This window comes from Vibrio sp. YT-15, assembly GCF_033337445.1.
GTDB lineage: Bacteria > Pseudomonadota > Gammaproteobacteria > Enterobacterales > Vibrionaceae > Vibrio > Vibrio alginolyticus.
Genome location: NZ_JAWOQR010000020.1, coordinates 1 through 54,120 on the forward strand (window position 1 = coordinate 1; position 54,120 = coordinate 54,120).

At 45.3% G+C, this 54,120-nt stretch carries 53 protein-coding genes and 1 riboswitch; of the genes, 36 read left to right on the forward strand and 17 right to left on the reverse strand.

Annotation, left to right across the window (positions count from 1 at the left end; all coding sequences use genetic code 11):
• Window positions 1–750 precede the first annotated feature (750 nt).
• The 4 genes from R7D93_RS22805 to hemC are packed head-to-tail and all read right to left on the reverse strand — an operon-like array spanning window position 751 to window position 4,830.
• On the reverse strand, window positions 751–1,932 hold the full coding sequence (locus R7D93_RS22805) for a heme biosynthesis protein HemY (RefSeq protein ID WP_213868974.1): 1,182 nt from the start codon (window positions 1,930–1,932) through the stop codon (window positions 751–753).
• A complete protein-coding gene (locus R7D93_RS22810; RefSeq protein WP_104979849.1) occupies window positions 1,932–3,143 on the reverse strand; it encodes a uroporphyrinogen-III C-methyltransferase in 1,212 nt (403 codons plus the stop codon). The genes R7D93_RS22805 and R7D93_RS22810 overlap by 1 nt, the downstream gene beginning before the upstream one ends.
• 17 nt (window positions 3,144–3,160) lie before the next feature.
• Window positions 3,161–3,889, reverse strand: coding sequence for a uroporphyrinogen-III synthase (locus tag R7D93_RS22815; protein WP_005383386.1), 729 nt, complete (start codon window positions 3,887–3,889; stop codon window positions 3,161–3,163).
• A 2-nt stretch (window positions 3,890–3,891) separates the two neighbouring features.
• A complete protein-coding gene (hemC, locus tag R7D93_RS22820) occupies window positions 3,892–4,830 on the reverse strand; it encodes a hydroxymethylbilane synthase (protein ID WP_104979848.1) in 939 nt (312 codons plus the stop codon).
• Window positions 4,831–5,176: 346 nt separating this feature from the next.
• Here hemC and R7D93_RS22825 point away from each other — a divergent pair, with 346 nt between their 5' ends.
• On the forward strand, window positions 5,177–7,705 hold the full coding sequence (locus R7D93_RS22825) for a class I adenylate cyclase (protein ID WP_054702152.1): 2,529 nt from the start codon (window positions 5,177–5,179) through the stop codon (window positions 7,703–7,705).
• A gap of 69 nt (window positions 7,706–7,774) precedes the next feature.
• Here the strand turns inward: R7D93_RS22825 and cyaY are convergent, their stop codons facing one another.
• Window positions 7,775–8,089 (reverse strand): iron donor protein CyaY, encoded by a 315-nt coding sequence (gene cyaY / locus R7D93_RS22830; RefSeq protein WP_017636091.1) that lies wholly within the window; start codon window positions 8,087–8,089, stop codon window positions 7,775–7,777.
• 74 nt (window positions 8,090–8,163) lie between these two features.
• Here cyaY and lptM point away from each other — a divergent pair, with 74 nt between their 5' ends.
• From lptM to R7D93_RS22865, 7 genes are all read left to right on the forward strand, one after another.
• Window positions 8,164–8,280, forward strand: coding sequence for an LPS translocon maturation chaperone LptM (lptM, locus tag R7D93_RS26360; protein WP_005378746.1), 117 nt, complete (start codon window positions 8,164–8,166; stop codon window positions 8,278–8,280).
• Between the two features lie 61 nt (window positions 8,281–8,341).
• A complete protein-coding gene (gene lysA / locus R7D93_RS22840) occupies window positions 8,342–9,595 on the forward strand; it encodes a diaminopimelate decarboxylase (protein ID WP_005378745.1) in 1,254 nt (417 codons plus the stop codon).
• A gap of 10 nt (window positions 9,596–9,605) precedes the next feature.
• Window positions 9,606–10,436 carry a diaminopimelate epimerase gene (gene dapF, locus R7D93_RS22845; RefSeq protein ID WP_005378744.1) on the forward strand — a complete coding sequence of 277 codons (831 nt, stop codon included), beginning with the start codon at window positions 9,606–9,608 and terminating at the stop codon, window positions 10,434–10,436.
• Window positions 10,430–11,161 (forward strand): DUF484 family protein, encoded by a 732-nt coding sequence (locus tag R7D93_RS22850; protein WP_005383398.1) that lies wholly within the window; start codon window positions 10,430–10,432, stop codon window positions 11,159–11,161. Before dapF ends, R7D93_RS22850 begins: the two co-directional genes overlap by 7 nt.
• A complete protein-coding gene (gene xerC / locus R7D93_RS22855) occupies window positions 11,127–12,059 on the forward strand; it encodes a tyrosine recombinase XerC (protein WP_005378742.1) in 933 nt (310 codons plus the stop codon). Before R7D93_RS22850 ends, xerC begins: the two co-directional genes overlap by 35 nt.
• An 8-nt stretch (window positions 12,060–12,067) precedes the next feature.
• Complete coding sequence (yigB, locus tag R7D93_RS22860; protein WP_053304478.1) at window positions 12,068–12,784, forward strand: 5-amino-6-(5-phospho-D-ribitylamino)uracil phosphatase YigB; 717 nt, start codon at window positions 12,068–12,070, stop codon at window positions 12,782–12,784.
• Between the two features lie 138 nt (window positions 12,785–12,922).
• Complete coding sequence (locus tag R7D93_RS22865; protein ID WP_053304477.1) at window positions 12,923–15,409, forward strand: EAL domain-containing protein; 2,487 nt, start codon at window positions 12,923–12,925, stop codon at window positions 15,407–15,409.
• Between the two features lie 83 nt (window positions 15,410–15,492).
• Here R7D93_RS22865 and R7D93_RS22870 read toward each other — a convergent pair whose 3' ends face one another.
• A complete protein-coding gene (locus R7D93_RS22870; protein ID WP_042523926.1) occupies window positions 15,493–16,089 on the reverse strand; it encodes a tRNA-uridine aminocarboxypropyltransferase in 597 nt (198 codons plus the stop codon).
• Window positions 16,089–17,639 (reverse strand): COG3650 family protein, encoded by a 1,551-nt coding sequence (locus R7D93_RS22875; RefSeq protein ID WP_206958553.1) that lies wholly within the window; start codon window positions 17,637–17,639, stop codon window positions 16,089–16,091. The genes R7D93_RS22870 and R7D93_RS22875 overlap by 1 nt, the downstream gene beginning before the upstream one ends.
• A gap of 47 nt (window positions 17,640–17,686) precedes the next feature.
• Between R7D93_RS22875 and R7D93_RS22880 the strand changes: the two genes are divergently transcribed.
• Window positions 17,687–18,157, forward strand: coding sequence for an EVE domain-containing protein (locus R7D93_RS22880; RefSeq protein ID WP_005378735.1), 471 nt, complete (start codon window positions 17,687–17,689; stop codon window positions 18,155–18,157).
• Between the two features lie 50 nt (window positions 18,158–18,207).
• Here the strand turns inward: R7D93_RS22880 and R7D93_RS22885 are convergent, their stop codons facing one another.
• Together R7D93_RS22885 and R7D93_RS22890 are read right to left on the reverse strand one after the other, a co-directional pair.
• Window positions 18,208–19,032: a Cof-type HAD-IIB family hydrolase gene (locus tag R7D93_RS22885; protein WP_017636084.1), complete on the reverse strand. Its 825-nt coding sequence runs from the start codon at window positions 19,030–19,032 to the stop codon at window positions 18,208–18,210.
• 244 nt (window positions 19,033–19,276) lie between these two features.
• Window positions 19,277–20,287 carry an alpha/beta fold hydrolase gene (locus R7D93_RS22890; RefSeq protein ID WP_005378733.1) on the reverse strand — a complete coding sequence of 337 codons (1,011 nt, stop codon included), beginning with the start codon at window positions 20,285–20,287 and terminating at the stop codon, window positions 19,277–19,279.
• A gap of 65 nt (window positions 20,288–20,352) precedes the next feature.
• Between R7D93_RS22890 and rhtB the strand changes: the two genes are divergently transcribed.
• The 7 genes from rhtB to R7D93_RS22925 all read left to right on the forward strand — a co-directional run bounded on the left by rhtB (window position 20,353) and on the right by R7D93_RS22925 (window position 27,028).
• Window positions 20,353–20,970, forward strand: coding sequence for a homoserine/homoserine lactone efflux protein (gene rhtB, locus R7D93_RS22895; protein ID WP_005378732.1), 618 nt, complete (start codon window positions 20,353–20,355; stop codon window positions 20,968–20,970).
• A gap of 24 nt (window positions 20,971–20,994) precedes the next feature.
• Entirely contained in the window at window positions 20,995–22,218 is a 1,224-nt protein-coding gene (locus R7D93_RS22900; RefSeq protein ID WP_053304474.1) for an EAL and HDOD domain-containing protein, read from the forward strand.
• A gap of 154 nt (window positions 22,219–22,372) precedes the next feature.
• Window positions 22,373–22,708: a metalloregulator ArsR/SmtB family transcription factor gene (locus R7D93_RS22905; RefSeq protein ID WP_005378730.1), complete on the forward strand. Its 336-nt coding sequence runs from the start codon at window positions 22,373–22,375 to the stop codon at window positions 22,706–22,708.
• A gap of 42 nt (window positions 22,709–22,750) precedes the next feature.
• Entirely contained in the window at window positions 22,751–23,752 is a 1,002-nt protein-coding gene (locus tag R7D93_RS22910) for an ArsJ-associated glyceraldehyde-3-phosphate dehydrogenase (RefSeq protein WP_005383630.1), read from the forward strand.
• Between the two features lie 12 nt (window positions 23,753–23,764).
• A complete protein-coding gene (locus tag R7D93_RS22915) occupies window positions 23,765–24,259 on the forward strand; it encodes a cyclin-dependent kinase inhibitor 3 family protein (RefSeq protein WP_005383629.1) in 495 nt (164 codons plus the stop codon).
• A gap of 254 nt (window positions 24,260–24,513) precedes the next feature.
• Entirely contained in the window at window positions 24,514–25,731 is a 1,218-nt protein-coding gene (gene arsJ, locus R7D93_RS22920; RefSeq protein ID WP_005378722.1) for an organoarsenical effux MFS transporter ArsJ, read from the forward strand.
• Between the two features lie 283 nt (window positions 25,732–26,014).
• Window positions 26,015–27,028 carry an acyltransferase gene (locus R7D93_RS22925; protein ID WP_017636080.1) on the forward strand — a complete coding sequence of 338 codons (1,014 nt, stop codon included), beginning with the start codon at window positions 26,015–26,017 and terminating at the stop codon, window positions 27,026–27,028.
• Here R7D93_RS22925 and R7D93_RS22930 read toward each other — a convergent pair.
• Window positions 27,025–27,354: a DUF2500 domain-containing protein gene (locus R7D93_RS22930; RefSeq protein ID WP_005389668.1), complete on the reverse strand. Its 330-nt coding sequence runs from the start codon at window positions 27,352–27,354 to the stop codon at window positions 27,025–27,027. The genes R7D93_RS22925 and R7D93_RS22930 overlap by 4 nt on opposite strands.
• Before the next feature lie 328 nt (window positions 27,355–27,682).
• Between R7D93_RS22930 and R7D93_RS22935 the strand changes: the two genes are divergently transcribed.
• From R7D93_RS22935 to R7D93_RS22950, 4 genes are all read left to right on the forward strand, one after another.
• Entirely contained in the window at window positions 27,683–28,051 is a 369-nt protein-coding gene (locus tag R7D93_RS22935; protein WP_005378717.1) for a hypothetical protein, read from the forward strand.
• Between the two features lie 1,081 nt (window positions 28,052–29,132).
• On the forward strand, window positions 29,133–29,753 hold the full coding sequence (locus tag R7D93_RS22940; RefSeq protein WP_005378714.1) for a lysoplasmalogenase: 621 nt from the start codon (window positions 29,133–29,135) through the stop codon (window positions 29,751–29,753).
• A gap of 69 nt (window positions 29,754–29,822) precedes the next feature.
• Window positions 29,823–30,044: a YecH family metal-binding protein gene (locus R7D93_RS22945; RefSeq protein ID WP_225497193.1), complete on the forward strand. Its 222-nt coding sequence runs from the start codon at window positions 29,823–29,825 to the stop codon at window positions 30,042–30,044.
• 106 nt (window positions 30,045–30,150) lie between these two features.
• The gene (locus R7D93_RS22950; RefSeq protein ID WP_005389671.1) at window positions 30,151–30,735 is read left to right on the forward strand and encodes a YhgN family NAAT transporter; all 585 of its coding nucleotides are present in this window, start codon (window positions 30,151–30,153) and stop codon (window positions 30,733–30,735) included.
• A 57-nt stretch (window positions 30,736–30,792) separates the two neighbouring features.
• On the opposite strand, the gene R7D93_RS22955 is transcribed toward R7D93_RS22950, so the two are convergent.
• Window positions 30,793–31,059 (reverse strand): DUF1145 domain-containing protein, encoded by a 267-nt coding sequence (locus R7D93_RS22955; RefSeq protein WP_005378704.1) that lies wholly within the window; start codon window positions 31,057–31,059, stop codon window positions 30,793–30,795.
• 25 nt (window positions 31,060–31,084) lie between these two features.
• Window positions 31,085–31,684, reverse strand: a complete 600-nt coding sequence (gene rsmD, locus R7D93_RS22960; RefSeq protein WP_005378702.1) for a 16S rRNA (guanine(966)-N(2))-methyltransferase RsmD — start codon at window positions 31,682–31,684, stop codon at window positions 31,085–31,087.
• 230 nt (window positions 31,685–31,914) lie between these two features.
• Here rsmD and ftsY point away from each other — a divergent pair, with 230 nt between their 5' ends.
• The 6 genes from ftsY (at window position 31,915) to glpG (ending at window position 37,492) form a co-directional block, all read left to right on the forward strand.
• Window positions 31,915–33,147 carry a signal recognition particle-docking protein FtsY gene (gene ftsY / locus R7D93_RS22965; protein ID WP_064354405.1) on the forward strand — a complete coding sequence of 411 codons (1,233 nt, stop codon included), beginning with the start codon at window positions 31,915–31,917 and terminating at the stop codon, window positions 33,145–33,147.
• Window positions 33,148–33,169: 22 nt separating this feature from the next.
• Complete coding sequence (gene ftsE / locus R7D93_RS22970) at window positions 33,170–33,844, forward strand: cell division ATP-binding protein FtsE (protein ID WP_005393800.1); 675 nt, start codon at window positions 33,170–33,172, stop codon at window positions 33,842–33,844.
• Window positions 33,834–34,802 (forward strand): permease-like cell division protein FtsX, encoded by a 969-nt coding sequence (gene ftsX, locus R7D93_RS22975; RefSeq protein ID WP_005378695.1) that lies wholly within the window; start codon window positions 33,834–33,836, stop codon window positions 34,800–34,802. The genes ftsE and ftsX overlap by 11 nt, the downstream gene beginning before the upstream one ends.
• Window positions 34,803–34,978: 176 nt before the next feature.
• A complete protein-coding gene (gene rpoH, locus R7D93_RS22980) occupies window positions 34,979–35,836 on the forward strand; it encodes an RNA polymerase sigma factor RpoH (protein WP_005378693.1) in 858 nt (285 codons plus the stop codon).
• A gap of 493 nt (window positions 35,837–36,329) precedes the next feature.
• On the forward strand, window positions 36,330–36,650 hold the full coding sequence (gene glpE / locus R7D93_RS22985; RefSeq protein WP_005378691.1) for a thiosulfate sulfurtransferase GlpE: 321 nt from the start codon (window positions 36,330–36,332) through the stop codon (window positions 36,648–36,650).
• Window positions 36,650–37,492, forward strand: a complete 843-nt coding sequence (gene glpG / locus R7D93_RS22990) for a rhomboid family intramembrane serine protease GlpG (RefSeq protein ID WP_213973542.1) — start codon at window positions 36,650–36,652, stop codon at window positions 37,490–37,492. The genes glpE and glpG overlap by 1 nt, the downstream gene beginning before the upstream one ends.
• A gap of 63 nt (window positions 37,493–37,555) precedes the next feature.
• On the opposite strand, the gene R7D93_RS22995 is transcribed toward glpG, so the two are convergent.
• A complete protein-coding gene (locus R7D93_RS22995) occupies window positions 37,556–37,966 on the reverse strand; it encodes a flagellar basal body-associated protein FliL (protein ID WP_005378687.1) in 411 nt (136 codons plus the stop codon).
• 161 nt (window positions 37,967–38,127) lie between these two features.
• Here R7D93_RS22995 and R7D93_RS23000 point away from each other — a divergent pair, with 161 nt between their 5' ends.
• Window positions 38,128–38,667, forward strand: a complete 540-nt coding sequence (locus R7D93_RS23000) for a chorismate lyase (RefSeq protein WP_005378686.1) — start codon at window positions 38,128–38,130, stop codon at window positions 38,665–38,667.
• On the forward strand, window positions 38,668–39,522 hold the full coding sequence (gene ubiA / locus R7D93_RS23005; protein WP_213973541.1) for a 4-hydroxybenzoate octaprenyltransferase: 855 nt from the start codon (window positions 38,668–38,670) through the stop codon (window positions 39,520–39,522).
• 63 nt (window positions 39,523–39,585) lie between these two features.
• On the opposite strand, the gene plsB is transcribed toward ubiA, so the two are convergent.
• Entirely contained in the window at window positions 39,586–42,012 is a 2,427-nt protein-coding gene (plsB, locus tag R7D93_RS23010; protein ID WP_033907264.1) for a glycerol-3-phosphate 1-O-acyltransferase PlsB, read from the reverse strand.
• A gap of 368 nt (window positions 42,013–42,380) precedes the next feature.
• Between plsB and lexA the strand changes: the two genes are divergently transcribed.
• The 3 genes from lexA to dinF all read left to right on the forward strand — a co-directional run bounded on the left by lexA (window position 42,381) and on the right by dinF (window position 45,385).
• Window positions 42,381–43,001, forward strand: coding sequence for a transcriptional repressor LexA (lexA, locus tag R7D93_RS23015; protein ID WP_005378682.1), 621 nt, complete (start codon window positions 42,381–42,383; stop codon window positions 42,999–43,001).
• A gap of 184 nt (window positions 43,002–43,185) precedes the next feature.
• Window positions 43,186–43,980: a class I SAM-dependent methyltransferase gene (locus R7D93_RS23020; RefSeq protein WP_005378679.1), complete on the forward strand. Its 795-nt coding sequence runs from the start codon at window positions 43,186–43,188 to the stop codon at window positions 43,978–43,980.
• Window positions 43,981–44,035: 55 nt separating this feature from the next.
• Window positions 44,036–45,385 carry an MATE family efflux transporter DinF gene (dinF, locus tag R7D93_RS23025; protein WP_225497201.1) on the forward strand — a complete coding sequence of 450 codons (1,350 nt, stop codon included), beginning with the start codon at window positions 44,036–44,038 and terminating at the stop codon, window positions 45,383–45,385.
• A 57-nt stretch (window positions 45,386–45,442) separates the two neighbouring features.
• On the opposite strand, the gene sthA is transcribed toward dinF, so the two are convergent.
• Complete coding sequence (gene sthA, locus R7D93_RS23030; protein WP_005389689.1) at window positions 45,443–46,873, reverse strand: Si-specific NAD(P)(+) transhydrogenase; 1,431 nt, start codon at window positions 46,871–46,873, stop codon at window positions 45,443–45,445.
• Between the two features lie 263 nt (window positions 46,874–47,136).
• Here sthA and fabR point away from each other — a divergent pair, with 263 nt between their 5' ends.
• Both fabR and R7D93_RS23040 read left to right on the forward strand, forming a co-directional pair.
• On the forward strand, window positions 47,137–47,778 hold the full coding sequence (fabR, locus tag R7D93_RS23035; protein ID WP_005378632.1) for an HTH-type transcriptional repressor FabR: 642 nt from the start codon (window positions 47,137–47,139) through the stop codon (window positions 47,776–47,778).
• Window positions 47,778–48,143: a YijD family membrane protein gene (locus R7D93_RS23040; protein ID WP_005378634.1), complete on the forward strand. Its 366-nt coding sequence runs from the start codon at window positions 47,778–47,780 to the stop codon at window positions 48,141–48,143. Before fabR ends, R7D93_RS23040 begins: the two co-directional genes overlap by 1 nt.
• A 62-nt stretch (window positions 48,144–48,205) precedes the next feature.
• Here R7D93_RS23040 and trmA read toward each other — a convergent pair whose 3' ends face one another.
• Window positions 48,206–49,315, reverse strand: coding sequence for a tRNA (uridine(54)-C5)-methyltransferase TrmA (gene trmA, locus R7D93_RS23045; RefSeq protein ID WP_213868979.1), 1,110 nt, complete (start codon window positions 49,313–49,315; stop codon window positions 48,206–48,208).
• A 184-nt stretch (window positions 49,316–49,499) separates the two neighbouring features.
• A riboswitch (cobalamin riboswitch) is annotated at window positions 49,500–49,700 on the forward strand.
• A gap of 55 nt (window positions 49,701–49,755) precedes the next feature.
• Here trmA and btuB point away from each other — a divergent pair.
• Genes btuB through murI form a run of 3 tightly spaced genes read left to right on the forward strand, consistent with a single transcriptional unit; the run spans window position 49,756 to window position 53,178 of the window.
• Window positions 49,756–51,591, forward strand: a complete 1,836-nt coding sequence (btuB, locus tag R7D93_RS23050) for a TonB-dependent vitamin B12 receptor (protein ID WP_005378674.1) — start codon at window positions 49,756–49,758, stop codon at window positions 51,589–51,591.
• Between the two features lie 59 nt (window positions 51,592–51,650).
• The gene (locus tag R7D93_RS23055; RefSeq protein WP_167415512.1) at window positions 51,651–52,343 is read left to right on the forward strand and encodes an adenine nucleotide alpha hydrolase; all 693 of its coding nucleotides are present in this window, start codon (window positions 51,651–51,653) and stop codon (window positions 52,341–52,343) included.
• Window positions 52,344–52,374: 31 nt separating this feature from the next.
• Window positions 52,375–53,178: a glutamate racemase gene (murI, locus tag R7D93_RS23060; protein WP_005389694.1), complete on the forward strand. Its 804-nt coding sequence runs from the start codon at window positions 52,375–52,377 to the stop codon at window positions 53,176–53,178.
• Here the strand turns inward: murI and R7D93_RS23065 are convergent.
• Complete coding sequence (locus tag R7D93_RS23065; protein ID WP_017636066.1) at window positions 53,141–53,596, reverse strand: RNA-binding protein; 456 nt, start codon at window positions 53,594–53,596, stop codon at window positions 53,141–53,143. The two genes, murI and R7D93_RS23065, sit on opposite strands and share 38 nt — an antisense overlap.
• Between the last annotated feature and the right edge of the window lie 524 nt (window positions 53,597–54,120).

The window sequence follows — 54,120 nt, forward strand, 5'->3', positions numbered from 1 at the left end:
GGTTGAAAGCACCGGTCTTGAAAACCGGCATACGTTAATAGCGTATCTAGGGTTCAAATCCCTATCTCTCCGCCACTATTAAGAAGCCTCGCTAGAAATAGCGAGGCTTTTTTCATTTCCGTACATCTTTATTACTCTATCTGTGCTTGCCAAAAATCAATTCCATATGCGATCTACTTTTCGACAAAGTAATATTGGTATCGGTATTGGTTGTGACGTTTTGATTTTTGCTAAGAAGTGCAGTTGCCTCTAAAGCTGTTCATCCTCATCACTGCATGCTGTCCCGATAAGGTTGTTGGAGATGCTTTGTTAAGATGTTGAACCATCTATTGCCTTATCGTTCTCTTAAAGCACTACCATTGCTTCTCTAGCCCCTTTTACCGGATAGACCGAACAAATAAGCATACTAAAATAGCCACTGTTTCACTGATGTATCTTTTTGTTTTGCTCAGTCTAGCGATGCGTGTGCTCTATTGCCTAAATCTAGCTACGTCTTAAAACCATACATCAACAGGCTAAAGTTACGTATTCCTGCATCTTTTAAAATTGTTTTTGGATTCTGCTGGAATGACAGGATCAGAGTAGTCAAAAGAGAAGAGTGAAAGTGAAACGATAGTGAGTTGCTAGGAAGTTGGAAATTACTTGGGAACCAATGAATTTGATAAACATATTGATGTAAGGACTAAAGGGTTAATAGCAGGCAATAAAAAAGCCGACAGTGAGCTGCCGGCTTGGTTAGATGACTGCTACTTAGTCGTTCTGGACGAGCGTGAGAGCTTTACGAGAGACTTCGTGAGCAGCTTTGGTTAGATTTTGCTTCTCTAGTGTGTCTGCTAGGAATGCATAGTCAGAGACGTCAGAGCGAAGCTTTAAGGCGATCTCAAAGTGATCTTGGGCTTCTTGCCACTTCTCTTGACGGAAATAGAAGTGCGCTAATGCGCTATGGGCAGCGGCGTTATCCGGTTCTTTCTTCACTACGCCCTCTAAGAAGACCACGACAGGGTGGGTATCTGGCAGATTTAGATCTGGCAGTAGTTGATAAAGCTCTGGGGCAGGTTGTTTTTTTAATGCTTCTTTTAGCACGGTAAAGGCTTCTGCATCAGCTTTTCGTGTGATGAGTTCTCGAGCAAAACAGGCAACGAGGTGTGTGTCTTGTTTCACTTTACGTGAGAGACTATTCCAATGAGAGATAAGCCCTTCGCTACCTTGTTGTTGCGCTACTTCATGGAGTAAGCCGCACTGCGCCTTTTGAATCAGCTCTGCATGTTCTTCTTCCGTGATGAGTTTTGCTTTGGTTAGTTGTGGCAAGAGGTCAATAAGAGGTTGCCACAACTTTAGCTGCATGTACGTTGTTTTCAGCAAGCTCAATACAATAGAGTTACTCGCATACTGACTTTTTAACGATTGCAAGGTATCGAAAGCGGACTCGAACTCGTTGTCGCGGATAAATTGTTTCGCTCGAGTCAGTTCTACTGCGAGATGGGCGTTCTCTTGTTGGCTCGCTAGCTCTAGATAGTGATCTCGTTTTGCTTTATCACCTTGGCCTTGTGCGGCTTCAGACGCAACCAAGTAGCAAAGCAGCGGCATATCGTGATGATTTGCCCAGCGAGTTACTTTCTTCTCAGCACCTTTCCAGTCACCTTCTAGAAGTTTAATAATGCCTTCATTGGTGTATCGGCGGGAATGGCGCATTTTGCGAACACTGAAGTAATTCCATGTTGTAGAACTAGCATAAACTAACTTCTTAATCAGGTACTCAAGCAGAAAAAGACCTGCGAGTGCAGCGATAACGAAAACCACTAATGTCGTTACGCTCATCTCGATCGTTTTCTCGGCAATGGAGATGAGTACATAGCCTTGCTGACCAGAAAACTGGGTGCCAACAAATAGTCCTGCGCCTAGTACAACAAATAGGAAAATAAGACGAAACATTACTTATCCTCCATGCCTGTCATCGTTGTGACTTCACGACGTAGGCGTTCACGGATGACATCTGATAGTTGAGACTGACTTTGCAGTTTTGTTGGGTATTCCACTTGAATATTTTGCTGACTTAGCAGGTTAACCGTTTTGTTGAACTCTTTAACGGAATTATCGTCTTGGTTGAAGAAAGCTAATGCCCATTTGTCGGCTGTTTTTAGAGATGTGGTGTAAATTTCACCTTGTTCTTGGTACACCGCTTTTATTGCCGTTTCCAATTTGGCTTTGATGTTTTCTTTCAGGTAAAAGTGTTGCTCAGGAGAAAGCAGTGGAATGACGTTACCATCGCGCGTGCGGAAGGTAATGAAGTTTTCTGAAAAGTCCTTCAAAGAGGTCATTAAGTTATCTTGCCAGTTTGCGATATCTTCAGACACTTCAGTGTTTTCTACGGCTTCAGCTTCAGGTAGCAGTGCATTGGCGAGAGGGAGCTTGTCTACTTGCTGTTGTAGGGCAGTTAAGCGTAGTACCAATCCATCACGGTCAATTAGCGGGATAGTGCGAAGTTTGGTGATATCGTTCGCCATTGCTTTACGTAGTTTGACGAGGCTAGGGTCATTCAGTGCTGCAATGCGTTGGTCTGCACTTTCCATCAGTTGAGTCGCGCTTTCTACATCGTGCTCTAAGAACAATTTACGACCAGCTAATTTGACAAGGTAATCGGCTTCCGCTAATAGCCAGTCGTTTGGTCGACGACCTTTCACATCGGCAACGGCGAGCTGTAAGCTTTCAATGCTCTTCTGTTGCTGTCCAAGTACCACTTCCGCTTTGTGTGTCACGGTTGTTGCTTTCTCGATGGTTTCTTCTTGTACCCGGCTGAGCTCTTGCTTCATGGAAGCTTGAGTGCTTTCTAGCTGACTTTTTAGTTGGGCGATCTGCGCTTGGTAATCGGCTTGCTGTTGATGCACCTTGTACGCGAGGCCACCGCCAAAAATAATCGATAAGATGATAGCGACCGTGCCTAGTTTGACACCGCGTTTACCTTGTTTTTCTTCAAACTCGACTTTGGTTGGCTCTGCTGTTTTTGGGGGCTCGGCCGCTTGTGGTTGCTCTTTTTTAAGGTCCGCATCCTGCTGCGATGTGGTTTTTTCGACTAGCGGTGCCGATGAGGTTTCTTCGGAAAGGTTTTTATCGTTATTTTTTTGGTCGTTATTTTTACTTGTCATGCCTATATCCTGTGTAGCTAGGGCTGGAGAGCCGCCAGTAATTCTTGGTTGGATGCGCTTCCCGTGCATCTCACGCGAGTGAACCCCCTTTGAATTGCGATGTCAGCGATACGCTGACTGGGGATATACAACTCTTGTTGATTAAGCCAAGTCAATTGCTCCGACGTCAATTGGCTGCACAAATAATCCAGTTGTTCACCACTGGTGACAATAATCTGGTTAATTTGTAGGTTTTTCCATAGTGAGATACAGCTTACTGGATCGAATGGGATGAATTCTCTCTTGTAAGTCTCACTATAGTGAACTTTTGCGCCACGCCTCACCAATGCATCTTTGATCAGCTCTCTTCCGCCGTTACCACGAAGGATAAGAACTTGTTGTTGTGCCACATTGTTGAGCTCTGGCAGTCGCAATAAGTGTTCACTATCACTGACTTGGGGATAGTGTACTTTCTGTTGGGTACATTTGCTTAAATAGTGTGCTGTTTTTTGACCAACGGCAAGGTAAATAGCTTGTTTCGGCCATGACATCCCGTTACTGGCTAAGATTTGCTGTGCACATTGCACGGCATGTCGACTAACAGCGATAACAATTTGAGCTTGATGTAGATGTTTAGAGAGGTGCGTGTCCGTGAGATCGGCGACAATGTCGATCAGAGGATGGTGATATGCGGAAATGCCGTGCCTTTCGAGCAGAGAGCAAAGCGCGTTGCCTTGCTCTCCCGGCCGAGTGACCAACACTGCCATGGTTATTCGTGATCTGCGTACAGCTTAGTTAGGATTTCACGAGCGCCGTTATCTAGCAGCTCATTGGCTAGCTGCACTCCTAATGCTTCGCCATCTTTACGATGGCCACGAATTTCACCACGCACAATTTCGCTGCCATCTGGTTCGCCAACTAATGCGCGTAGCCAAATGTTGTCGCCGTCTAGCAGGGCATAGCTGCCGATAGGTACCTGACAGCCGCCTTCTAGCGTAAGGTTCATTGCGCGCTCACACAAAACGCGGTCTACGGTGTCTTGGTGGTTAAGTGGCTCAAGCAGCTTAAGCAGTCTTTCATCGTCAAGGCGGCACTCAATACCGACAGCACCTTGGCCTACCGCTGGTAGTGATTGCTCTGGTTCGATAAAGCTACGAATGCGTTCTTCAAGCTTCAATCGTTTGAGGCCAGCCGCAGCAAGAATGATTGCATCATACTCACCCGCATCTAACTTACCAAGGCGAGTGCCCACATTACCGCGAAGCTCTTTGATGATGATGTCCGGACGATATTCTTTCAGTTGGCATTGACGGCGCAAACTGCAAGTACCAACCACGGCACCTTGAGGGAGATCATCAATGTGGCTATAGGTATTAGAGACGAAGGCATCACGAGGATCTTCACGCTCACAAATGGTCACGAGGCCAAGGCCTTCTGGGAAATCGACGGGTACGTCTTTCATTGAGTGAACGGCGAGGTCTGCACGTCCTTCTAGCATCGCGATTTCAAGCTCTTTTACGAACAAGCCTTTGCCGCCAACTTTTGCTAGTGGTGTATCTAAAATCACGTCACCTTTGGTCACCATGGTTACTAACTCGACTTCCAAGCCAGGGTGAGCGGCTTGAAGGGCGTCTTTAACAAAGTAAGCTTGCCATAAAGCAAGAGGGCTTTTTCGAGTTGCAATGCGAATCGGTGTGGATTGTGTCATGATCTTCTCAATGCTGTTTGGATTTGGGTTTATCCTACCATTCTCATCAAGAAATGCTTACTGTTAGTTCGTTATCTCTGAAGGCTATGAATGGAATTACATGACGTTATGAAAATAGTGTGACTGGATTCTCAATTAGACTAAGGACTATTATTAGTAATAGGTAATAAGAGCGACACTACCGCGCGATTAATTTTGTGACTAAAGTATGGTTTTGTATCCGGAGTGATACACGGGCGTGAAGCTTTACCCGCACCAATAAAAGTGTTAAATTGATCACGTTTTTAAGCCGTTTTGGTTTAAAACGTCAGCAGATTTTCGTGATTGTTCAACCAAGGAATTCCCCTTGCAGGCTTACACCCAAAAAATCATCCAGCGACTAGATAATTTGAATCAGCAGCGAGTTGATCGCGCGTTGGCGCTTATGGATTCGCAAAGCCAGCAAGTCTTCCACTTGATTCCTGCCTTGTTGAACTACAACCATCCTGTAATTCCTGGCTATTATGATGCCGATGTCCCGTTTGGTGTGCATGGGCTTGAACTAAATAGCATTCAGCAACAATTCATAGATGATATTCAACTTGCCATTGGTCAGCCGCTCAAGACGGTAGAAAAGCCCGCTATATTGGGTTTATACACCATGGGCAGTACCTCCTCGATTGGTCAAAGTACTTCCAGTGATTTGGATATTTGGGTGTGTATCTCGCCCGATATGGATTGTGACGAACGTGAGTTATTGACCAATAAATGCTTACTCATCACGGATTGGGCACAAAGCAAAGGCGTGGAAGCGAACTTTTTCTTAATGGATAAAGAGCGCTTTAGAAGCAATCATTCTGAAGAGATGACGGGTGATAACTGTGGTTCATCTCAGCACTTACTTTTGCTAGATGAATTCTATCGTAGTGCGGTGCGTATTGCCGGACAGCGTTTGTTATGGCAAATCGTGCCGCCAGAAATGGAAGAGTGTTACGACGAGTACGTTTCTCAACTGTGCAGTGATGGTTACATCGACTGTAGTGAATGGATCGACTTTGGTAAATTGAACTGCATTCCTGCTGAAGAATACTTCGGCTCGAACTTGTGGCAGTTATACAAAAGCATCGACTCTCCCTACAAATCGGTATTAAAAGCCATCTTGCTAGAAGCTTACTCGTGGGAATACCCGCATACTCAATTGTTAAGCATCGACACTAAACGTCGTTTCTTTGCCCATGAGCCTGATCTCTATGGCATGGATGCGTACTACTTAATGTTGGAAAAAGTAACCCGTTACTTAGAGCGAATTCAAGACGATACACGTTTGGATTTGGTGCGTCGCTGTTTCTATCTCAAAACCCATGAAAAACTATCTCGTGAGCCGAATGTTGGCTCAGTAGCTTGGCGTCGTGAAGCGCTGAGCGATATGATTGCAAAATGGAATTGGGATGCCAGTGTCGTTGCAGAGCTCGATGACCGCCGTAATTGGAAGGTTGAACAAGTGAAGGTGGTACATCATGCATTGCTGGATGCGTTGATGCAAAGCTACCGTAACTTGATTCAATTTGCGCGTCGTAACGACATCACTTCTGCTATCAGTCCGCAAGACATCAGTATTTTGGCCCGTAAACTTTACGCGGCTTTTGAAGTATTGCCGGGCAAAGTAACGTTACTAAACCCACAGATTTCACCTGATCTGCACGAGCCTGACTTGAGCTTTATCGAAGTGAAAAAAGGGGGAGTGAACAAGTCTGGTTGGTACCTCTATAAACAACCACTTATTGCGCACCGCATTTTGGGGCAACCATATCTAGAGCATCATGAATACTTGAGTAAGTTGGTTGCTTGGGCATTCTTCAATGGCTTGATTACTGAATCGACTCGTTTACATGCCGTGGTACGTGAAGCGCAGCTAGATATTGATAAGTTTTACCAAATGGTGAGCGACTTACGAAATACTTTTGCGTTGCGTAAGCGTCGTCCATCTATGCAGGCGCTAGCGAGTCCTTGTGAAATAAGCCAGCTTGCGATGTTCATCAACTTTGAAAATGATCCGACGTCTGAACTTTCTGGTCGTTCGTTGAAAGTGGATGTTAAGAACACCGATATTTTTAGCTTTGGTCCAGAACATAAAAATTTAGTCGGCAGTGTTGACCTTGTTTACCGTAACTCTTGGCATGAAGTGCGTACGCTGCATTTCAAAGGGGAAACGGCGATGCTGGATGCACTGAAAACCATTTTGGGCAAAATGCACCAAGATGCGTTGCCACCAGAATCAGTGGATGTGTTCTGCTATGCGAAGAACATGCGTGGTGTGATGCGTAATATGGTTTACCAGCTTTTAGCTGAATGTATCGACTTACGCTTGAAACCAGTAGAGCAAGAGAAACGTCGCCGCTTTAAAGCGATGCGTCTTGGTAACCAGACTTATGGGTTGTTCTTTGAACGTCGTGGTGTGTCGGTGCAGAAGCTAGAAAATTCCATCGATTTCTACCGCAGCATTTCTACTAACAAACTCAAAGGCTCGCCGCTGTTAATGCTCGATCGTGAGCAAGAATATCAAATGCCGGAAGCGGTGGATGGGTTTGCCAGTGAAGGTCTGGTGCAGTTCTTCTTTGAAGATAACGAAGATGGCTTCAATATTTATGTGTTGGATGAGTCAAATCAAGTAGAAGTGTATCACCAATTTAGTGGCTCCAAAGATGAAATGATTTCGTCTGTAAACAGTTTCTACACGTCGGTAAAAGACGATAGTCGCGTCGCGTCGAAGTTTATTAATTTTAACCTGCCTCAGTACTATCAAATTATTCACCCTGAAGAGGGGAATGCGTATATCATTCCTTACCGTAATGACGGTTGTTCACCGAGTCGCCCGACCAAAACTGTGAACGCGTAATTAAACCCTTATCAATAAACAAAAAGAGCACTTCGGTGCTCTTTTTGTTTTGGTGACGATTGACCAGTATTATACCCAATCAATGGCTTCGCCCGCGTGCTTTTCACACTCTTGCTTCACCATTTCAAATAGCTCCATACCCGTTTTTGAGCAGGTCCATTTATCTTCAATAAGTTTGAAGTGGAAACCACCAGATTTGGACGCTAGCCAGATCTCATGCATCGGCTCTTGGCGATTAATGATGATTTGGCTGCGGTCTTCAAATTCCAATGTCATTACGTTGCCAGTGACTTCGTAATCAATGTCTGCGCCTGAATCATCGATGGATTCTTCGATGATTTGCATCTGCGCATCCACCAGTTGATGAAATTCAGTATCGTTCATCCGTCTATCCTATTGCTTTTCCTGAGTGTGGTGCGATTATAGGGGGCATTGATTCAATAATCACGATATGCGAAATGAAAAAATTAGTTACTGTGTTGTTTGTGATGGTTGCCGCGACCTTAGCGGGGTGTGGTCAGTCTGGCTCACTATACATTCCAGATGACACTCAACAGAATGAGCAATCACAATAAATAACCGCACCTTAGGGTGAAATTAGGGTTCAGCAGTCGAATAAAATAAGGGAAGCGAATTTTGGATTACTTCAACTATCAGGATGATGGCCAGCTTTGGGCCGAAGACGTCCCACTTCAAGCTCTTGCAGAGCAATATGGCACTCCTCTTTACGTATATTCTCGAGCCACGCTAGAGCGCCATTGGAAGGCGTTTGATAGTGCTGTGGGTCAGCATCCTCACCTGGTTTGCTACGCGGTGAAAGCCAACTCAAACTTAGGCGTATTGAACACGCTAGCGCGTTTGGGATCGGGTTTTGACATCGTGTCGGGTGGTGAACTTGAGCGTGTGATTGCCGCAGGCGGTGATCCGAAAAAAGTCGTTTTCTCTGGTGTTGGTAAAACACCGGCAGAGATGAAGCGCGCTCTTGAGCTAGGTATCAAATGTTTCAACGTTGAATCTGAGCCAGAGCTAGAACGTTTGAACAAGGTTGCGGGTGAGCTTGGTGTGATTGCGCCAATTTCTCTGCGTATCAATCCAGATGTCGACGCGAAAACACACCCTTACATTTCGACTGGTCTTCGCGACAATAAATTCGGCATTGCGTTTGATCGTGCGCCAGATGTTTATAAATTCGCGCAAAGCCTGCCTAACTTGAATGTGCAAGGTATCGACTGCCACATTGGTTCTCAGCTGACCAATATAGACCCATTTATCGACGCGACAGACCGTTTATTAGCTCTGATTGATGATTTAAAAGCGCAAGGCATTAACATTCGCCATCTTGATGTCGGTGGCGGTTTGGGTGTGGTCTATCGTGATGAATTACCACCTCAGCCTTCTGATTACGCCAAAGCGTTACTAGGCCGTCTTGAAAATCACCAAGACTTGGAGCTGATCTTTGAGCCAGGCCGTGCAATTGCTGCGAACGCAGGTATCTTGCTAACGCGTGTTGAGTTTTTAAAACATACTGAGCATAAAAACTTTGCGATTATCGACGCTGCAATGAACGACTTGATGCGTCCTGCGCTATACCAAGCATGGCAAGATATTGTGCCAGTTTCACCGCGAAAGGGTGAAGCACAGACTTACGACTTGGTTGGTCCTATTTGTGAAACCGGCGACTTCTTGGGTAAAGATCGCGCACTCGTTTTGCAAGAAGGTGATCTACTCGCGGTTCGTTCAGCAGGTGCCTATGGTTTTGTGATGTCTTCGAACTACAATACTCGTACCCGAGCGGCAGAAGTGATGGTGGACGGTAAACAAAGCCACTTAGTTCGCCAGCGTGAGGAGCTGACCAGTTTGTGGCAGCTGGAACAGATTCTACCGGAGTAACACACAACAAATGCATTTCCACTTTTCCAAAATGCACGGTTTGGGCAACGACTTCATGGTCGTCGACTGTATTACCCAGAACGTGTTTTTCTCGCAAGACCTGATCCGCCGCTTGGCGGATCGTCATACTGGCGTTGGTTTTGACCAATTGCTTGTGGTAGAGGCCCCTTACGACCCTGAAACCGACTTCCATTATCGGATTTTTAATGCCGATGGTAGTGAAGTTGAACAGTGTGGTAACGGTGCACGCTGTTTTGCCCGCTTTGTTCGCTTGAAGGGGCTGACCAATAAATACAGCATCAGCGTGAGCACCAAGAAAGGAAAGATGATTCTCAACATCGAAGATGATGGGGAAGTGACGGTCAACATGGGCGTGCCAGAGTTTGAACCGAACAAAATTCCTTTCAAAGCGAAGCAAAAAGAGAAAACTTACATCATGCGAGCAGGCGACAATACCTTGTTTTGTGGTGCTGTGAGCATGGGTAACCCGCACGTAGTGACCGTGGTCGACGATGTGGATACGGCAGAAGTGGAAACTCTCGGTCCGCTGCTTGAGTCGCATGAGCGTTTCCCAGAGCGCGTCAACGCTGGCTTTATGCAGGTGATGAGTCGTGACCATATTCGTCTTCGAGTTTACGAGCGAGGCGCAGGAGAGACACAAGCTTGTGGTAGTGGTGCATGCGCGGCAGTCGCGGTTGGGATTCTGCAGGGCTTGTTGGATGAAAACGTTAAGGTTTCTCTACCTGGTGGTGAATTGCGAATTGCATGGCAAGGTCCTGGCAAGCCGTTGTTTATGACCGGTCCTACAACGCATGTATTTGATGGTCAATTATCTTGCTAGTTGAAGAAAAAGGAAACGGTTTGTCTCAAGTAGAAGCAGATGCCTTAACGGCTGAAGTAGTGGCCGAGTACCTCAAAGATCATCCAGACTTTTTTGTGCAACGTCCGGAGCTTGTGGATCGTTTATCTTTCCCACACTCAGACTTAGGCGCGGTATCTTTGGTACACATCCAAATGAATCGCCAACGTCAGCGCATTGAAGAGTTAGAGGAAGAGATCACTACACTAATGTCGCTTGCGGCGAACAATGATCGGACCTTTTACGAATTTATGGATTTGCAGGGGCAGATTCTAAAATGTGGTGACTTTAAACAAGTCATTCATTCTATCGAAGAGAAAGCCAAGGCGCTGGGCTTACGTGCGTTTGTTCGATTGTTTAGTCAATGCGACGCATCGATTCAATTGAGTAAGGAAAGTTATCAACGCTTTGCGACCACTCACTTAAATGGCAAAGATGCGTACTTAGGACGTCTTCGCAAAGTAGATCGTGAAGCTTTGTTTGGCAACATGGAAGTGCCGGAAATGGGGTCCTATGTGGTACTGCCGCTCGTGAAACAGCAAACACTGGGCGTGCTTGCTTTTTCTAGTGAAGATGGCGGCCATTTTCAGCCAGATATGGATACCTTGTTTTTGCGTCACCTATCATTAGTAGTGGCACATCTCGCTCAAACACTGGTATGGCAAAGTTACGATGACGACAACTCCCAACACTCCTCTGCCAAATAGTCTGCAAAAGCCTCTTGAGCGCTTCTATGAATTCTTACGAAGCGAAAAGGGGCTTAGCCTACATACTCAGCGCAATTACAAACAGCAGCTAGAAACAATGGCGCAGCACTTAGCTGAAATGGGACTCAAAGATTGGTCTCAAGTGGATGCTGGTTGGGTGCGCCAATTAGCAGGTAAGGGCATGCGAGAAGGCATGAAAGCCAGCAGTTTGGCAACGCGACTCTCATCGCTGCGTAGCTTTTTCGATTTCCTTATTCTGCGTGGCGAGATGTCGGCTAACCCAGCCAAAGGGGTTTCAGCACCTCGCAAAAAACGCCCGTTGCCCAAAAACCTCGATGTTGACGAAGTGAGCCAATTACTTGAAGTCAACGAGGACGACCCGTTGGCTGTGCGCGATCGTGCCATGATGGAGCTGATGTACGGCGCCGGTTTACGTTTGGCTGAGTTGGTGGGTGTGGATGTACGTGATGTACAACTGCGTAGTGGTGAGCTTCGTGTTATTGGTAAAGGCGATAAAGAACGTAAAGTGCCGTTCTCTGGGATGGCAACCGAGTGGGTCGGGAAGTGGTTACGCGTTCGTGGTGATTTAGCCGCTCCAGGTGAGCCCGCCTTGTTTGTATCTAAGCTCGGAACGCGTATTTCGCATCGTAGCGTGCAAAAGCGCATGGCTGAATGGGGGCAGAAACAGTCTGTCGCAAGCCATATTAGTCCGCATAAATTGCGTCACTCATTTGCGACACATATGCTCGAATCAAGCAATAACTTACGTGCGGTGCAGGAGCTTTTAGGGCACGAGAACATTTCGACGACCCAAATCTACACGCACTTGGATTTCCAACATTTGGCGCAAGCCTACGACCAAGCCCACCCACGCGCACGCAAAAAGAACGGGGAGTGAGCCGAAGTATGAAATTTTATCGCCGTATCGAGCCTATTAAGGCAATGACCTTTGACCTAGATGATACCCTCTATGACAACTATCCTGTGATCGTTCGCATGGAGCGTGAGTTGCTATCTTGGCTCAAGCACCATCATCCAGCGGTTGCTCATATGAACAAAGCGGATTGGTTTGCTCTCAAACAGCGAGTTGTGCAGCAACAACCCGAGCTGAAGAGCGATGTCACTTTATGGCGTTTAGTGCAACTTCAGCAAGCTTTCTCCCAAGTAGGCTACGACGAAGACGCAGCACATGCCGCCGCGAAAGCCGCAGTAGACGTTGCGTTGGACTGGCGTAACCGTTTTGAAGTGCCGCAGCAAAGCCTCGATGTACTGGAGAAACTCGCGCAGCACATCCCGTTGGTGGCAATCACCAACGGTAATGTGGATTTAGACCGCATCGGTCTTACGCCTTATTTCCAACAGGTACTTAAAGCAGGACCAGATGGATTGGCGAAACCCGCAACCGATATGTTTACTAAAGCGAAGCGATTCTTGGATACTCCTGCGGAGAATATTCTGCATGTTGGTGATCATCTAACCACGGATGTGCATGGTGCAAAGTTGGCTGGTTTTGCAGCCTGTTGGTTTAATGATATGAATAAAAATGTCATTAACCATTCAAAAACACGTACTTTACCTGATATTGAAATCAATAGTTTGCAGCCGTTACTCACACTTTTTTAATTGCTTTCGCATTAATCCATTCTAATCTCATTTTGTGTCTAGAAAAGCAGCGCAAAGCCACGTAAATTATTCTCTATTAAATAAAAATAGTAACGCCACACGTCGTGGTGAAGATAGTGTTACGGCAGTGGTAGGTCCATGCGAGCTTTTTCAAAACTGGTTCACGATGTCAGTCAACTGAATGACTTTTTAGTCACTTTTCCGACTTCCTCAGATAAACAATATTTAGTACAAATATTGTCGACGCAATCGCGCGAAATTACGACCACACTTGCAGACGCCGTTTTGTCGTCGCTGCCGAATGCTCATGTTATGGGGCATAGTACGCGTAATGTGATTCTGGAAGGGGAGATATTTACCTCTGGTTGCCTAGTGAGTGTGATTGAATTTGAGCAAACCACGCTGACTTCTGCGGTACAAACATACTCTTACTCCCCTGACATTGATGGCGGGGAGCTCAAGCGCTCTCTTCTAATGCAGCATAATTCACAGGTGATCCTCAGCTTTGCTGTGCAAATTGAACGACGTGACTATCCCTTGTTTCAAACCTTCGCCAGTGAAGAAGTAGTGATTTCTGGAGGGTTGGCGCAGAGTATTGACGATGGCTGCTGGGTGCTATATCAAAACCGAGTTTACGATAACGCTGTGGTTGCCGTAGCTTTGCACAGTGATACTTTGAAGCTATGGACTGATGCGTATTCGGAATGGAACCCGATTGGCATGCCACACAAAGTCACTCATGCAAAAGGAACGCGCTTGTATTGTTTAGGTGAGAAGAAAGCACTGGACGTATACAAGCGTTACTTGGCGGATGGCCATGACGTGACGCTGAGTCAACTGCTCAGCTTTCCTTTATATCGAGAAAGCTTAGGGCGAAAGGAAGTTTGTACGGTAACGGAGCTACACGCTGATGGCAGTATGAGCTTCGACAGGCCCTGGTGTCTTGGTGACGAAGTGCAATTTTGCTATAACCATCCCTCGTTAACGCTCGAGCAAGTGCGGCATGGTGTGGTTGAGTTAGCCATGCACCAACCTGAAGTCGTGATGATTTTTAACTGCGCGTCACGGTTAGACTTTATTGACAGCAGCGACGAAGTCCAAGCCTTCAAAGATATTGCGACGACGTTTGGTAGTTACTGTATGGGGGAACTGCATGGTGGTATTGGTCAGCCCGAAATTCTTCATCACAGCCTGACGTATTTAGCGATGCGAGAGGGAGACGAAGTGCAAACATTGAACTTGCCTAAGTCGCCCGTTAGCTCCTCTATTTCACCGCTGTTTAGCTTGATTCGAAATGCGATCGGCGATCTCAACCATATGAACGCGCATATGGGGTATCAACTCGATCGCCAAACGCGCAAGTTACAAGAAAGCTATCGACGCGACAGTCGCACGGGATTACAAAACCGGGTCGCATTGCAAGAGCGGCTGAGTAACATCGATTTGGATGAGCATTTGTTGACTCTAAAGCTACTTAACTTTAGTCATATCAACGAAAAATACGGCTACCGAGTGGGAGATCAATTACTCAAAGATCTCTCAATGCACTTTACGAATCGACTACGAAAGCGTTTTGGCATGCCAACGGCTTTACAGCTTTATAGTATTGGGGTTGGTGAATGGGCATTCATATTTAAAGCTGACCAAAGCAGCGAAACCATCAAACAGCACTTTACGCGTTTTGCTGACGCGGTAGAACAAACTAATTTTGAGCCAATTGGCCTACGTGAAATAGATTATCTTTCTATCTCGCTATGCGGCGGCTTAGTGAGTCGTCGAGACTTTCCATCCGCTTCAGTAGATGAGCTCTTACTCAAAGGCATCGAAGCGAGGCGCTCCGGTGTACGCAGTAATACTCATATCTGTAATGCGAAAGATATTGAAGTCAGTGAGGATGTGCGTAAAGAGCAACTTGGATGGCTAAGTTGCGTCAGTAGAGCCATTCTCAAACAGAATATCATCACTTATAGCCAACCTATTGTGCATGCGAGTAGCCACAAATTGGCAAGCCAAGAATGTTTGGTTCGTATTCTGGAAGCCGATGGAACGGTGATTGCGCCAGGACGTTTTCTGCCAATTATCTCTGATACGCATCTTTACACTCGACTAAGTCGGCACATGATTCATTCTACGTTGCATTATATGCGAGATAAGCAAGGTGACTTTTCTATAAACTTATCGCCGCAAGATTTGCTCAGTGATAAAACTTTAATGCTTTTAGAGCATGAAATTAGCCAGCTAAATGACCCAAGGCGAATTGGTTTAGAAGTGCTGGAATCTGAGCAGATCAAAGACTACGGCCGAATGATAGAAGTGTGCAGTCATTTTAGAAGCTTAGGGGCGCGTATCATTGTTGATGACTTTGGCTCCGGCTATTCGAATATCGATGAAATCCTAAAGTTGGAGCCAGAAGTCATAAAGCTCGATGGCAGCTTGATTCGTGATATTGATAAAGACTTAAAACAGCGCAAGATCGCTTCCCAGTTGGTGCGTTTGTGCCAAGTGTTTAACGCGGAGACGGTGGCGGAGTTCGTCCACAATCAGGAGGTGTGTACCATTGCACAAGACATGGGGGTGGATTATTTGCAGGGTTACTATCTTGGCGAGCCGACTCGACTGTTTTAATGATGTTTCACGTGAAACTTCTTGTCGTAAAAAACGCAGCGTAGGCTGCGTTTTTTGTTTGGTTCTTCTACTGAGCTTAATGGTTAACGCTTAAGAGCGTGTCCACTCTTTTCAGCTTGGAACAGAGCGAGGTAATGGGCAAAAAAGCGCTGCATTTGTTGTTGGTTGTTTTGTTCTCCAAGTTGCCCGAGCAAATGTGCAGCGACTTCAAACGTACACAAATTACCTTGTTGTTGGTTGCGTCGCAGCTGATATTGTGAGTCCGCCGACGCAGACAACCCCATAGTAGGGATACCTTCTAACCAACGGCTCTTATTGATCATCTTGCGCGCCTCTTGCCAGGTGGCATCTAAAATAATAAACAGCGGAGTTTTGGTTTGTTGCTGGCTTTGGAGTACCACATGTTCGAGTGTGATACTTTCTTCACAGGGGAAGAGCAACACCGGATACCGCGACGGATCAGCTAATAGAGTGAGCAATTCTGCTGGTGGCTGTTTGCGATCCCAGATTACTCGCTCAATGTTGAGTTGGCACTGCTCTAGTAGCTGGCCGGTATTAGTATCACGCTTCAGTTCATTCGGATGCATTAACAGCAGGATGTTGTGCTCACTGGTAAGTTTCGGCATTAGCGAGCACATACAATTGAATTGAAAACCGCAGGTTGGACACGGTTGTGACATTACAGACGAACTCCTTCGCGCACCGGGCTTATCCCATCAGAGAACAGACGCACACCACTGACTTGGTTCGGCGTTGCCGTTGGTGCCATGCTTGGGTTGAGTGGGTAGCTAACCCCAGTGTATTGCATCACGTGTTGAGCCGCTTTAGCTCCGCCACCGCTGACATTAAAAATCAGATCTCGCCAACCATGAGAGGTTTGTTGGCCGAGCATAATCGGGCTTTGCACTAGTGTAATGCGGCTATTAAATCGCCATTCCTTTTCGTGATGTTCAAATATCAGCAATGTACAGCCTCCGGAACCACACCAATCCAACTGTACCAATAGCTCTTCGTTACCATCGCTGTTGAGGTCGTAAGTTAGCCAACGGTATTGGTTATTGTTGGGGGTGGTTTGATGGATAAAGAAGTAGTTGCGCACCGCGGCATCTACTTTTGAATCAAACTCTGCACTAGAAGGGACGTCAGCACTACCGATGGGGTTGTTGGTGCGTTTTTCGGCTGGTTGCATGATGCCTTCATCACGAACGGTGGCAGGATAAAGGACTAAACCACCATCGGCGATTGGGTATACTAAGTTACCGACTTTTTCTTTGGTCGCTTTGAGCTGATTGCCTTCTCGAGTAAACAGTCGCTCTGACATTAGCCTTTGCTGTTGATGATGCGTCATGACAACTTGAACCTGAGACGGACTTAACTGTTGCCAGTAACCACGCTCGATTAATGGTGCTTGTCCATTGGCGTAACGGTATTTTGTTGTGGCGCTATGGTCTGGGTTTAAGGTCATTTGTACTTCAAAGCCTTGTGATTGGGTTGAGGTCGCGACATAGGTATTAGCCCAGCCAAGCGTTGCATCGACGTTTGCAGCCATACCACAACCTTGATACGTCTCGCCATCATGTTTTAGTGTTGCTTTCCAGCCATACAAAGAATCGCTCATTGTGTCTGAGCAGAGGTTTTCTGTTAAGCGAAGCTCACCATCTTGTAGTTGATAAGTGCGCTGGCGAGGTTGAAGCTGACTGCTTTTAATCGCTAATTTTGTGGTTTGTTTGCCGATTTGCTGGAATGTTAGTCCATTAGCCTCAAAGCTTGCCGACCAAGAAGGCTCATTACCAAACACGCGAGTTGGTTTGTTTGGTTGCTGACAACGGTTTGGATTTTCCGTTGTGAGGAAGTTCACTTGTTCCACGACAAAGTTAGCATCGAAATCAGCAGAAAACCCATCGATGCCCGGTGGGTTGAGGTGGCCGATAACCTCGCCATACATAGTCTGGTAAGGCTCGTTATTTAACTGAATTGCTTGTTGCATTTGCTGTGGTGATAGTTGCAACCAATATTGCTTGTCGCTGCCACAAGGCATGATGTATTGGCTCTCGTGACCGACGATCACTTTTCCGCGCAGCATAAAAGTTTGAGGTTGAATGGTTTCAGGCTTATCTAAGGTTGCTGGTGGAGAGGTTGGGTCAGCGGCACCAGATTGTGGCGACTGTGAACTACATGCTTGCAGAACCAGCAGGGTGGCAAGCGCCACTGGGTTTTTCAAAGCCTTCATGTTATATCTTCCTCATTATTGTTACTCAATCGGCATCGGATGGCATTATGGCATATTGGTTATTTAAAACTGAACCAGATACCTTTTCTATTGACACGCTTCGAACCCAAAAGGTTTCATGTTGGGAGGGAGTTCGTAATTATCAGGCGCGCAATATGATGCGTGACCAAGTGAAGGTGGGCGATTTAGTCCTGATTTACCACTCTTCTTGTAAACATGTTGGCGTGGCAGGTATTGCTAAAGTTGTGAGAGAAGCCTATCCCGATCATTTCCAATTCGATCCCGAAAGCGATTATTACGATCCAAAGTCAGACCCAGACAACCCGCGTTGGATTATGGTGGATGTCGAGTTTGTACGTAAAACGGCGCGAGTGATTCCGTTGTCGGTGATGAAAGCGATGCCAGAACTTGAGAACATGCCGTTGGTGAAACGTGGAAATCGCTTGTCGATTATGCCCGTGACAGAAGAAGAATGGGACGCGATTCTTGGCAAAGAGAAGCTGCCAAGTCAGCGATAAAAGAAAAGGGCTGCGAATGTGCAGCCCTTCATAATTTGGAGTATTGAAGCTTACAGCAAGTGTTCTTGTAGGTAGTGTGCAACCGCATCTTCCGCATTGCTGCCAATCACTTCATTATTTGGTAGAGCTTTCATCACTTTTTCGTGTGATGTACCCATAACTAGCCCTTTACCTGCCATCGACAGCATTTCTACGTCATTCATGCCATCACCAAATGCTACGCAGTTTTCTAACGTCAGGTCGAGTTTTTTCGCTACCGCTTCAAGAGCATGGCCTTTAGACACGCCAGCGCTCATTACTTCCAAACACCAAGGCGTTGAAAATGCGATGTTCAGCTTATCACCAAACTGCTCGCGTAGTTTGTTTTCAAATACGACCAAACGTTCGTGGTCTTCTCCTGGATGCGTGAAGAAAACTTTCGCAATACCGTCAGTTGGGGCGTGGTCTTCATCAAATAAGACGTAAGTGAATTCATCGTGGAAGTCACGTAACGTTTCATCATCCTTGTTCATCAACCAGCTATCATTTTGATACATGTGAATAAGTATTTCTTGATCATGTTTGATCGTGTCGATCACGCCTTGTACCAGTTCCGCAGGGACATTCTCGCTGTACATTAGCTGATCTTCCTGGTCATGCACTCGGGCACCATTCGACGTGATCATATAAGCTGGAATGCCAACTTGGCGACGGATGCTCGCAACGTCTACGTGGTGACGGCCGGTTGCAAAGACAAAGGTATAACCCTTTTCATGCAGCGCTTTTAGCGTCTCTTTTGAGTAAGCACTGAGCTGATGGTTTGGTGCGAGTAACGTGCCATCCAGATCAGAGGCAACGATTTTGGTGATCTCTTTGCAAGGTAGCGATGTGCTCATGAAGTCCTCGTAAACGGTTTGGATAGTGTGGAACAGGTGAATTGCAAACGGAGTACAGCAGACTGACTAGATCGTACTGCTCCGAATGCGGGGGAACTTGGGCCCGTAGCACTATGCGGTTAAACACTGTGTCAAAGTAGCCAAGTTCAAGCAGTGTACGCCAAAATGAGGATGAAAAAGAGGGTAAATCGATGTGTAGACATTTCCTCTTTAATCTTAGTCGTGAAATGGTCGCCTAGAGTTCTTATTGTGCTTGTTCGTTTGATGGCGATTTAGGGTCATTCATAAAGCGGAAAATCGCATCGAGCGCTTGATTACGATACTTGTCGGTCTCGAACAAGATTTCATGTTGTGCGCCTTCGATGGAAAGCAGCTCCGCGTGCGGGTTGGTTTTCCGCAATTTATCAATAAAACGCTTTTGCGCGAGGTTGCTAACAATCCGATCGTTTCCGGCTTGGATTAGGATTACTGGTATTTTGACTTGGCGAGTTAATAAAAAGCACTGCTTAGCGGCCATGAGCCCTTGCCAAACCCAGCGAGTGCTTGGCCCACCGACTTGCAGTTCCGGTTTTTCCGTATATAGGTTTCGGAACCATTGGTAGCGGCCGTAACTTTGGCTAAGTGGGTTATCTTCAAAGGGCTTAGGGAAGTAGGCCTGATGTCCTGGTGCATAGCGTGGCAAAGTCGATACCGCTGACATAATTTGTGTGACCGGAATCGCTATTGGTGATAGGTACCATGGCAGGTTAATGCCAAACATGGGCGCACTTAGAATCAAACCAGTAAAAGGGTGTTCTGGGTGAGTTTGCAGGTAACGTGTGGCGATCGCGCCGCCCATAGAGTGCGCGATGATGAAGCATTGTTGATATTCGCTAAGGTCGTGTTTTTTTACGACGATGTCCATATCATCAATATAATCAGTAAAGTCATAGACGTGACCCATATCTGAGTCAGATAATAAACGATCTGATAAACCTTGTCCGCGGTGGTCAAAGGAATAGACATCGAAACCTTGGCGGTAGAGATCGTAAAACAGCTCTTGGTATTTCCAGGAAGACTCAATGCGTCCATTTACGATGAGCACGGCTTTTTTATGCTCTGGGTTGGTTAGCTTGCACCAGTAAATGTTCTTTTTCTCAGTCCCTTTAACAAAGCCCTCTTGGCGAGTTTGCCAAAGTGCTGCGATCGGACCACCAATTGCTTGCTCAAATAATGTCTCTTGAGTATAAGTCAAAGGTGAATGGTTAGTCGCCATTAGTTGATTACCTGAAGATACGTTGTTTACGCGATGTATCATCGAAGAATTAGTGAGGAAATGCAATGGATACCCATGTCTGGTTAGCTTATGTAGTAACAGCAATCGTTTTTAGTTTGGCTCCGGGCTCTGGCACGGTGAACTCAATCAGTAATGGTTTGAGTTACGGTACCCGTAAATCACTGGGTGCCATTATTGGCTTACAAATTGGTTTAGTTATCCACATCGCGCTGGTGGGGGCGGGTATTGGTGCGCTTGTCGCGCAGTCAGCAACCGCATTTTCTGTCATTAAATGGGTTGGTGCCGCTTATCTGGTTTGGTTGGGGATTCAGAAATGGCGCGATACATCAAGCTTAGTCGCAGCTGAAAACCACAACGAGATGTCAGGCACGGCGCTGTTGTACAAGGCAGTGTTGATTAACCTCACCAACCCTAAATCGATTGTTTTTCTGGTGGCGTTGTTCCCGCAGTTTATTGACCCGGCAAAAGACCAAATCACGCAACTGTTGGTGCTTGGCGTCACTACGGTCGTGATTGATGCGTGTGTAATGTTGGGTTACACGAGCTTGGCAGCACAAATGGGACGCTTTATTCGCTCCGATAAAATCATGGGAAAAATAAACAAAGTATTCGGTTCAATGTTCATGGGTTGTGGTGCATTATTAGCAGCTGCAAAGTCATAAGCCATTTATAGGTCCTTCTTTAGCATGAATACAACGTATGTCGCTCGCCAGCCGATCTTTAACCGAAAAAGACAGACGCTGGGTTATGAATTGTTGTTTCGAGACGGGGAGAGTAACGCATACCCTTCACATATTGATTCAAATCGAGCGACATACCGACTGATCGTCGAAAACTTCCTATCACTGGGCACTAACCCAGTGATTGCCTCTTCAAGATGCTTTATTAACTTTCCTCATCAAAGCTTGGTGCGACGTTTGCCGCGCAGTTTGCCGAAAAACAAAATTGTCATCGAAGTGTTGGAAACGTGCCAACCTACGGATGAGCTTCTTGATGCGATTCGTGAGTTTTATCGAGAAGGTTACTTGATCGCTTTGGATGACTTCACCCTAACACCAGAATGGCGTCGTTTTTTGCCATATGTGCATATTGTGAAGCTCGACATTATGGCGATGGGGCTCGAAAAGGCCTGTGAACTGGTCAAAACACACCTTGCCAAACGCGTCAAATACCACTTTTTAGCAGAACGTGTTGAAACCGCAGAAGAGTTTGAGCAAGCGAAAGCGGCTGGCTTTAAATTTTTCCAAGGTTATTTTTTTAGCAAGCCACTCGTCTCGCAGACTAAATACGTCAGTCCTGAGCAAGTGTTGGCATTGCAACTGTTTCGTGAAGTTTGTGCTCCTGAGCCTGACTTTACTCGTATCGAGTCCATCATTACGCAAGATGTCGCGCTTTCGTATAAATTATTGCGTTTTGTAAATACGCAAGCGCCGAATTTGGCTGTCGAAATCAGCTCTTTTCGTCAGGCATTGATTTATCTTGGCCAGGATAACCTTAAGCAGTTTGTCTCTTTGGTTGTGGCATCGTATATCTCCAGTAACAAACCTCGAGAGCTGTATCACCTTTCATTGCAACGAGCTCAATTTTGCCAATTGATGTCGCGCTATCAGCCATTCTCTCATCTCAACGAACAAGGTTTCATGGTTGGTTTGCTGTCGATTCTAGATGCGTTGCTGGATCTTTCGGTGGAATCTTTAGTTAGGCAGTTACCGCTTAGTCATTCAGTACAACAAGCGCTATTACATCGCAAAGGGGTTTATGGTGCACTTATTTCCCTTGAAGAGTGCTACGAGCGTGCCGATTGGTCAGGGGTTGAAAAAATCACGATGCAATTGGGGTTGCCTTTAGAGGAAGTGAAGCTCTCCTTAGGTGAAGCGGTTCGCTGGAGTCAAAGCATCGCGACTGCATAATTTCTGGTCTTATCTTTTATCTCTTTGAATCTCTCTCTTTACAATCAAGCTGTTCGTTAGATGTGAAACTTTTATGACGATGGACGGTTTCCTCTTGACGATATATCTTAATTAAATAAACATATACGCATATCCATATATAGGTATGTTCATTATGCTTCCACATCAGTTTTTTAAGCTGTTATCCGATGAAACACGCGTACGTTGTTTAATGCTCGTGGCCCGTGAAGGTGAAACTTGCGTTGGTGATTTGGCGTTTGCTCTGCAAGAGAGCCAGCCGAAAGTTTCTCGTCATCTTGCTCAGTTACGATCCAGTGGCATCTTGGTGGATAAACGCCAAGGGCAATGGGTGTATTACGAGTTATCACAGCAATTACCAGGTTGGATGCGAAAGTTAATTGAAGACTTAGTGGCATCAAACTGTTTGAAGCAGGAATACCAAGACGACATCACACGCTTACACGATAAAAGTCGTGAGGCTTGCTGTTAACAGCGAATAGAGATTCAAGGTAGAAGGTTAGAGGGTAAAACTATGACAATTAAAGTAGGAATTAATGGCTTTGGCCGAATTGGTCGCTTAGCGCTGCGAGCGGCATTTGATTGGCCAGAATTGGAGTTTGTGTTAATCAACGATGTCGCAGGTGACGCCGCTACGCTTGGTCACTTATTAGAATTCGATTCAGTGCAAGGTCGTTGGCATCATGGAGTTCAGGTCGAAGGCAGTGAGCTCGTCATCAACGGCAAGCGTGTCGCCACGACTCAACAACGCGATATCGATGCGGTGAACTGGTCTGATTGTGATGTTGTGATTGAAGCGACAGGCGTACATCGCAAAACATCATTCCTAAATAAATACCTAGAGCAAGGCGTAAAACGTGTCGTGGTAAGCGCACCTGTGAAAGAAGAAGGTATCGCGAACATTGTGGTGGGCGTGAACGACCATATTTTCGACCCTGAAAAACATCGTATCGTGACAGCGGCTTCGTGTACGACTAACTGTATCGCACCTGTGGTTAAAGTCATTCATGAGAAATTGGGTATCGAACAATCTTCTTTTACGACCATTCACGACCTGACGAATACGCAAACTATTTTAGATGCGCCACACAAAGATCTACGCCGTGCAAGAGCATGCGGCATGAGCCTTATCCCGACCACGACGGGTAGCGCGAAGGCGATTGTCGAAATTTTCCCAGAATTAAAAGACAAAATTAATGGTCATGCGGTTCGCGTACCTCTAGCAAACGCATCGTTAACAGACATCATTTTTGATGTGAAGCGTGATACCACGGCAGAAGAAGTGAATGCACTGTTAAAAGAAGCATCTGAAGGTGATTTGAAAGGCATCCTTGGCTTCGAAGAGCGTCCTTTAGTTTCTATCGATTATAAAGGCGACCAACGTTCAACCATCGTTGATGCGCAATCAACCATGGTTGTGGGTTCTCGTATGGTTAAGATTTACGCTTGGTACGATAACGAAATGGGTTATGCAACGCGCACAGCAGAGCTGGTTCGTAACGTTGGTTTGGCTTAAAAGGGGGTCACAATGTCTCATCCTACATGGCAATTAGATTTGGACTCCGGTGCTTTAATCTTAACACCGTGCCCAGGAACGAAAGGTGTCGATTTGCATGCGTCGTTAGAACAGTTGAAAGAGCAGGGTGTTCAAGCGGTCGTTACTGCATTAGATGATAGTGAATTAGCTGCGAAGAATGTCTCTGCATTGGGTGAAGCCACTCAGCAACTGGGAATGAAATGGTTCCAGATCGAGATTGAAGACGACTGCGCACCAAATGAAGAATTTGCGACGAAGTGGCAACAAGCCAGTCCGGAACTGCACGCGATTCTTGCTCAAGGTGGCAAAGTTGCGATGCATTGCATGGGTGGTTCAGGGCGCACAGGTTTGTTCGCTGCTCACCTACTCCTAGAAAAGGAATGGCAGTTAGAAGATATCGTGCGAGAAGTACAGGCATTGCGCCCTGGTGCATTTACAAAACCTGTGCAAGTTGAGTACATCGAACGCGTGGCTCAAGACGCTTGATCAGCTTAAATAGCTTTTGGTTCATTATGATCCAAAAGCTAAATTCGAGCTTCTTCAGGATACGACTGTTTACAAAAAAAGCCATTAATATTAACTAATACATTGTTTTTAAGGTGTATTTTGCTTTTTATTGATGTTGGGGCATTTTTTGAAAATCACAGCAACATTGTATTGGTCAATGTTGCTGTACAGGTTAGGAAGTATTTAGAACATGATGATCTAAATGCTTCTATCGCTGTACATATGAGGTCAATATGATTTCTCAATTAAGCAAAAGTATTCGTCAGTACATGTTAGTGACGTTTAACTATTGGAACTTTACGGTGACCGATGGCGCACTGCGTATGCTGGTGGTGCTCTATTTTCATGACTTAGGTTATTCCACGTTAGCTATTGCCTCACTGTTTCTTTTCTATGAATTTTTTGGTGTGGTGACAAACCTGGTTGGTGGTTGGTTGGGCGCAAGGTTAGGCCTAAATAAAACCATGAACATTGGTTTAGCGATGCAAGTGTTTGCGTTGTTGATGCTCGCAGTACCAAATGCATGGCTGACCATTCCTTGGGTGATGGCAGCGCAAGCTCTGTCGGGGATTGCCAAAGATCTGAACAAAATGAGTGCTAAGAGCGCGATTAAAACGCTAGTACCAGACGAACAGCAAGGTGCGCTCTACAAATGGGTAGCGATTTTGACTGGCTCGAAGAATGCACTCAAAGGAGCGGGCTTTTTTGTTGGTGGCTTGCTGCTGTCTTGGGTGGGTTTTCAAAACTCGATGTTTATTATGGCGGGTGTACTTACATTAGTGTTTGTTTGCAGCATGATCTGGCTAGAAGCGGACATGGGTAAAGCAAAGAGTAAACCTAAGTTTCGCCAAATATTCTCCAAGTCTGAATCGATAAACATTTTATCCGCAGCACGCATGTTCTTGTTTGGTGCTCGTGATGTGTGGTTTGTCGTTGCTCTGCCTATTTATCTTGGTAGCGTGTTTGGCTGGGATCACTTGTGGGTTGGTAGCTTTCTCGCAGCGTGGGTCATTGCTTATGGGTTTGTGCAAGGCTTTGCGCCGCGTATTACTGGCAAAGCGCAAGGTCGTGTGCCTGATGGTAGTGCAGCATTGGTGTGGGCAGGAATCCTAGCGTTAATTACGGCTGGTATTGCTTATGGTGTGCAAATCGGTTGGCAGCCTGAACTGGTGATTGTGGTAGGTTTGATGATTTTTGGCGCTGTGTTTGCCATTAACTCTTCGCTGCACTCGTACTTGATAGTGAGCTACGCTAAAGGCGATGGCGTCTCGTTGGATGTCGGTTTTTACTACATGGCCAATGCGATGGGACGTTTGATTGGCACGGTATTATCGGGTTGGATCTACCAAGAGGCTGGTCTTGCAGCGTGCTTATGGGTTTCTTTTGCTTTCTTGGCACTGACGACGCTGATTTCAATTAAGTTGCCAAAAGCTAATGTTGCTACTGCGTAACTACCCCCAGTATCGCTATCTGTAGATGGTATAAATGGCTCCAAATCGGAGCCATTTTTGTTTCTTATGCGCCGTTTGCTGTAATCAGATTGTTTCGGTTTGGCATCGAGAGTGAATACTGATGCTTGGTTTTTGGTTCTCGTTAAGTGATTAGAGTGGTGATGAAATCCCCGTTGTAGGTCATTGTTGAGTTAAAAATAAGCAAAAACAGATTGTTAACTATTTCACTGGTTGAGATTTACCCTATGCTATAAACGATAAGCGACTCAAAGTAGGGAAAGGTATGAGAGAAAGGGTTCTGTTTTTTGATTTATTGCGCTGCTTCGCAGCGGTAGCAGTGATCGCCATTCACGTCTTGGCACCGTATCGAAATGAGTTAGGAGTGATTCCATTTGACCAATGGCTGACAGCGGTAGGCGTGAATAGCGTAACCCGCTGGGCAGTGCCAGTTTTTATTTTGATCACCGGAGCGCTAATGCTCAGTGACACTCGACCATTTGACGGTAAGTATTATATCAAAAGGCGTTTGGGCAAAGTTTTAGTTCCATTTCTTATTTGGTCGATGTTTTATGCATACCTTTCAGGTTGGACTTCTCAAGGCTTTGATTTTGAAACCGTAAAAGAGGTATTAAGCAATAGCCCATTCCACGCAACGTATTACCATCTCGGCTTTTTCTATTACTTTATACCACTGTATTTTGTGATTCCGCTGTTTCAATGGATGGTACGCAACGTGGATGACAACGTCTTGTATACCTATCTCGCATTTTGGCTTTTCACCAGCACACTGTTCTTGTTCAAGATTGATGGCCCTTGGAGTAATCAGATGTGGCTTTATATGGGTTACCTTCCACTGGGGTATGTTTTATTTCAAAAGGTACCTTTGAATCGCTCTATGGTGACCCTATTTGTTGGGCTAGGACTCGTGGCGTTGGCAGTGACCTTTACGATGGTTGTGACAAATAGCTTAGAGGCGGAGAAGTATACGGTTGGGCGCTGGCTCTCTTATAAAACACTGAATGTGATTCTAGCAGCTTCGATGATTTTTATGATCGGGCGTTACTTTGGTGAAGGCTTATCACCAAAAGTACAAAAAGTGGTAAGTGTGATCAGTCAGCACAGCTTAGGGATTTACTTACTTCATCCTATTTTCTTATGGCCGATGAAAGAGTTCGGTTGGTACACAGGACATCCTGCGTGGGTGATTCCAGTCTGGATCGTTCTAAGTGGAGCTGGAGCCTTGGCGATGAGCTATCTCTTTTCTCGTTCTGCCAAGACTCGTTGGTTACTGCCTTAACGTTTGATAGCGAAGTGAAGGAACTTGTTGCCGCGATAGGTCAGTGTTCCCTTATCTCCAGGATTGAGTGCATGGTAGTAATGCACTCCAATTTGGAATTCACGCTTTGGACCGATAGAACCACGTTGAACGTAAATCCAATACTCTTGATCGTCTTGACCTGGTGGTGCGTTTGGTATGTCTATCGCTTGTTTATCTAAAACCGTTACCTGCGCGCTTTGCTCTGGAGCGTCTTCGCCCACATAGTGCTTACTATAAAAACGGAAAAACACCCAAGCGCCCAAGGCAATAAGGGCGAATAGGGCGACAATAAGTGAGATTGGCATATTAACCTCCAATGTTTTATCGGGTCCCATTCTACAGAACTCGCTGACGAAACGATGAGTTGAGGTAACTTATTCATAATCTAATGAAAGGGACATGAATTTTATTCGGCGCACTTCACGGTTTATCTCAATGGGGACGCGATGAAATTGTTGCTTCATCTGTAAGCTACGTCACTAAAGCTGAACTAAGCAGATTTCACTTGTCTGGCTATATGAGCTCAAGGGCACAAATTGAAAGTAAAATTGCACTTAACGGCTCGAAAAAGCTCTAAATTTATAGAAGAATAAAAATAATGAACATAGGAAGGGTCTGGTAAGGAGGGTTACGATGTCAGATATTGAAAAAGTAGTCATGCGTACCCGAACGATCGAAAAACTTTTGCGTACTCAGTACCATGCAGAAGGGAAAGGGTTGCACCAACTTATTAATAGTTGTGAAGAACGTTTACCGCATGACGTGATAGCAAAGCTTCGATTCATCGCAACCGTGCGTAACAAAGTGGTGCACGAAGACGATTACAAGCTGGATGATCGTAAAGGCTTTATGGCGGCATGTGATGCTTGTGAAAAAGAGCTGACACCAAGAAGCTCTCGCTTTATTTGGCGTACAGCAATTTTGCTAATGACGTTGATTACGCTGGCCGCTCTTGGTTTCTACTATATGCACTGGGATATTTTGTCTAAGCACATTCAGTAGAGCTATACAGATAAATAAAAAAGGACGCATTTGCGTCCTTTTTTATTTTAAATCATTGGGTTAGTACATCATTGGCAGTGTCATTAAACCCACAACCACTGCAATCATAACCAGCCCTTGTTTTTGAGAAGATGAAATCATAACACTACCCCTTAATCTTTGATGAACTCGATGAATTTAATATAGCACTGTTTTTGGGGTTTGATCAACATATGCTCGTTAATCTTTTCAAAAACCACACTTAACTTGTCTAGTTTTACGTGATTCTGACTAATGAAACTATGTTTTTTGTGCTGTATTTAAAGTGTTCACATTGTTTTATTTCTATCCTTTTTTGTTTTAAGTATATGATTTTATAATGTTAAATGGTTTGTGATGTTGGCTTTGTAATTGTTTTTTGTTTCGAATGGTATGTTGGGTGTTTATTTTGTCTGTATTTCTCAAAAATTGAGAAAATTAAAAAATGTGCTATGAGGTTGCATCGTCAAATCGAAAGCATGGAGTGAGATTTTCTTACCTTATGAGAAAATATGGGCTTCAAAAGTGTTTAGTGATTTTATGGTTTATGAAGTCCGCACTTTTATCTGTTATTGAAATTATGGTTTTATTTATCATTGACTTACTTTTCTTGTCTGATGTTTTTTTTACTGAATTAAGGTCGGTTTTCTTAGTTTTTACCCCTAGTCATCAGTGGTTTCTCCTCTCTTAGAGCGCTACTAAGACTATTTTCTATTTTGTGTCTGTTATTTATTCTTGCTGCCTGCATTACATACATCCTGGTGGTTTAATCGTCAGTTTGTGAAATGGCGGCTTACCTGGAGCACTTATCTGTTTTTCAGTTAAATAGTTTTAGAAAGCGTTGATTATTGTGTCGTGTGATTTGATGGGTTCGGCTGATGAGCAAAGCTTGGCCCCAATGTTTAGTGGCATCATTCAGGCTCATCGGCTTTATTATTACGTAGGCTGAGGGTTACAAAATGTTTCGAATCGCTAGCGAGATCCAACTTTCGTAGATTGTGTCTTTACATCAAAACTGGTCTACCTAGACTAGCGGCGAGTTTAAGTAAAAGGTGTATACTGCATGTGGAGTTGGCTGGCGATAGGGCTATCAGGTGTGTATTCCGTGTTGGGAGCAAAGCAAGCTAACCCGACACAATCCCTCGTGTTTAAAATCTTTACTCTGCTACTTCTTCTTGTGTTGGTGTTAACTCAAGGTGCATCCGCAACATATACCTACTGGATTGCGGGTGGGCTGATGGTGTCTATGGTGGCAGATACGCTGCACTCGTTTAAAACTCGTAAGCTAATCTATTTTACGGCTTATCTGGTTGCCCAGGTATGCTACAGCAAGTCATTTTGGGTGCAGCTTAATGGTGAGATTGTCTGGTGGCTGTTGGCCCTGTTGCTTGCAGCGAGTATCGTGGCGTTCTTTTTGTTGCTACCTCAACTCGACTCTCTGGTATTCCCTGTTGTGATCATGGGGATGATGCTGGTTCAACTTGCTTGGGCAGCCGGTGAAGTTTGGTTACAAGTGCCGAGTTACGCCAATGCTATCGGCTTTAGCGGAACCTTAGTTCTCATCTATTCGGCGCTGGCATACGCGATACACGGTTATCGAAAACCGATGAAACACGCCTATTTGTGGGTGAGTGGCAGTTACTTTTTTGCTCATGCCCTCATTGTTGCCTCAATCATTTACTAATTTAAGTCAAAGCAGCTCTTGAGGATTTCAGTAAACTGAACGCATTATTCTTAATAACTGGAGTCAATAATGAGTGAAATCCATGCTCACGAGCTGCTAAACCTACTTAGAGAAACACCAATGGATCGCGAAGCCCTCACACAGCACTCTGGCGCTAGCGTTCGCTTTCACACCTGTAAACTGAATGATCTAGACTTAGATGCATTACTAGCATTTTTGCTCAAGCGCGACAAAATTCGTGAGCTTGAAGGTAAGTTTGTGGTCAATATGGCGCGAGTTTGCAATCACTAAACGGCGGCTAAGATCGAGGGTGAATATGGTGTTTTCGCCCTCAGTCATATACTCATGTTGTCAGTTTGCTATACACTGGCCGCCATTTTTGAGGTGAGGCCAGAATATGGACATTCTTTCTGCAGCGACCATGCTGTTTCTAATCATGGACCCTCTCGGTAACTTGCCGATTGTGTTGTCTATTCTCAAACATATCGATCCCAAGCGTCGTCGTAAGGTATTGATTCGTGAACTACTGTTTGCCTTACTGATTTTGATGCTGTTTCTGTTTGCAGGACAAAGCATCTTAAGTTTTTTGCATGTCCAGCCAGAAACGCTCAGCATTTCAGGTGGCATTATTCTCTTCATTATTGCGATTAAGATGATTTTCCCGAGTGCTGGCAGCATCACTGGACTGGCAGCAGGCGAGGAGCCCTTTATTGTTCCGATGGCCATTCCTATGATCGCGGGCCCTTCAGTGATTGCTGCCTTGCTTTTACTGTCTTCGCAACATCCAGAGAAAATGTTGGAAATGTCAGCATCAGTTGTAATTGCGTGGGGCGCAACATTTTTTATACTGATGTTTTATGGCTTCTTTAATCGCTTGTTGGGTGAACGTGGCTTGAAGGCGGTAGAACGCTTAATGGGCTTGTTACTGGTGATGATCTCCACTCAAATGTTCTTGGATGGTGTAAAAAGTTACATTGGGTGACGAACGAAACGCAGAAAAAAAGCCGCTCACAAGAGCGGCTTTTTCGTATCTTAGCGATTACATCATGTGTTTACGACGAATATCGAGTAGGGCAAAAATACCAAAAATCAGGATTGAATATTTTTCCCAACTGCTCATTTTTATTTTGTCGCCAAATGCACCAATGAAGATGGCCATTTGTAAACCGTGCATGATGAACAAAAAAGCGGTCATGATGTATAGCGCAATCGCGGCATTGCCGGGAAAGGGCATAAAAATATTTAGGATTAATACTAACCAAACAAAGGCGATAGCCGCTTTGGCCAGCATAATTAGTGCTTTCATTTAAGTATCCTTTTAAATCGAGGCGTTATGCGGAGGTACGTTCGTACAGACGATAGCTCACTTGGCCTGCTGTTTTTTCTCGATGTAATTGCCAGTTTTCTGGTAAGTCGGCAATATTGAGTTCTTTTTCTGTTTCAATATAAATCATCGCATCTTCCGCGAGCCAGCCATTTTGTTCTAGCAGAGCCACGGTCTCATCCAATAGACCTTTGCGAAACGGTGGGTCAATAAACACCACATGGTGAGCAGAACCCGGTTGCTTCAAAAAACTCAGTGCGTCGGTATTTACCACTTGGATGTTGTTCGCGTTAAGAGAGGCAACATTCTTTTGTAACTGTTGGAAAGCTTGTGGGTTTAGCTCAACCATGGTCACTTGCTCTGCTTGGCGCGAAGCTGACTCAAATCCCAAGCCGCCAGAGCCAGCAAACAAGTCGAGACATTTTGCCTGTGGTACATCTTGAGCTAACCAGTTAAACAGCGTTTCTTTGACGCGATCTGTCGTGGGGCGTAAGCCTTCAGCATCGTGTACAGGAAGTTTTCTGCCTCTCCATAAGCCACTAATAATGCGAACAAAGCCCGTTGTTGGCTTTTTTTGTGATGAGTTTTGCTGGCGACGTCTTACCATAGATTTTTTGACCGCTAATAAAGTGATACTATATCTAATCGCCCAAGCAATGAGCTTGGAGCTTGGATACAGCCCAGAATATTCAAGATGACAGAGTGTAACACTAATAAGATTAGAATTACCTAATCGGAAAGTTTTCAGAACTTTGTCATTAGCCTTTTTTAGACAGATAATAATCTTGTCAAAAAAGAGTCATTAATAGATAAAAGAACAATCTAGGATAGCCCCAGATGACGGAAAAAAAGAAGCGCGGATTACTTTCGTGGCTAGGTTTTGGTGACGAAGAACAAAGCCCAAAACCAAAAACTGAAGAAACAGTAAAAGAAGAAGCAGTGGAAGCGCCTTCTGAAGAGCAGCAAACCGAAGCGGTTGCTGAGCAAGCGGAAGCAACACCAGAACTTGAAGAAGAAGAGAAACAATCAGAGGCTGCCCCAGCAGAAGCAGAAGCAGAAGCAGAAGCAGAAGCAGAAGCAGAAGCAGAAGCAGAGGAGCCAGAAGTCGTATCGGCCGCGCCTCGTGTTCAAGAACAAGAAAAGCCAACAGAAAGCTTTTTTGCTCGTCTTAAACGCAGCCTAAGCCGAACAAAAGCAAATATTGGTGCTGGCTTCTTCGGTTTGTTCAGCGGTAAGAAAATCGATGAAGACTTATTTGAAGAGCTAGAAGAGCAACTGCTTATTGCTGATGTGGGCATGAATACCACAACAAAAATTATCAACAACCTGACAGAAAAAGCCACACGTGGCGATCTGAAAGACGGCGAAGCCCTTTATGGTTTGTTGAAAGAAGAAATGGCTGAGATTCTTTCTAAAGTCGAACAGCCACTAGAAATCGATAGCAACAAAACGCCTTACGTCATCTTGATGGTAGGTGTAAATGGCGTGGGTAAAACCACGACCATCGGTAAGCTAGCGAAGCAGTTCCAAACTCAAGGCAAAAAAGTGATGCTTGCAGCGGGCGATACTTTCCGTGCCGCAGCGGTTGAGCAGCTACAAGTGTGGGGTGAACGTAATAATGTTCCTGTGATTGCTCAACATACTGGCGCAGACAGTGCCTCTGTTATCTATGATGCGATTGAAGCGGCAAAAGCACGTGGTGTGGATGTGGTGATTGCTGATACAGCAGGTCGTCTACAGAACAAAGCGAACCTAATGGAAGAGCTGCGTAAGATTGTACGTGTGATGAAGAAAATTGATGACTCTGCACCACATGAGATCATGCTAACGCTTGACGCAGGCACAGGACAAAATGCCATTAGCCAAGCGAAACTTTTCAGTGATGTTGCCCCTCTAACCGGGATTACTTTGACTAAGCTGGATGGTACAGCCAAGGGCGGCGTAATTTTCGCTATTGCTGATCAGTTCGGTATTCCAATTCGTTACATTGGTGTGGGTGAAGGTATCGAAGACTTGCGTCCATTTGAAACTCAAGAGTTTATTGACGCACTGTTTAGTCGTGAAGAATAAAAAGAGTTAGAGGAAATCAACGGTGATCAAATTTCAGCAAGTAAGCAAAGCTTACCGAGGTGGTCGACAAGCACTGCAAAAAGTCGATTTTCACCTGAGGCGCGGTGAAATGGCGTTTTTAGGCGGACATTCCGGGGCTGGTAAAAGTACCTTGCTGAAATTGATCTGCGCGATAGAGCGACCAACCGATGGCAAAATCCATTTTAATGGCCACGACATCACGCGTATTCCAAGCAAAGACATCCCTTTTTTGCGCCGCAATATTGGGATTGTTTTTCAAGATCATCGCCTATTGATGGATCGCAGTGTGTACGACAATGTCGCTCTGCCAATGCGTATCGAATCGATTTCTGAAAACGAAATCAAACGCCGTGTTTCTGCGGCGTTAGATAAAACGGGCTTACTCGATAAAGCTCGTTGTCTACCTAGTCAACTTTCTGGTGGTGAGCAACAGCGCGTCGGTATTGCCCGTGCTGTGGTTAATCGACCAACGTTGCTGGTGGCTGATGAGCCTACGGGTAACCTTGACCCAGAATTATCCAACCGTGTGTTGCGTCTATTCGAAGAATTTAACCGTGCGGGCGTGACTATCCTACTTGCCACGCACGATGTGGGGTTAGTAAACACTCGCCCACAGTATCGTCATTTTGAATTGAACCAAGGCTTCCTAAGTGAGGTAGAAGACTATGGCAGGTAACAAGCACTCCCAAAAGAAGGGGAAAGGCCGCAGTGCCAAGCGTGCGAATACCGATGGTTTTTTCTCTGTCCACGCAAAACAAGCTAAATCCTCTTTTAGCGCCTTATGGCAACGACCACTAGGCAACATTCTGACTCTAGCGGTCATCTCCATGGCACTTGCCATGCCAGCTTGTTTGTATCTATTGGGGAAAAACGTTGCGGGGGCAGCGGAAGATGTCGCTTCTCCTTCACAAGTTAGTGCTTACTTAGTTGAAGGTATGCCGGATGCGCGAGTGATGGTTCTCAAAGATCAAATTGAAACTTGGCCTTTGGTAAAAGAGGTAGAGTATATTTCACCGCAACAAGGTCTATCTGATTTAAGCCAATATGCAGGGTTCGACCAAGCTATCAGTCTTTTAAGTGGCTATGCGCTTCCTGGTGTGTTGGTGATTACGCCAGATTCTGAGCTAAAAAGTGATATTCAGTCATTAGCCAAAGACGTTCGAGAGCAACAAGATGTGACCGACGTGAGACTTGACGAAGACTGGCTGGCGCGTCTTGATGCCATCAAAACTCTCGCGAGTATTATTGTCATTACCCTGACAGTGCTGATGCTCGGTGCGGTATTTTTAATCGTTGGCAATACATTGCGATTTAATGTGCTGGCGAATAAAGAAGAGATTCAAACCATGAAACTGATCGGTGCGACGGACAGTTTCATTCTGCGCCCTTACTTGTACACAGGTATGTGGTTTGGCGTGTTAGGTGCCACTATTGCGTGGTTGGTAACGGCTTTAGTGACCATTGTCATGAATAGTGCGGTGGAAGACCTTGCTGCGTTGTACGATAGCCAGTTCCGCCTGATTGGTCTAAGTTGGGATGAATCTTTGTTACTAATCATCATTGGGAGTCTTTTGGGATGTATTGCGGCGCGCTTTTCTGCGCAACGACATTTAAAAGAAATTGAACCAGTTTAAGTGATGGCGGTCTTATTACTTGGATTTCATTAGCACTAGCTAATTTTGAACCCTTGCTTAGACCAAATGTTTATGGATAATTGCTTCCCCTTCTTGAAACTTGTTCATTTTGAGTTCAAGATATCGAAGCTAAATTGCAATGTAATGCTCCAGATCAGAGATTGATGAGGAATTGAATGACAAAAGAAGCGTATCCGATGGCTCTAGTCACGCAAGATAGCCTTGATAGCTATATTCGCTCAGTAAACAGCTACCCAATGCTGACTGCAGACGAAGAGCGTGAGCTGGCAGAACGATTACACTATAAAGGTGAGATTGAGGCTGCAAAAGGTCTAATTCTTTCGCACCTACGATTCGTTGTTCACGTTGCTCGTGGTTACTCTGGCTACGGTTTGCCAATGGCGGATCTTGTGCAAGAGGGTAACATCGGTCTAATGAAAGCCGTTAAGCGTTTTAACCCAGAAGTAGGGGTTCGCTTGGTTTCTTTTGCTGTCCACTGGATCAAAGCAGAGATCCACGAATACGTGCTACGTAACTGGCGTATCGTGAAAATTGCGACCACTAAAGCGCAACGTAAATTGTTCTTCAACCTGCGTAAGTCGAAAAAGCGCTTGGGTTGGTTTAACAACGGTGAAGTGGAAACCGTTGCGCGCGAGTTAGGTGTTGAGCCTTCTGAAGTTCGCGAGATGGAATCACGCTTAGCGGCGGTGGATTCAACCTTTGATATGCCAACTGATGAAGACGACAGTTCAAACGCTTACACAGCGCCGATGCTATACCTAGAAGACAAATCGTCTGATGTGGCCGACAACATTGAAGCCGCCAACTGGGAAATGCACACCAACAATCGCTTGGGTCATGCATTAGCGAGTTTGGATGAGCGTAGTCAGCGCATCGTGCGTTCTCGTTGGTTAGATGATGAGAAAGCAACATTGCAAGACTTAGCTGATGAGTTCGGTGTTTCCGCCGAGCGTATTCGCCAGCTAGAAAAAAATGCAATGAAGAAACTAAAATTGGCCGTGGGTGAATTTTAATTTCCACTGCTAATTGAAAGTAAGATTTTCATAGAAAGCCGAGATCATGTGATCTCGGCTTTTTTATTGTCGATCGAAAATCGATAGCGTTTGCGATCCGGATTTTATGTGCTACCTGTGTATAACTCTGTGAATTAATTATTTATCAACTGTTCGAAACCCGGACAAAATAAGGGATTCAAGCACTTTTCCATCTGGGGATAGTTATAGATATACACACAGTTAGATCAGGATCATCACTACATATTGTGGATCAAAAGATCCAAATACACTTTATCAACGCAATTCACAGCTTTATCCACAAATGGTTGGAATGTGTACACTTTTGAAAACCCTGATTATCCATGTGTCTAAGTTTGCCGTTGGATAGGTTACAATAGCGGCAGTATACCCAAGCAGCTTCAAATATGGATTTTATGCTGTACCACGGGTGCTGATTAGTACGTTAGGTTCGAGGTTGCTTGGGTATATTAATAAGACAATGAGAAAGTAAATGGATCAGTTTAAGCATATCGATGTACAAGGTGCGCAAGCGCTGCTCGAGCAGGGTGATGCGAAGCTTGTAGATATCCGTGACCCTCAATCGTTTGCCGTTGCGCATGCGGAGTCCGCGTATCACTTAACTAACGATACGATCGTTGCGTTTATGGATGAAGTGGAGTTCGAACAACCTATTCTAGTGATGTGTTACCACGGCATTAGTAGCCAAGGTGCGGCGCAATATTTGGTTAACCAAGGCTTTGAACAGGTGTACAGTGTAGATGGTGGCTTTGAAGCCTGGCATCGAGCAGAACTACCGATAGTGAGAAGTTAATGAAGAGATTGGTAACGTTAAATAATCCACGTATGGCGCAAGCCTTTATTGATTATATGGCCTCTCGCCAAATTGACATCGAAATGATGCCTGAAGGGGATGGGCAATTTGCGCTGTGGCTGACTGATAGCCAGCATGAAATAGAAGCGGAAGCCGAACTTAAGCTGTTCCTTGCTAACCCGTCTGATTCAAAATACAGCGCCGCCTCGTGGGACGTTGCCGATACTCGTAAGAGCACATTTCATTATTCCAGCCCGAGTATCATAAGCATGGTCAAAGCGAAAGCTGGCCCCATGACTTTGCTGATCATGACAGTCTGTATCATCATCTACTTGTTACAAATGTTTGGCTTTGGCAATGGCGTGTTTAAGTTGTTGCACTTCCCGGCTTTTGAGGGGCAACAATGGCAAGTGTGGCGATGGCTAAGTCATGCGTTACTGCACTTTTCAGTAACTCACATCGTGTTTAACTTACTATGGTGGTGGCAGTTGGGTGGCGACATCGAACGTCGTCTCGGTTCCGGTAAGCTATTGCAACTCTTTGTGGTGTCGGCAGCGCTTTCAGGGGCAGGCCAGTTCTATGTTGAAGGGGCTAACTTCGGCGGCTTGTCTGGCGTGGTCTATGCACTGCTTGGTTATTTGTGGATACTGGGTTACCGCTTGCCACATTTAGACCTTACGCTACCCAAGCCAATCATCGTCTTTATGTTGGTATGGTTAGTTCTTGGTTTTGTGCAGCCATTTATGGCGATTGCAAACACCGCTCACTTAGTTGGGCTACTGTCGGGGATGGCGATTGCGCTGTTTGATTCAGGCAAGATGAAATACCAACAGCAAGCCTAAAGCTGATGAAATGAAAAGACCGCTCAAGAGCGGTCTTTTTTTATGTTCAAAACGGATTTGGGTTTATTGATAAAGGTATTTTGTAAACAACAAATCGGCAATGATGGTTTTACCTGTTTCAGGCAAAAGCGTTTCGTTGAGGGTCGTCACTAAAGTTTTGCGCAGATCTTCTCGGCCAGAAAGGGACTTAATCGTATCTTCTGTTTGCTTACCCAATAATTCAATCACTGCATCGCGAATCAAAGGTTGGTGATGCTCAACAACTGATAAATCTTGTTGACTCATTACCATGATGTCGATGCGCACTTGCACATAACCTAACTTTTTGCCTTTGGTGTAAAAGTTAGTAGTGAGGTCAGGCTCTAGGGTAAAGTATGCCAACTTAGGTCCAGCTTCTTCCGTTTCAGCCCAACTTGGTGCGGCGAATAGTATGGTTAACGCAAAAATAATTTGGGCTATATAACGTTTGTACATATTTCTAACTTTTCTTTCTCTGGATCGCGATATTCGAATCGCTTCAGTCTTGATACAATGGGCCGTCTATAACAAATAACGGAACTTACGGTTACATACATTACTATGGACGGTAAGTTGTTGCTTTATTGTACGCATAAAGCCTCCAATTGAATACTAGTATGAATCAGCCAACATCACTCTATCTTGCTTCTTTATTGGAAGTAGAGTGGCAAAACCCCGAAGAATTCGAATTTCCAAATGAATTTGCCAAGCACTGGCTTGAAGAGCAAGGGTCTTTGTCACGTCGTTTAAAACAGCACTGCCAAGCGTTAACGGTAGAATTGCTACAAAATCAGATCGTCACTGCAGCGACATTAAAACAGGACGAAAGCCAGTTATTGTCCGAACAAGATTGCTTACTGAGAGAGGTAATTTTGTGCGGTGACAATAACAACTGGGTTATTGGGCGGACATTGATTCCTCGTTCAACCTTAGTTGATCAGCAGTATGATTTGGCTCAACAAGGGGATATCCCATTAGGACTAACTGTGTTCAGCGCAGATAACGTTGAGCGGGACTCTTTGCAAATGGGATGGGTAGCCGTACCAGAAGGACGTTTGTTAGCGCGACGCTCAAGGTTGTGGATGAATCACAAACCGATGCTAGTCGCCGAGTTATTCTTATCTAATTCACCAGTTTACGCTAAGGAGACAGTGTAAATGTCCGCAGAAAAAGCCAAAGCATGTTGGCAACTGATGCGCATGGATCGCCCGATCGGTTCACTGTTACTGATGTGGCCAACTATTTGGGCGCTAATTATCTCAGCCCAAGGGATGCCGAGTTGGGATGTATTTATCGTGTTTGTATTGGGTGTATTCCTAATGCGTAGTGCGGGGTGCGTGATTAATGATTTTGCAGATCGCAAAGTCGACGGCCATGTAAAGCGTACTAAGCAACGTCCACTGCCATCAGGGAAAGTGACAGCAAAAGAAGCGATTGGATTATTTTTGGTTTTGGGTATCAGCTCGTTTTTGTTAGTGCTGACCATGAACCCGCTGACGATTCAGCTATCCTTCGCTGGTATTGTGTTGGCGTTCATCTATCCATTTATGAAGCGTTACACTCATATTCCACAGCTATTTTTAGGCTTGGCTTTTAGCTGGGCGATTCCAATGGCTTGGGCTGCACAAACTGGGGAATTACCATTGATTGTTTGGTTTTTGTTCCTCATTAACGCTTTGTGGACCATTGCGTACGACACTCAATATGCGATGGTAGACCGAGATGATGATCTAAAGATTGGCATTAAATCGACGGCAATTCTGTTTGGTCGTCATGACAAGCTTATTATTGGTGTGTTGCAACTGATTACACTCGCGATGTTGGTTTGGTTAGGGCAGTTCTATCAATTGGGACAAAGTTACTACTGGACCCTTTTGATTGCAGCGTCGTTGTTTGTTTATCAGCAGCACTTAATTCGTCACCGTGAGCGTGAGTTGTGCTTTAAGGCTTTCCTTAACAACAATTATGTTGGCATGGTGATAGCGATAGGGTTACTGGTCGCATTTTGGTAAGCGAAGAAATAGAAAAAGGCATCCGATTGGATGCCTTTTTCTTATTGAAAGAAGATAAAACGGTTACGACCGAAGTTGGTGAATACTCTCTTCGATCGTCAGTTTCACTTCTGGATAAAGCAGAGTGAACAGTAGCCGTGCAAATTGCTGCGTTTTCTTCGTGTCACAGTTACCATCGTTATCGAGGTATTTTTGCTGTTTGAGCGTATTGAACATCGCGGTAAACACACCTTTATCGAAGAATTCTGGCGCATTAATACCGTGCAGACGCCCTAGGCGCTGAGCAATATCTTGGCTCTTCTGCTCTAGGTCCGATTTACCCAGCTCAGGGTAAGCAACAAGCAAGTTCATCGCGATAGAGTAGCGTTGCAGCGTTTCAGTTATCGTACGACCTAACAGAACCAAAGGCTGGTTGTTCGATTGATTGATTTCCAGCTTATCACCATCAAGACTAATCATTTTCTGATCGGCAAATTCATGCAGTGTTTTAACGACCAATTCATCCAACTCGTCTTCTTGGTAACTTAAGAACAGCTCTTTCTTCAAGAATGGGTAGATTTGCGCGACATTAGCTTGAATCTTGGCTACCGAAAGGTTGCGCTGACGAATGAGCATTTGGGCAATTAATGACGGCAGAGCGAACAAGTGGATGATGTTGTTGCGATAGTAGGTCATCAGGATCGATTGGCTACGGTCCAGCGAAATGATGTCACCCATGCTATCGGTTTCAATCACGAACTTATCAAGCGAAATTGCATGATCGACCAACTCCTCAGCACTTTCGGTAGGGATAGTGGAGGTACTTGAGTACGGATTATTTTTGAGTAGCTTTAAGTAACACTCGATCTGATTGATCAGCGAGTCACGAGAAAGTGCACGTTGACGAGAAGCAAGCAGTGCGGTTGCACACAAGGTCAACGCGTTTGCTGCCGCCGCATCGTTGATGTGCGTCATCATCTTATTAGCAAGGTCGTTGACCACAGGATTCATCCATTGTGGTTTGTTACCACCCATGCTGTCGATGTCTTTCGTCCACTCAGGAGCATGCTCATTCAAGTATTGGTTGAGCTGAATTGGCTCACCGAAGTTCACATAGCCCAAACCAAAGTTACGCAGTTTACGCAGAGTACGCAGTACAAGCCCTGCGTTTTCTTTCTCTTTGCGTTTGCCACGCAGCTCTTTCGCGTAAGTGCCCACTTCCATCACGTGCTCGTAGCCGATGTAGACCGGCACTAGCGTTACTGGGCGGTTTAGACCACGTAGCATTGCTTGGATGGTCATAGCCAGCATACCCGTTTTCGCTTGCAGTAAGCGACCTGTACGTGAACGACCACCCTCACTGAAGTACTCGACTGAATAGCCTTTGGCAAACAGCTCAGCTAGATACTCACGGAAAATGGTTGAGTACAGTTTGTTGCCTTTAAAACTACGACGAATAAAGAACGCCCCACCACGACGGAAAAGCGGACCGGCCGGGAAGAAGTTCAAGTTAATGCCTGCCGCAATGTGCGGAGGCACCATGCCTTCATGGTATAAAACATAAGACAACAGCAGGTAGTCCATGTGACTACGGTGACACGGAACGTACACAATTTCGTGGCCGTCTTGCGCTAAACGACGCACAGTCGAGGCGTTATTGATGTGCAAACCTTGGTATAGTTTTGTCCATAACCAACTCAGGATGCGGTCGCCGTTTTTCACCAGACTGTAGGAGAAGTCGGCGGCGATTTCATCCATGATGTCGTGGGCTTCTTTACGTGCCTTATCAATCGAGATGTTTTTGCTCTTGGCTTCGTCAGCAATCGCCAGTTCAATAGCTGGAGATTTTAGTAAACGAGCAAACAACACTTGGCGTTGTGGCAAGTTTGGGCCTGAAGCAGCCAGTTTCTGGCGTGAGAAGTGGATACGCGCCACGCGAGCCAGTTTGTGCGCAATTGCGCTGTCGGTACCGTGAGAGTCTGCCATATAACGCAGAGATACCACGGGACTAAAGCGAACTAAGCAGTCGCGTCCCGCCGCCATTACCGCTTTGGCTTTTTGCGGACCATTCATCGGTTGAAGGTAAGGCTTTTGGTTCTCTTCTTTACCTGGCTTACGCCCCCAAAGCACGGTTGCAGGGATCATTTGAACATCCAACTCACTATCCAGCTTGTGCAGTTCCAGTAAGTCAGTGAACAGAGAGACAGAATCGGTTGGGACATCATTATCGTTGTTCATCACAGTTGGACGCGCAGCGATAAAGACGAAACGGTTCAGCGTTTTGCCATTGATTTCCAGAGGGCTGAGCGGGTCGGGTAGACCAAGGCTCATGGCTTGTTTTTGCAGTGTCAGCAAATCCACGTTCGAGCGGAACGGCAGGGCATATACAATCGGTTTAGTTAGGTCGATGTTCAGATCTTCAATCGGGTTCGACGGGATTGCGGTGCCCTTTACCAGTACCGATAAAGGTAGTTTTAGTAATGAACGTGAAAATGATTGTCCAGAAGACATAAAGTTCACAGCCTCAATAGGTATTCAAACAGGCCTAACCTTATTTCAGTTTCCGCTTTGCATGTCTTCTCTATAAAAAGAGATGAGTACGGCAATAGAAATAAGCCTAGGCGATAAAATTTAAGCGCTGCAAGGATACCAGAAACTGGTCAAACCTTTTAATTTTATTGGCTGTAAATTAGTCGAACCCCTAAGTTATTGCTTTGACTTGATTAACTGAAAAGTCGGTGTTTTAAACGAATAAAGAATGAACTTAATTGGTAAGCTGAAAGCTCCCCACAAATAAATTAAAAAACAACCAATTGGGTTTTCATTTGAGCATTTACTGGATATACTCACAGTTAACTGTATAAAAAGACAGGTGAGACATGAAGCCGTTAACGCCACGCCAACAACAAGTCTTCGATTTGATTAAAAGTAAAATCGACGACACCGGAATGCCACCAACTCGTGCAGAGATTGCGCGTGAGCTTGGCTTCCGCTCTGCGAATGCCGCAGAGGAACACCTAAAAGCGCTTGCTCGTAAGCAAGCAATTGAAATTATTCCAGGCGCTTCTCGTGGGATTCGTATCCTGCTTGAAGACGCAGCCAATGATGAGCAGGGTTTGCCTTTGATTGGTCAAGTCGCAGCGGGTGAGCCAATTCTGGCTCAAGAGCACGTAGAGGCGCACTACCAAGTCGATCCTGCGATGTTCAAACCGCAAGCGGATTTCTTACTTCGTGTAAATGGCGAGAGTATGAAAGACATCGGGATTATGGATGGCGATTTGCTCGCGGTGCATAAAACCCAAGATGTGAGAGACGGTCAAGTTGTCGTTGCGCGTGTTGATGATGATGTGACTGTGAAGCGTTTGGAGCGCAAAGGTTCAACCATATTACTGCATGCTGAGAATGAAGAGTTTGCCCCAATCCAAGTGGACTTAACGTCTCAGCACCTTACGATTGAAGGCTTAGCCGTTGGTATTATTCGCAATACCGATTGGATGTAAGTGTGTTTAAGCAGCCCAGTTCATCTGGGCTGTTTTGTCTTTTCTCTTTTTCTACTTCCTCCAAAAGCTTGCTCATCATCTTGACCTTGTTTGTTTTGACCAATTTATAAGCTTGATAATGTAATTGATATTCATTATCATCTTTATTAATGTCTATGTTTTCTCTCTGGCGCAGGAAATGCCCATGTCTCAGTCTAAACATCAAGTTCCTAACCATTTATTAAAGCCACTGTTATTGCGTAGCCGTGAAAGCATGGTCGACAATGGCTTGGTGTACGATCCGATAGCTGCTAAAGCGTGTTTGAGCTGTAAGATGGCGCCGGATTGTTTGAGTGGTGATATTGCGCAGAAGCAATTGCTGCACGTGACGCTGACTCAGCTTTGTGACCAGCAGGTTAGTCACTTCTTACAGCAGTATCCCGATGCTTGGATAATCAATGTCGGAGCGGGGTTGGATACCCGCTTTTATCGTTTGGATAATGGACGCTGCCATTGGATAGAGCTGGATGTGACGGAAAATTTGGTATGGCGTCAGCGTTTGTTCCACAAAAATGAACGTTATGAACATCGCTGTGGCAGTGTGGATGAAATGTCGTGGCTAGAGACGTTAGCCATTCCAGAGCAAGCACCGGTACTCATTTTATGTGAAATGGCACTGCTCGATTGCACAGAGCGTCAAGTCGCGAAATTTATTCAAACCTTAGGTCGACATTTTGTTTCTGCTGAACTGTGTATGGTGCTGGCAGGAGATTTAACGGAAACCAAGTGGGGACAAAAGCTTGGCTCTGATCGTTATGCTCATGGCTTTGAAGCGCCTGCAGCACAGATATTGCAATGGTTACCATGGGCACAGTGGGTGAAAGCTTTCTCGCCATTCGATAGATTCTGTTCTCGTTGGAAAGCTTGGCAGCGTTGGCTTAATAAGATTCCAATGTTGAAGCATCGCCTCACGCCAGTACTCGTTCATATCAAGTGGTAATTGGCTAGTCGTTAAGCGCTCAGGTACACTCGTCGATCTTACTGATGAGGTGCCTGTGACAAATTCAATCTTCTCTCCTTTATCTAACCCAAAAGTTCATCGCCAAGTCTTAGCTTTAGCTATACCTATGGTGCTGTCGAATATTACTGTTCCATTGCTCGGTTTGGTCGATGCTGCGGTGATTGGTCATCTAGACCACGCTTGGTATTTGGGTGGTGTTGCGTTGGGCAGCACCATGATCAGCGTGACGTTTTGGCTGCTTGGTTTTTTGCGTATGTCGACTACTGGGTTGGCGGCGCAGTCCTATGGCGGTGAAGACCGAAAGCAACTTGCCTTGGTGTTTATGCAAGGCTCACTTATGGCGCTGCTGTTTGCGTTAGTCTTCCTTATTGCCCATACCCCGATAGCTGATTTGATCTTTGGTTGGAGTGACGCCAGCGCAGAGGTAAAACACTACGGTATGCAATATTTCTCTATCCGTGTGTGGAGTGCCCCCGCTGCGCTAATGAACTTTGTGTTGTTGGGGTGGCTGCTCGGGACGCAAAATTCCAAAGCACCAATGTGGATGGTGATCATCACCAACGTGACTAATATTGCCCTCGATTTGTTGTTTGTGATTGGTTTGGGGTGGAAAGTAGAAGGCGCTGCGCTGGCATCGGTGATTGCTGACTACTCTGGCATGGGTTTTGGTCTCATGTGTGTCTGGAAAACCTGGCGAGAGAGGCAATTACCATCACCTCAAAAGTTGCTAGCCAGCACTCAACACGGTTTAGGGCGCTTCGTGAAATTGAATCGCGATATTTTCTTACGCTCTTTGTGTCTGCAAGCGGCTTTTAGCTTTATGACGTTCCAAGGCGCGAGCTTTGGTGATGAGGTTGTCGCTGCAAATGCGGTTCTGATGAGCTTCCTGATGATTATCTCGTATGGCATGGATGGCTTTGCTTATGCGATGGAGGCCATGGTCGGGAAGGCGATTGGTGCCAAAGATAGGCAACAATTGAGTGCATCGCTTGTCGGCACTTTCTTTTGGAGTTTGGTTATTTGCTTAGGACTGACCGCGCTCTTTGGTTTGGCGGGATCGCAGTTGATCGCCATGATCACTTCAATTGAGGCGGTACAACAGCAAGCAGCGGTGTATCTACCTTGGCTGGTGGTGATGCCACTTGCGTCGATGTGGTGCTTTCTATTGGATGGCATTTTTGTCGGTGCAACCAAAGGCAAAGACATGCGCAATAGTATGTTTGTCGCGACCAGCAGTTTCTTTGTTGTCTTTTACTTGTTCGCCGAGTGGGAAAATCACGCGCTGTGGTTTGCAATGACGAGCTTTATGTTGATGCGGGGTATTGGTTTAGGGGTTATCTTTCTCTACCAATGGCACAAGGATACCTTCCTAACACAATGTTGATATAAAAACAGCAGGTCCAAGCCTGCTGTTTTTCTGTCTGCTATCAAGAAGCATAGATTAGAACAAGCGGTTCAAACCATTCAACGCAGCGACACGATACGCTTCGGCCATTGTTGGATAGTTGAAGGTGGTATTGACGAAATACTCGATGGTATTCGCTGAGCCTTTTTGCTCCATAATGGCTTGACCGATGTGGATAATTTCCGCGGCACGTTCGCCAAAACAGTGAATCCCTAAAATTTCTTTGGTTTCACGATGGAACAATATCTTCAAGCTACCGATGTCTTTTCCTGCGATCTGTGCACGAGCTAGATGCTTGAACGAAGAGCGTCCTACTTCATACGGTACTTTCGCAGCTGTTAGCTCTTGCTCGGTTTTACCCACAGAGCTAATCTCTGGGATGGTGTAGATACCCGTTGGAATATCATCAATCAGATAGTTTTCTGCCTGACCTTTCGTAATGGCTTGTGCGACAAATCGCCCTTGGTCATAAGCGGCGCTTGCAAGGCTAGGGTAACCGATGACATCGCCTACAGCGTAAATGTGTTCAATATCGGTTTGGTAGTTACGGTTTACTTTTAGTTGTCCGCGAGAGTCCGCTTCCAGACCCACTGCACCCAAATTCAACTTATCGGTGTTACCTGTTCGACCATTCGCATACAACAAGCAGTCAGCCTTCATCTTCTTGCCAGATTGTAGGTGAATAATCACACCATCTTCTGTGCCTTCGATTTTTTCATAGGTCTCATCATTACGAATTACCACACCGCTGTTCCAGAAGTGGTAAGACAGCGCATCTGACACTTCGTTATCCAAAAACTCCAACAAGCGGTCGCGGGTATTGATAAGGTCGGTTTTCACTCCAAGGCCGCGGAAGATAGAAGCGTATTCACAACCGATAACGCCCGCACCGTAAATGATGATATGGCGAGGGTCGTGTTTCAGGCTCAAAATGGAATCACTGTCGTAGATGCGCTCATGCAAGAAATCTACGTCGTTAGGCTGATACGGGCGAGAACCCGTCGCGATGACAAACTTATCCGCAGAATAGATTTCTTCTGTACCGTCGCTTTGCATCACTGCAATTGAGTAGTTATCGATAAATCGCGCGGTTCCGAACAAAAGTGTGCATGAGTTACGGTCATAAAAGCCCTGACGAAGTCGAGTTTGCTTATCAATGACCGATTTAGCATGACCTAAAATGTCAGAAAATGTTGCATGAACGCTGGTGTTGTTTCGACAAAATAGCGGGTTGCTATTAAATTCGATGATGCGGCTAACGGCATGACGCAGTGCTTTTGATGGAATGGTACCCCAGTGAGTACAACCGCCGCCGACACTGCTTTCTTTCTCGACAATGGCAACATTCAGTCCCGCTTTGGTTAATCCCATTGCAGCCCCTTCTCCGCCAGGGCCACTACCGATTACGATCACGTCATAGTGATTAACATGCGCCATGATGCCTTCCTTGTTATATTTGCTTAACATTGCTTTAGCGCGATTTTAACTCATTTACTCTATTGGTACACGTAATGCCTGTTAGAGAGTGGAAGTGATCACGCAGAATCGAACAAAAGGATGATTTGGTATGTTGTATGTCTATAAATTGCATCGAGAACATTGCAATTAGATGCATGCCAATAGTAACGTTCTCCGCGCTCAGAGCGAGCGAAGCAACATATCTTTCTCCGTAGGAGCAAATTGCGTTATATTGAGGCTCTTGTACCCTACAGAAAAAGAGCAAGTTAAGAATGAAATCGATGGGAATCCGCGCACAGCAAAAAGAGAAGACACGTCGATCATTGATCGATGCGGCATTTAGTCAATTAAGTGCGGATCGCAGCTTTTCCAGCCTTAGCTTGCGAGAAGTCGCCCGAGAGGCAGGGATTGCACCGACTTCTTTTTACCGTCACTTCAAAGATATGGATGAGCTAGGCTTAACCATGGTTGATGAAGGCGGTTTGCTACTACGTCAACTGATGCGTCAGGCGCGTCAACGTATTGTGAAAGAAGGTAGCGTAATTCGTACCTCGGTCGAAACCTTTATGGAATTCATTGAAAGTAGTCCGAACGTTTTTCGTTTGTTGTTGCGTGAGCGCTCCGGCACTTCTGCTGAATTTCGTACCGCTGTTGCTCGAGAAATCCAGCATTTTGCGGCAGAATTAACCGAGTATTTAATGAGCACCGGCGTGACCAGAGAAGAGGCGTATACTCAAGCAGAAGCGTCTGTGACTTTGGTTTTCAGTTCGGGAGCTGAAGCTTTAGATTTAGATCGACGTGAGCGCGATGAACTCGCCGAGCGATTGATCATGCAATTGCGAATGATAGCCAAAGGGGCCTATTGGTATCGCAAAGAACGTGAACGTAACCGATTAAAAGGCGGGATAGAATAATGTCGAATGGAAATAAATCTGAAAAGAAAACGCTGATTTTGGCACTGGTTGCAGGTATGTGTGGTGATGCTTTGTTGTCATGGTTGACCATGAGTGAAGTATCGTTTTCAATCTTCCCATTGATTGCACTCGTACTGGCTGTACAAGCTCTTTACCAAGAGTACCTAAATAATCCGGTATCAGAAGATATCCCATTAGTTGGCTTGGCGTGTTTCTTCGTAGGTGCGTTTGGTCACTCTGCGTTTATTAAAGCGCAATACCCAGAAGCAGGCTCAAACTTCTTCGCGATCATGGTTTCAATGATCTTACTCGCATGGATTGGTAAGAAGCTAGGTTTTGTCAGCAAGAAGACTTCTGCGGAATAAGCAAAACGAATCAAATTAAAAAGCGAGCCATTGAGCTCGCTTTTTGTATTTGACGCCGTGGGTTACGCTTTGCGTTCCAATAGCACGCCCGCTTCCATATGGTGGGTATAAGGGAATTGGTCAAACAGAGCAAAACGCGTCACGTTGTGTGTTTCGCATAGAATGTCCAAGTTCTCTTTTAGAGTTTCAGGGTTACAAGAGATGTACATGATGCGCTCGTAACCTTGCACCATTTTACAAGTATCGACATCCATCCCAGCACGTGGTGGATCGACAAAAATCGTGTTGCAGTTGTAGCTCTTCAGATCCACACCTGCATCTTGTAGACGACGGAATTCACGCTTACCTTCGATCGCTTGGGTAAATTCCTCTGCTGATAGACGTAAGATTTGTACGTTATCAATCTCGTTTGCTGCAATGTTGTACTGTGCAGATACAACCGATGGTTTAGCTAGCTCAGTTGCCAGTACGCGGTCGAAATTCTGTGCCAACGCCAGCGAGAAGTTACCGTTACCACAGTAAAGTTCTAGTAGGTCGCCAGTGCTTTCTTGGGTGCAGTCGACCGCCCATTCCAGCATCTTCTCTGCGACTTTGCCGTTTGGCTGAGTGAAGCTGTTCTCAACTTGTTGGTAGATGTAGCTCTGACCATTTACATCGAGCTTCTCGATAACGTAGTCTCGGTCTAGGACAATCTTCATCTTACGAGCGCGACCAATGATGTTTAGGTTAAAGCCTTCATCATTTAAACGCTGTTTAAGGGCTTTCGCGTTTTCAATCCACTCTTCATCAAGTTGGCGATGGTAAAGGAGTGAAACCAGAATCTCACCACTTAGCGTCGATAGGAAATCCACTTGGAACAGTTTACGGCGTAGTGAGTCGTTGTCTTTCATCGCTTCAACCAATAGCGGCATCAGGTCGTTGATCAGACGGCTTGCTGCAGGGAATTGGTCAACACGGTATTTCTCACGAGTTTCTTGGTTGAACATGATGTAGTAAAGATCTTCGCCTTCATGCCAAACACGGAACTCAGCACGCATACGGTAGTGCTGCTCTGGTGATTCAAACACTTCCAGTTCTGGCACGTTGTATGGCGCGAACATATCAGTGAGACGTTCGACTTTTTCAGCCAGTTGTTCTTGGTAGCGTTGTGGGTTTACATCAAGAGTAGCCATGATCTTACCTTTTATGGTGCATTCAATTTAAGAGCGCAGATTTTATTCAATCTCAATAGGATGTCCAGTTTTGTACTGGAATTGATTTAAAGATAGTGCGTACAGGCAGAGTAGAAAGCAAAATCAATCAAAACGTTACAACTTCTAAGGGCAATATTGGCTGGACAAATAATCAATAGCTGAATAATATTTGCCTCAAGTTGGTGCTATCTAGCAATCTAGATGGCTGAAATGGGAATCTGGTGTGAATCCAGAACTGACGCGCAGCGGTAAAAGAGAACGAACGCTCATCAGACACTGCATTAGTTTATGTGGGAAGTCGAGCAAGTAGGCGGTACACCCGTGCTCTTGAGTCCGAATACCTGCCAACAACTGAGCCACAGCACTGGACTGTCATGATGACAGGGCTCGGAAGGAATTACGCGATTTAGGACAATACAATGAGAAAATCCGCACTGGCGATCACTTTGGCATCGCTGCTTTCACCTGTCTCTTATCTACAGGCCCAAGAAACCTCCACTGACGAAACCATCGTTGTTACTGCAAACCGTTTTGAGCAAGCCGAAAGCCGTACGTTGGCAGATGTCGAAGTAGTTACTCGACAAGACATCGATCGCATTCAAGCGAAAACCCTACCAGATGTATTGCGTCGCCTTACGGGGATTCAAGTTTCACAAAATGGTGGTCGTGGTCAGTTAGCGTCTTTATTTGTTCGTGGAACCAGTTCCGACCAAGTTTTAGTACTGGTTGATGGCGTACGTTTTGCACGAGCAGCGAAGGGCGCTGTGGACTTTAACCAAATCCCACTTACTTACGTTCAACGTATTGAGTACGTACGTGGTGCGCGTGCGTCACTTTATGGCTCAGAAGCGATTGGTGGCGTGATCAATATCATCACCATTGCGCGTGCTGACGAAGAAGGAACGAAGTTAAGTGCGGGTTTAGGTAGTTTAGATTATCAAGAATTGAGTGTGGCATCTGGTATTAAAGTCACAGAGAGCGGCCAGCTAAATATCGCGCTTGGTAGTGAAAGTGATGATGGTTATAACGTTCGTCCTGTACCGGGAGTTAATGACGGTGATCGCCATGGCTTTGATACAAAGAATGGTCTGCTAGGTTACGTGCATAACTTCAATGACCAGTGGTCTGCATTTGGTAACCTACGTGCTTACGAAAATGTTTATCAATATGACAGCAGCTACGGCAGTCGCGGTTACTACGAAGCAGAAAAAGATGATCTTTCTGTCACTCTGGGCGGTAAGTATCAGTCTGATAATGTGATGTCAGAACTACAAGTAACGGCACAGAAACAGAAGTCTTGGAACTATGAGCAAGCAAAAGGCAAACACTCAGGTACTGAAGATGAACTTGAGCAGCAAAATGTCCAGTGGACCAACAGTTACTTGCTAAACAACAATACGACGTTGGCTGGTGGTATTGATTGGCGCAACGAGTCTTATAAAGACAAGAGTGCGAATAAAACGTTTGATCGTACCAATGGCGCTCTGTTTGGTATGGCAACCACCAGTATTGATAAAGCAATGCTTGAGGGCAGTGCTCGCCTTGATGATAACGAAGAATACGGTAGTGAGTTCACTTACAGCTTAGCGGCTGGTTACCAGTTTGTGCCAGAGTTTGGGGTTAAAGCTTCTTTTGGTACTGCGTTTAAGGCTCCAAACCTATATCAACAGTATGACCCAACATACGGTGAGAAAGATCTTAAGCCGGAAGAGTCAGATGCTTGGGAGCTAGCATTCAGCGGTGATGTCCAAGGCGTTTTTTGGTCCGTAACGGGTTATGACTATAAAATCACGAATCTTATCGATTACCATCCAACCACATACAAATATTTGAATGTCGATGGTGAAACACATATCCAAGGTGTGGAGCTTGTTGCTGAGTTTGATACAGGGATTGTGCAGCACCAGTTGAGTGCAGATTACAAAGATGCTGAAGACGATAAAGGGCATCAGTTGCAGCGCCGCGCTAAAGAAATGTATAAGTGGAATGCTTTAGTGAGCTTCGATAAAGTGGATTGGTCGGTTAGCTATCAGTACGTCGGTAAGCGTCCAGATGTGGATTACAGCACTTGGCCTTCACAAGATATCACGCTTTCTTCTTACTCGTTGGTTGATACGGCAGTGACTTACTATCCGAATGAGTCGACCTCTATTAGCGCTCGTATCGATAATCTACTTGATGAAGAGTATGAGATGGCAAAAGGTTACCCCGCTGCAGAGCGAGCGTACTATATCAACGTTGGCTACGAATTCTAATCGTGAATGAGCACAAACCGCCTTCGGGCGGTTTTTAATATTTTGTGGTGGAAAATCGAATGAAGAAACCCAAGCGAGTGGTGATCAGTTGGTCCAGTGGTAAAGATTCGACATTAACGCTTGAGCGCCTTAACGAGAATCCAAATTATCAAGTTGTCGGTTTGTACACGACTTACGTAGGGAAAGAAGTCCCTTTCCAAGCAACTCCGCTTGAAGTCGTACAAATGCAAGCAGACTTACTTGCGCTTCCGCTCATTACTATCGAGCTACCTGAAATCTTTCCAAGTAACGACATTTATCAATCGACCATCGTTAATGTATTACAAAGTAGTGGTCTGAACATAGAAGCTGTCGCATTTGGTGATATGTTTTGTAATGGCATTGCCGATTACCGACGCAGCTATATTGAACCTGTTGGCTGGGAATGCGTCTTTCCTCTATTAGGGGACAGCAGCGAAAAACTAGCGATGGAAATCATAGAGCGTGGTATTCAAACTATGTTAATCACCATCGACGGAAGAGTTCTCCCTCCAGAATGGTGTGGTCGCTGGTATGACAAAGCCCTAATAGAGTCATTACCAAGTCAAATTGATCCCTGTGGGGAAAATGGTGAATTTCACACATTGGTCACGTCTTCGCCATCTTTTCAAGGACATATCGAGTTGACGAAGCGAGATGTAGAATCTGGAGATAGATTCAGCCATCAAAGATACCATGCTAAAGCATTGCCAAAACAAATCTACGCAGTATGATCGCAACGTTTCTGTTCTTTAGGTAAGGCTCGTGCGAGTAGCAAGTAAGAAAAAAGTCCTAGTTTTTGACTCCGGTGTTGGTGGCCTTTCTGTATTCCAAGAGATACATCGCCTATTGCCCCAGCTAGACTACTTATACTTATTCGATAATCAGGCTTACCCTTATGGTGAACTCGATCAGGCTGTACTCATTTCACGAGTTAACCAACTGGTCTCTTCATTAGTCGAAGAACACCAAGTCGACATTGTCGTCATTGCTTGCAACACGGCGAGCACCATAGTGCTTCCTTCCTTACGCGAAAATTTATCGATTCCCGTTGTTGGTGTTGTCCCTGCGATTAAACCCGCATCGCTTTTAGCATCAAAAGGGGTAGGGCTGATCGCCACTCCGGCGACAGTAACACGCCAATATACTCACGAGTTAATACGGGACTTTGCGCAAGGCAAACCAGTTGAGCTGGTGGGATCAACTCGCTTGGTAGATATGGCCGAAGAGAAGTTGCGAGGCAACAGCGTTTCTCTCGACGAACTGACAAATATCCTGCTTCCCCTTCGCGATAAAGTCGATGTTGCGGTGCTCGGTTGTACTCACTTCCCTTTAATCAAAGAGGAGATTCATCAAGCTTTGGGTGGGGACGTTACTTTAATTGATTCAGGCGCAGCGATTGCACGTCGAGTAAAAGCATTGCTATTAAGTGATGAAATTGAGGATACAGAAGAGGGAAGTAAATCGATTTATGCCAGTGCAACTCCTTGGCAGGAAGATGCACTGAACATTTGTTTAAAGAAGCTAGGTTTTAATCCTGTTCAGGTTTACCACCATCCGGATGTTTAGGATCGTTCGCAATTCTCACTTTTAGCGTTCTCTCCATATATTCCTTTTCATTAAGTTTAGCGATAGCTGGCTTGGCATCTGCCGCAGCCATCACTACAAAACCAAACCCTCTTCTTTTTCCAGTACGCTTATCTTTCATTAAGCGTACCGCATAGACCTGTCCATATTCAGCAAACAAATCGCGAACATGACTCTCATTGGCCTTATAAGGAAGGTTGCCGACATACAGCGTTTTAGTTGAAGGATCAGGATCCGAAGATTGAAGAACAGGTGTTTTGCTAGAAAATGAAAAAAGAAAAGCAGTAGCGATAACACCAATGAGGAAGCTCAAGGCTGGTGGGATGATGAATTGAGAGAAGATGATTCCCCCAACGATGGCCAGCCCAACACATAAAATCAGATTTTTTTTAGACGTCATTTTAATTACTACACATAGTGATAAAGAGATCGATTGTCCATTAACAGAATAGACACATGAATCTTACGTATATGGTTGGTGTTTTTCCAACCAATTGCTGTGATATGTCTCAAATGTGACGAAGAAATATGCAAATATCGCACTTTTGACTAATTTGTGACCGGTTGGTTTTTTATTTGCAAAAAACGCTTGTACTAATTTCTCAACCCCCTATACTGCGCATCCACCGACACGGAGTGAGACGAAAGTCACACAGCGAGTCGAGAAGAGAGAAAAAAGAATTTGAAAAAAATGCTTGACTCTCTCACGGTGTAAAGTAAGATACGCACCCCTAACGACGAGCAACTAAGTTGCTGAAAATGTTAGAAAAGCTCTTTAAAAATAAGAACCTATCAATCTGTGTGGGCACTCGTTGATGATAATCCAATTAGATACTTCGGTATCAAATTAGGTTTCAATGAAACGAAGTGACCATTGAATCGAAAGATTCAGCACAGTCAATTCAAACATTACTTTATGTAATG

Excerpts from the sequence above, each read along its gene's own strand:
- dapF (WP_005378744.1), top strand. The coding sequence starts at position 9,606 with ATGCATTTCCACTTTTCCAAAATGCACGGTTTGGGCAACGACTTCATG.
- R7D93_RS22910 (WP_005383630.1), top strand. The coding sequence starts at position 22,751 with ATGACAATTAAAGTAGGAATTAATGGCTTTGGCCGAATTGGTCGCTTA.
- R7D93_RS22955 (WP_005378704.1), bottom strand. The coding sequence starts at position 31,059 with ATGAAAGCACTAATTATGCTGGCCAAAGCGGCTATCGCCTTTGTTTGG.
- glpE (WP_005378691.1), top strand. The coding sequence starts at position 36,330 with ATGGATCAGTTTAAGCATATCGATGTACAAGGTGCGCAAGCGCTGCTC.
- xerC (WP_005378742.1), top strand. The coding sequence starts at position 11,127 with ATGACGACAACTCCCAACACTCCTCTGCCAAATAGTCTGCAAAAGCCT.
- ubiA (WP_213973541.1), top strand. The coding sequence starts at position 38,668 with ATGTCCGCAGAAAAAGCCAAAGCATGTTGGCAACTGATGCGCATGGAT.
- R7D93_RS22900 (WP_053304474.1), top strand. The coding sequence starts at position 20,995 with ATGAATACAACGTATGTCGCTCGCCAGCCGATCTTTAACCGAAAAAGA.
- ftsX (WP_005378695.1), top strand. The coding sequence starts at position 33,834 with ATGGCAGGTAACAAGCACTCCCAAAAGAAGGGGAAAGGCCGCAGTGCC.
- R7D93_RS22880 (WP_005378735.1), top strand. The coding sequence starts at position 17,687 with ATGGCATATTGGTTATTTAAAACTGAACCAGATACCTTTTCTATTGAC.
- R7D93_RS22940 (WP_005378714.1), top strand. The coding sequence starts at position 29,133 with ATGTGGAGTTGGCTGGCGATAGGGCTATCAGGTGTGTATTCCGTGTTG.
- R7D93_RS22810 (WP_104979849.1), bottom strand. The coding sequence starts at position 3,143 with ATGACAAGTAAAAATAACGACCAAAAAAATAACGATAAAAACCTTTCC.
- R7D93_RS22930 (WP_005389668.1), bottom strand. The coding sequence starts at position 27,354 with ATGCCAATCTCACTTATTGTCGCCCTATTCGCCCTTATTGCCTTGGGC.
- R7D93_RS23065 (WP_017636066.1), bottom strand. The coding sequence starts at position 53,596 with ATGACGTCTAAAAAAAATCTGATTTTATGTGTTGGGCTGGCCATCGTT.
- R7D93_RS23040 (WP_005378634.1), top strand. The coding sequence starts at position 47,778 with ATGTCGAATGGAAATAAATCTGAAAAGAAAACGCTGATTTTGGCACTG.
- R7D93_RS22905 (WP_005378730.1), top strand. The coding sequence starts at position 22,373 with ATGCTTCCACATCAGTTTTTTAAGCTGTTATCCGATGAAACACGCGTA.
- R7D93_RS22935 (WP_005378717.1), top strand. The coding sequence starts at position 27,683 with ATGTCAGATATTGAAAAAGTAGTCATGCGTACCCGAACGATCGAAAAA.
- R7D93_RS22865 (WP_053304477.1), top strand. The coding sequence starts at position 12,923 with ATGCGAGCTTTTTCAAAACTGGTTCACGATGTCAGTCAACTGAATGAC.
- lptM (WP_005378746.1), top strand. The coding sequence starts at position 8,164 with ATGAAAAAATTAGTTACTGTGTTGTTTGTGATGGTTGCCGCGACCTTA.
- R7D93_RS22805 (WP_213868974.1), bottom strand. The coding sequence starts at position 1,932 with ATGTTTCGTCTTATTTTCCTATTTGTTGTACTAGGCGCAGGACTATTT.
- trmA (WP_213868979.1), bottom strand. The coding sequence starts at position 49,315 with ATGGCTACTCTTGATGTAAACCCACAACGCTACCAAGAACAACTGGCT.
- rpoH (WP_005378693.1), top strand. The coding sequence starts at position 34,979 with ATGACAAAAGAAGCGTATCCGATGGCTCTAGTCACGCAAGATAGCCTT.
- fabR (WP_005378632.1), top strand. The coding sequence starts at position 47,137 with ATGAAATCGATGGGAATCCGCGCACAGCAAAAAGAGAAGACACGTCGA.
- R7D93_RS23000 (WP_005378686.1), top strand. The coding sequence starts at position 38,128 with ATGAATCAGCCAACATCACTCTATCTTGCTTCTTTATTGGAAGTAGAG.
- rsmD (WP_005378702.1), bottom strand. The coding sequence starts at position 31,684 with ATGGTAAGACGTCGCCAGCAAAACTCATCACAAAAAAAGCCAACAACG.
- R7D93_RS22815 (WP_005383386.1), bottom strand. The coding sequence starts at position 3,889 with ATGGCAGTGTTGGTCACTCGGCCGGGAGAGCAAGGCAACGCGCTTTGC.
- glpG (WP_213973542.1), top strand. The coding sequence starts at position 36,650 with ATGAAGAGATTGGTAACGTTAAATAATCCACGTATGGCGCAAGCCTTT.
- R7D93_RS22995 (WP_005378687.1), bottom strand. The coding sequence starts at position 37,966 with ATGTACAAACGTTATATAGCCCAAATTATTTTTGCGTTAACCATACTA.
- sthA (WP_005389689.1), bottom strand. The coding sequence starts at position 46,873 with ATGTTAAGCAAATATAACAAGGAAGGCATCATGGCGCATGTTAATCAC.
- R7D93_RS22870 (WP_042523926.1), bottom strand. The coding sequence starts at position 16,089 with ATGTCACAACCGTGTCCAACCTGCGGTTTTCAATTCAATTGTATGTGC.
- cyaY (WP_017636091.1), bottom strand. The coding sequence starts at position 8,089 with ATGAACGATACTGAATTTCATCAACTGGTGGATGCGCAGATGCAAATC.
- rhtB (WP_005378732.1), top strand. The coding sequence starts at position 20,353 with ATGGATACCCATGTCTGGTTAGCTTATGTAGTAACAGCAATCGTTTTT.
- R7D93_RS23055 (WP_167415512.1), top strand. The coding sequence starts at position 51,651 with ATGAAGAAACCCAAGCGAGTGGTGATCAGTTGGTCCAGTGGTAAAGAT.
- hemC (WP_104979848.1), bottom strand. The coding sequence starts at position 4,830 with ATGACACAATCCACACCGATTCGCATTGCAACTCGAAAAAGCCCTCTT.
- arsJ (WP_005378722.1), top strand. The coding sequence starts at position 24,514 with ATGATTTCTCAATTAAGCAAAAGTATTCGTCAGTACATGTTAGTGACG.
- R7D93_RS22950 (WP_005389671.1), top strand. The coding sequence starts at position 30,151 with ATGGACATTCTTTCTGCAGCGACCATGCTGTTTCTAATCATGGACCCT.
- R7D93_RS22875 (WP_206958553.1), bottom strand. The coding sequence starts at position 17,639 with ATGAAGGCTTTGAAAAACCCAGTGGCGCTTGCCACCCTGCTGGTTCTG.
- ftsY (WP_064354405.1), top strand. The coding sequence starts at position 31,915 with ATGACGGAAAAAAAGAAGCGCGGATTACTTTCGTGGCTAGGTTTTGGT.
- plsB (WP_033907264.1), bottom strand. The coding sequence starts at position 42,012 with ATGTCTTCTGGACAATCATTTTCACGTTCATTACTAAAACTACCTTTA.
- R7D93_RS22885 (WP_017636084.1), bottom strand. The coding sequence starts at position 19,032 with ATGAGCACATCGCTACCTTGCAAAGAGATCACCAAAATCGTTGCCTCT.
- R7D93_RS23020 (WP_005378679.1), top strand. The coding sequence starts at position 43,186 with ATGTCTCAGTCTAAACATCAAGTTCCTAACCATTTATTAAAGCCACTG.
- R7D93_RS22925 (WP_017636080.1), top strand. The coding sequence starts at position 26,015 with ATGAGAGAAAGGGTTCTGTTTTTTGATTTATTGCGCTGCTTCGCAGCG.
- R7D93_RS22945 (WP_225497193.1), top strand. The coding sequence starts at position 29,823 with ATGAGTGAAATCCATGCTCACGAGCTGCTAAACCTACTTAGAGAAACA.
- R7D93_RS22890 (WP_005378733.1), bottom strand. The coding sequence starts at position 20,287 with ATGGCGACTAACCATTCACCTTTGACTTATACTCAAGAGACATTATTT.
- yigB (WP_053304478.1), top strand. The coding sequence starts at position 12,068 with ATGAAATTTTATCGCCGTATCGAGCCTATTAAGGCAATGACCTTTGAC.
- lexA (WP_005378682.1), top strand. The coding sequence starts at position 42,381 with ATGAAGCCGTTAACGCCACGCCAACAACAAGTCTTCGATTTGATTAAA.
- R7D93_RS22915 (WP_005383629.1), top strand. The coding sequence starts at position 23,765 with ATGTCTCATCCTACATGGCAATTAGATTTGGACTCCGGTGCTTTAATC.
- btuB (WP_005378674.1), top strand. The coding sequence starts at position 49,756 with ATGAGAAAATCCGCACTGGCGATCACTTTGGCATCGCTGCTTTCACCT.